The 57,671-nt window shown below is 73.7% G+C and carries 52 protein-coding genes, 1 other RNA gene and 2 pseudogenes (1 of these 55 running past the window's edge); 15 read left to right on the top strand and 40 right to left on the bottom strand.

Features of this window, described 5'->3' with window-relative positions:
* The first annotated feature begins 508 nt into the window (after positions 1–508).
* Positions 509–775, top strand: a pseudogene (locus GC157_06085) (DUF3892 domain-containing protein).
* A gap of 147 nt (positions 776–922) precedes the next feature.
* Here GC157_06085 and GC157_06090 read toward each other — a convergent pair.
* The 5 genes from GC157_06090 to ssrA all read right to left on the bottom strand — a co-directional run bounded on the left by GC157_06090 (position 923) and on the right by ssrA (position 4,720).
* Positions 923–1,153: a hypothetical protein gene (locus tag GC157_06090; protein MBI1377035.1), complete on the bottom strand. Its 231-nt coding sequence runs from the start codon at positions 1,151–1,153 to the stop codon at positions 923–925.
* Positions 1,154–1,221: 68 nt separating this feature from the next.
* Positions 1,222–1,467 carry a hypothetical protein gene (locus GC157_06095; GenBank protein ID MBI1377036.1) on the bottom strand — a complete coding sequence of 82 codons (246 nt, stop codon included), beginning with the start codon at positions 1,465–1,467 and terminating at the stop codon, positions 1,222–1,224.
* 510 nt (positions 1,468–1,977) lie between these two features.
* Entirely contained in the window at positions 1,978–2,313 is a 336-nt protein-coding gene (locus GC157_06100; GenBank protein MBI1377037.1) for a hypothetical protein, read from the bottom strand.
* 796 nt (positions 2,314–3,109) lie between these two features.
* Entirely contained in the window at positions 3,110–4,276 is a 1,167-nt protein-coding gene (locus tag GC157_06105) for a tyrosine-type recombinase/integrase (protein ID MBI1377038.1), read from the bottom strand.
* Between the two features lie 78 nt (positions 4,277–4,354).
* Positions 4,355–4,720, bottom strand: a transfer-messenger RNA (tmRNA) gene (gene ssrA / locus GC157_06110).
* A 155-nt stretch (positions 4,721–4,875) separates the two neighbouring features.
* Here ssrA and GC157_06115 point away from each other — a divergent pair.
* The gene (locus GC157_06115) at positions 4,876–5,385 is read left to right on the top strand and encodes a hypothetical protein (protein MBI1377039.1); all 510 of its coding nucleotides are present in this window, start codon (positions 4,876–4,878) and stop codon (positions 5,383–5,385) included.
* A 14-nt stretch (positions 5,386–5,399) separates the two neighbouring features.
* On the opposite strand, the gene GC157_06120 is transcribed toward GC157_06115, so the two are convergent.
* From GC157_06120 to prfB, 9 genes are all read right to left on the bottom strand, one after another.
* Positions 5,400–7,013 carry a carbohydrate kinase gene (locus GC157_06120; GenBank protein MBI1377040.1) on the bottom strand — a complete coding sequence of 538 codons (1,614 nt, stop codon included), beginning with the start codon at positions 7,011–7,013 and terminating at the stop codon, positions 5,400–5,402.
* 1 nt (position 7,014) lies between these two features.
* Positions 7,015–8,433: an aminotransferase class V-fold PLP-dependent enzyme gene (locus tag GC157_06125; protein ID MBI1377041.1), complete on the bottom strand. Its 1,419-nt coding sequence runs from the start codon at positions 8,431–8,433 to the stop codon at positions 7,015–7,017.
* Entirely contained in the window at positions 8,430–9,092 is a 663-nt protein-coding gene (locus GC157_06130) for a TetR family transcriptional regulator (protein ID MBI1377042.1), read from the bottom strand. Before GC157_06130 ends, GC157_06125 begins: the two co-directional genes overlap by 4 nt.
* Positions 9,093–9,135: 43 nt before the next feature.
* Positions 9,136–9,615 (bottom strand): SsrA-binding protein SmpB, encoded by a 480-nt coding sequence (gene smpB, locus GC157_06135; GenBank protein ID MBI1377043.1) that lies wholly within the window; start codon positions 9,613–9,615, stop codon positions 9,136–9,138.
* A gap of 3 nt (positions 9,616–9,618) precedes the next feature.
* Positions 9,619–10,806: a PDZ domain-containing protein gene (locus tag GC157_06140; GenBank protein ID MBI1377044.1), complete on the bottom strand. Its 1,188-nt coding sequence runs from the start codon at positions 10,804–10,806 to the stop codon at positions 9,619–9,621.
* Positions 10,807–11,009: 203 nt separating this feature from the next.
* Positions 11,010–12,272, bottom strand: coding sequence for a peptidoglycan DD-metalloendopeptidase family protein (locus GC157_06145; protein MBI1377045.1), 1,263 nt, complete (start codon positions 12,270–12,272; stop codon positions 11,010–11,012).
* A 217-nt stretch (positions 12,273–12,489) separates the two neighbouring features.
* Positions 12,490–13,398: an FtsX-like permease family protein gene (locus tag GC157_06150; GenBank protein ID MBI1377046.1), complete on the bottom strand. Its 909-nt coding sequence runs from the start codon at positions 13,396–13,398 to the stop codon at positions 12,490–12,492.
* A 71-nt stretch (positions 13,399–13,469) separates the two neighbouring features.
* The gene (gene ftsE / locus GC157_06155) at positions 13,470–14,159 is read right to left on the bottom strand and encodes a cell division ATP-binding protein FtsE (protein MBI1377047.1); all 690 of its coding nucleotides are present in this window, start codon (positions 14,157–14,159) and stop codon (positions 13,470–13,472) included.
* A 563-nt stretch (positions 14,160–14,722) separates the two neighbouring features.
* On the bottom strand, positions 14,723–15,829 hold the full coding sequence (gene prfB / locus GC157_06160; protein ID MBI1377048.1) for a peptide chain release factor 2: 1,107 nt from the start codon (positions 15,827–15,829) through the stop codon (positions 14,723–14,725).
* A 242-nt stretch (positions 15,830–16,071) separates the two neighbouring features.
* Between prfB and GC157_06165 the strand changes: the two genes are divergently transcribed.
* A complete protein-coding gene (locus GC157_06165) occupies positions 16,072–16,989 on the top strand; it encodes a hypothetical protein (protein MBI1377049.1) in 918 nt (305 codons plus the stop codon).
* Positions 16,990–17,052: 63 nt separating this feature from the next.
* Here the strand turns inward: GC157_06165 and GC157_06170 are convergent, their stop codons facing one another.
* Entirely contained in the window at positions 17,053–17,601 is a 549-nt protein-coding gene (locus GC157_06170; protein ID MBI1377050.1) for a hypothetical protein, read from the bottom strand.
* A gap of 617 nt (positions 17,602–18,218) precedes the next feature.
* Here GC157_06170 and GC157_06175 point away from each other — a divergent pair.
* Positions 18,219–18,344, top strand: coding sequence for a DUF2510 domain-containing protein (locus GC157_06175; GenBank protein ID MBI1377051.1), 126 nt, complete (start codon positions 18,219–18,221; stop codon positions 18,342–18,344).
* A gap of 98 nt (positions 18,345–18,442) precedes the next feature.
* Here the strand turns inward: GC157_06175 and GC157_06180 are convergent, their stop codons facing one another.
* The 7 genes from GC157_06180 to GC157_06210 all read right to left on the bottom strand — a co-directional run bounded on the left by GC157_06180 (position 18,443) and on the right by GC157_06210 (position 28,234).
* Positions 18,443–18,847, bottom strand: coding sequence for a hypothetical protein (locus GC157_06180; GenBank protein ID MBI1377052.1), 405 nt, complete (start codon positions 18,845–18,847; stop codon positions 18,443–18,445).
* 59 nt (positions 18,848–18,906) lie between these two features.
* Entirely contained in the window at positions 18,907–19,317 is a 411-nt protein-coding gene (locus GC157_06185) for a pilus assembly protein (GenBank protein MBI1377053.1), read from the bottom strand.
* Entirely contained in the window at positions 19,314–19,727 is a 414-nt protein-coding gene (locus tag GC157_06190) for a pilus assembly protein (GenBank protein ID MBI1377054.1), read from the bottom strand. The genes GC157_06185 and GC157_06190 overlap by 4 nt, the downstream gene beginning before the upstream one ends.
* Before the next feature lie 249 nt (positions 19,728–19,976).
* Positions 19,977–20,894, bottom strand: a complete 918-nt coding sequence (locus GC157_06195) for a pilus assembly protein TadB (GenBank protein ID MBI1377055.1) — start codon at positions 20,892–20,894, stop codon at positions 19,977–19,979.
* Entirely contained in the window at positions 20,891–21,742 is an 852-nt protein-coding gene (locus tag GC157_06200; GenBank protein MBI1377056.1) for a type II secretion system protein F, read from the bottom strand. Before GC157_06200 ends, GC157_06195 begins: the two co-directional genes overlap by 4 nt.
* Entirely contained in the window at positions 21,739–22,962 is a 1,224-nt protein-coding gene (locus GC157_06205) for a CpaF family protein (GenBank protein MBI1377057.1), read from the bottom strand. The genes GC157_06200 and GC157_06205 overlap by 4 nt, the downstream gene beginning before the upstream one ends.
* A 427-nt stretch (positions 22,963–23,389) precedes the next feature.
* Positions 23,390–28,234: an NAD-glutamate dehydrogenase gene (locus GC157_06210; protein MBI1377058.1), complete on the bottom strand. Its 4,845-nt coding sequence runs from the start codon at positions 28,232–28,234 to the stop codon at positions 23,390–23,392.
* Between the two features lie 128 nt (positions 28,235–28,362).
* Between GC157_06210 and GC157_06215 the strand changes: the two genes are divergently transcribed.
* The 3 genes from GC157_06215 (at position 28,363) to GC157_06225 (ending at position 30,514) form a co-directional block, all read left to right on the top strand.
* Positions 28,363–28,959, top strand: coding sequence for a DUF2505 family protein (locus tag GC157_06215; GenBank protein MBI1377059.1), 597 nt, complete (start codon positions 28,363–28,365; stop codon positions 28,957–28,959).
* Between the two features lie 72 nt (positions 28,960–29,031).
* Positions 29,032–29,673 carry a hypothetical protein gene (locus GC157_06220; GenBank protein MBI1377060.1) on the top strand — a complete coding sequence of 214 codons (642 nt, stop codon included), beginning with the start codon at positions 29,032–29,034 and terminating at the stop codon, positions 29,671–29,673.
* 73 nt (positions 29,674–29,746) lie between these two features.
* Positions 29,747–30,514: a DUF541 domain-containing protein gene (locus tag GC157_06225; GenBank protein ID MBI1377061.1), complete on the top strand. Its 768-nt coding sequence runs from the start codon at positions 29,747–29,749 to the stop codon at positions 30,512–30,514.
* Between the two features lie 42 nt (positions 30,515–30,556).
* Here GC157_06225 and GC157_06230 read toward each other — a convergent pair whose 3' ends face one another.
* The 7 genes from GC157_06230 to GC157_06260 form a co-directional block, all read right to left on the bottom strand.
* Positions 30,557–31,135, bottom strand: a complete 579-nt coding sequence (locus tag GC157_06230; GenBank protein MBI1377062.1) for a DUF1295 domain-containing protein — start codon at positions 31,133–31,135, stop codon at positions 30,557–30,559.
* A gap of 3 nt (positions 31,136–31,138) precedes the next feature.
* Positions 31,139–31,387, bottom strand: coding sequence for a hypothetical protein (locus tag GC157_06235; protein ID MBI1377063.1), 249 nt, complete (start codon positions 31,385–31,387; stop codon positions 31,139–31,141).
* Between the two features lie 11 nt (positions 31,388–31,398).
* Entirely contained in the window at positions 31,399–33,063 is a 1,665-nt protein-coding gene (pruA, locus tag GC157_06240; GenBank protein MBI1377064.1) for an L-glutamate gamma-semialdehyde dehydrogenase, read from the bottom strand.
* Between the two features lie 127 nt (positions 33,064–33,190).
* Positions 33,191–33,667, bottom strand: a complete 477-nt coding sequence (locus GC157_06245) for a hypothetical protein (protein ID MBI1377065.1) — start codon at positions 33,665–33,667, stop codon at positions 33,191–33,193.
* Between the two features lie 56 nt (positions 33,668–33,723).
* Complete coding sequence (locus GC157_06250) at positions 33,724–35,451, bottom strand: wax ester/triacylglycerol synthase family O-acyltransferase (protein ID MBI1377066.1); 1,728 nt, start codon at positions 35,449–35,451, stop codon at positions 33,724–33,726.
* 144 nt (positions 35,452–35,595) lie between these two features.
* Positions 35,596–36,189 carry an HAD-IA family hydrolase gene (locus GC157_06255; GenBank protein ID MBI1377067.1) on the bottom strand — a complete coding sequence of 198 codons (594 nt, stop codon included), beginning with the start codon at positions 36,187–36,189 and terminating at the stop codon, positions 35,596–35,598.
* Between the two features lie 52 nt (positions 36,190–36,241).
* Positions 36,242–37,417, bottom strand: a complete 1,176-nt coding sequence (locus GC157_06260; protein MBI1377068.1) for a phosphotransferase — start codon at positions 37,415–37,417, stop codon at positions 36,242–36,244.
* Here GC157_06260 and GC157_06265 point away from each other — a divergent pair.
* On the top strand, positions 37,416–38,633 hold the full coding sequence (locus tag GC157_06265) for an acyl-CoA dehydrogenase (GenBank protein ID MBI1377069.1): 1,218 nt from the start codon (positions 37,416–37,418) through the stop codon (positions 38,631–38,633). The genes GC157_06260 and GC157_06265 overlap by 2 nt on opposite strands.
* Here GC157_06265 and GC157_06270 read toward each other — a convergent pair.
* Positions 38,618–39,895 (bottom strand): chromosome partitioning protein, encoded by a 1,278-nt coding sequence (locus GC157_06270; protein ID MBI1377070.1) that lies wholly within the window; start codon positions 39,893–39,895, stop codon positions 38,618–38,620. The genes GC157_06265 and GC157_06270 overlap by 16 nt on opposite strands.
* 1 nt (position 39,896) lies before the next feature.
* The gene (locus GC157_06275) at positions 39,897–40,535 is read right to left on the bottom strand and encodes a flagellar biosynthesis protein FlgA (protein MBI1377071.1); all 639 of its coding nucleotides are present in this window, start codon (positions 40,533–40,535) and stop codon (positions 39,897–39,899) included.
* Positions 40,536–40,615: 80 nt separating this feature from the next.
* Between GC157_06275 and GC157_06280 the strand changes: the two genes are divergently transcribed.
* Positions 40,616–40,855: a helix-turn-helix domain-containing protein gene (locus GC157_06280; protein ID MBI1377072.1), complete on the top strand. Its 240-nt coding sequence runs from the start codon at positions 40,616–40,618 to the stop codon at positions 40,853–40,855.
* Positions 40,856–41,159: 304 nt separating this feature from the next.
* Here GC157_06280 and GC157_06285 read toward each other — a convergent pair.
* Positions 41,160–41,249 (bottom strand): annotated as a pseudogene (locus tag GC157_06285) (LuxR family transcriptional regulator).
* Positions 41,250–41,551: 302 nt separating this feature from the next.
* A complete protein-coding gene (locus GC157_06290; protein ID MBI1377073.1) occupies positions 41,552–42,394 on the bottom strand; it encodes a hypothetical protein in 843 nt (280 codons plus the stop codon).
* Positions 42,395–42,688: 294 nt separating this feature from the next.
* Here GC157_06290 and GC157_06295 point away from each other — a divergent pair, with 294 nt between their 5' ends.
* From GC157_06295 to GC157_06310, 4 genes are all read left to right on the top strand, one after another.
* Positions 42,689–44,974: a heavy metal translocating P-type ATPase gene (locus GC157_06295; GenBank protein MBI1377074.1), complete on the top strand. Its 2,286-nt coding sequence runs from the start codon at positions 42,689–42,691 to the stop codon at positions 44,972–44,974.
* Between the two features lie 122 nt (positions 44,975–45,096).
* A complete protein-coding gene (locus GC157_06300; protein ID MBI1377075.1) occupies positions 45,097–46,008 on the top strand; it encodes a CPBP family intramembrane metalloprotease in 912 nt (303 codons plus the stop codon).
* A gap of 271 nt (positions 46,009–46,279) precedes the next feature.
* Positions 46,280–47,011, top strand: a complete 732-nt coding sequence (locus GC157_06305; protein ID MBI1377076.1) for a LysM peptidoglycan-binding domain-containing protein — start codon at positions 46,280–46,282, stop codon at positions 47,009–47,011.
* Positions 47,012–47,236: 225 nt separating this feature from the next.
* A complete protein-coding gene (locus GC157_06310; GenBank protein MBI1377077.1) occupies positions 47,237–47,587 on the top strand; it encodes a 3-hydroxyacyl-CoA dehydrogenase in 351 nt (116 codons plus the stop codon).
* 120 nt (positions 47,588–47,707) lie between these two features.
* Here the strand turns inward: GC157_06310 and secA are convergent, their stop codons facing one another.
* The gene (gene secA / locus GC157_06315) at positions 47,708–50,548 is read right to left on the bottom strand and encodes a preprotein translocase subunit SecA (protein MBI1377078.1); all 2,841 of its coding nucleotides are present in this window, start codon (positions 50,546–50,548) and stop codon (positions 47,708–47,710) included.
* Positions 50,549–50,759: 211 nt separating this feature from the next.
* On the opposite strand from secA, the gene GC157_06320 reads away from it, so the two are divergent.
* Together GC157_06320 and GC157_06325 are read left to right on the top strand one after the other, a co-directional pair.
* Entirely contained in the window at positions 50,760–51,368 is a 609-nt protein-coding gene (locus tag GC157_06320; protein ID MBI1377079.1) for a GNAT family N-acetyltransferase, read from the top strand.
* 31 nt (positions 51,369–51,399) lie between these two features.
* Positions 51,400–51,753 carry a hypothetical protein gene (locus GC157_06325; protein ID MBI1377080.1) on the top strand — a complete coding sequence of 118 codons (354 nt, stop codon included), beginning with the start codon at positions 51,400–51,402 and terminating at the stop codon, positions 51,751–51,753.
* Positions 51,754–51,810: 57 nt separating this feature from the next.
* Here GC157_06325 and GC157_06330 read toward each other — a convergent pair whose 3' ends face one another.
* The 6 genes from GC157_06330 to GC157_06355 form a co-directional block, all read right to left on the bottom strand.
* Positions 51,811–52,293, bottom strand: coding sequence for an AAA family ATPase (locus GC157_06330; protein ID MBI1377081.1), 483 nt, complete (start codon positions 52,291–52,293; stop codon positions 51,811–51,813).
* A gap of 120 nt (positions 52,294–52,413) precedes the next feature.
* Entirely contained in the window at positions 52,414–53,736 is a 1,323-nt protein-coding gene (locus GC157_06335) for a winged helix-turn-helix domain-containing protein (GenBank protein MBI1377082.1), read from the bottom strand.
* Between the two features lie 34 nt (positions 53,737–53,770).
* Positions 53,771–54,442 carry a response regulator gene (locus tag GC157_06340; protein ID MBI1377083.1) on the bottom strand — a complete coding sequence of 224 codons (672 nt, stop codon included), beginning with the start codon at positions 54,440–54,442 and terminating at the stop codon, positions 53,771–53,773.
* A 103-nt stretch (positions 54,443–54,545) separates the two neighbouring features.
* Positions 54,546–55,175 (bottom strand): ribosome-associated translation inhibitor RaiA, encoded by a 630-nt coding sequence (raiA, locus tag GC157_06345; GenBank protein ID MBI1377084.1) that lies wholly within the window; start codon positions 55,173–55,175, stop codon positions 54,546–54,548.
* Positions 55,176–55,584: 409 nt separating this feature from the next.
* Positions 55,585–56,352: a ComF family protein gene (locus tag GC157_06350; protein ID MBI1377085.1), complete on the bottom strand. Its 768-nt coding sequence runs from the start codon at positions 56,350–56,352 to the stop codon at positions 55,585–55,587.
* A 69-nt stretch (positions 56,353–56,421) separates the two neighbouring features.
* A protein-coding gene (locus GC157_06355) for a hypothetical protein (protein MBI1377086.1) crosses the window boundary here: on the bottom strand, positions 56,422–57,671 show its 3' portion. 487 nt of this gene lie beyond the right edge of the window; the window shows 1,250 of its 1,737 coding nt (coding positions 488–1,737); the start codon falls outside the window, past its right edge — the gene reads right to left on this strand; its stop codon occupies positions 56,422–56,424.

Genomic DNA, 57,671 nt, shown 5'->3' on the forward strand with positions numbered 1-57,671 from the left:
GACCGAGCCGGCGTCGTCCTTCACGTCCAGGACGAGCCGGACCGCACGCTCGCGGAGCTCGTCGGGGTACTTCCTCGGTGCTGCCATGACTCCCAGCCTCCCGTGGCTTGAGAGCCTCCATCAATCCCGGGGCGGTTCAACCTGTGCATCGGCGCCTTCGCCACAGCCGCAGGCGCCCCCGCAGCAACTAATGACTCCGCCAACGCGGACCCGTCATCGACCAGCAGCGACCACACCAGCGCCACCGCCACCCCGAGCGCCGTCACCACCAGCATCCGCGACCGAACCCAACGAACCAGCCAGCCATGCCAGGACGCCATGGAATCCCCCGAACCCGAGATGTGAACTTGTGGCAACCCGGACCCAACCAGTGCTATGACTGCCAGTCAAGGAAGTCATCAAGAGTTCATCCAACGTGGCGGCGAACGGCAAGGCAGCGGATAGACGCTGAGTCGCCACCACTCCCAATCGACTGAGCTCGACTGGGAGAGTCTTGACCATGTAGACGGTGACCAAGGTCCGGATGGACACCAGCGGGTCCACGCACGAGCACACCCAAGGCGTCATCGACTCGACGGGCACCTTCCATACCAGGGCGTCCGTCGTGCGCAGCATCGACAACGGAAACCTCTGGCAGACCAGCGGCGGCGGTCGAACGGCGCGCATCCGAAAGATCGCGCAGTGCCCGCGACCCGGCTGCTCGGTGACGCCCTACATCACCACGGCACCGGACCACACCACCGCCAACAACCTGGACAACCTCCCCCGGGGATAGGTCAAGCCTCGAGTGGCGCCGCACATCGAGAACCTGAGATCGCCGCCAGACATCGGTCGTCAGGCAGTGCGGTGAAGACGCCCTCCGCGGAAGTCTCAAGGCGACCCGTGGTCGCCGAGGCGAGCGTCGTGTGTTGAACGCCCCGCCTCAGCTGCGTTCCGGGAATTCGCGGTCGGCATAGTCGAGGTAGACGTGAACGTCGGTCTCGTCGAGATCGGGTGGGACGAGGTCGATGCAGTCCGGACAGGTCTCGCCCAGGGGCGGCCAGGGGCTGCTGGTGAGGTATCCGACGGTGATGGTGCCGCAGGCCGAGAGCCCGCCCACGCTGGTGGCAGCGTGGGCGGGCCCATGGGTGGTCTGCAGCTCGCAGACCTCCACGACGTCGTGCTCCCGCCTGAATCGCAGGAGCTGACGTCGCAGACCTTGATACCCGGCCCAGTAGGGCGTCATCGGTCGGCCGCGATGAGGTCGCAGTCGAGCGCGAACAGGGCGCGTTCACGCATGTCGGTGAAGCCGACCTGGCCCAGGTCGGTGATCCCGCAGGCCCGGACGGTGTCCGGCCAGCTCGCGCGTTCGTGATTGCGCAGCAGGACCACCTTGCGGGCGTCCGCGTCCCGCGCTGGTGCCAGGCGCCAGTGGTAGGTGGTGAAGTCAGCGCGCCAGCGTCGCGCTGTGAACTCGATGCTGGCCACCGCTCCCCTGCCTTCCGGGTGGACGGGCCAGGAGCGCCCCGGGATGTGGGTCCACGGGGCGCGCCTAGGCCCGCCTGTTGCGCGTCCGGAGCCGCCGTAGGCCGGATGCCGGCGCACCCATCCGCGGCAGCGAAACTAAGGCCGCCGAGCACCACCCGCCAGGACCCTGACCTGTTCTTGACCGGCAATGTGACCAGTCTCACCCTCGTAGTCGCTTACTTCACTGGGCAACTTGCACAGTTGTAGCGCTCCTCAATGCACAGCTGACGCACTCCCCGCCAGCCGGGTGGCCATCGGTAGTCACCGGCTGGGGAGCTCGGCTCGAGTCACCACGACCAGCCTGCGGAACACGACGCCAGGCGGCAGACGTCGGCCTGGCAACGTCGCACGCGTTCCCGCACACAACGTCCGCTCCCCCGGCAGGAACCGCCACGCACAAGGTCCCCAGCAGCGGGCACACCATCCGACACTCGTCTGGCTCCTACGGATGACAACGCGCGTTGTCGCTGGCTACGTCGCGCGAGTGACCGGGTTCTCGCAGAGTACGGCGACGCTGTGGACGCGAGGAATCCGCGCAGAGTGATGTCGTCCACTACTCACGACAACCGCGTCGTGATGTTGAGTGCTGCGCGTTGCATCGGGAGATCGACGAACATCGAGCTCCTGCAGCACGTCGCGCAAGTTCAGAAGCGCTCTCACGTTGGCTGGCAACACGAGGTCGTCGGGCCAGGCCATGGCGTCGGCGATCGCGATCGTGAGGTCTTCGATCTGCCACCGCAGCTTGCGAACGCTCTCGACCCGGCAGTCCGGGTCGTCGCACTGATGAACGCTCTGCTGATCAGTCATGCGACGACGCTCGGCCTCTCGCCCACTGAGCACACCACATCGGTCCCGACCGCTGTGGACGACTCGCGCCACTGGTCGGCCGCAGCGGAAGAGGTCGGCGGCCACACACGCTCGCATGATGCCGGCGGACGCGATCGCGGACGTCCGTTCGGTGACACCAGATGCTGAGTGGCTCACGCGAGACGCCGGACAACATGATGGTCAACCGTCGGTCCGTCGCCGAGAGCGAAGAAGCCTTCACGCCAAGCGGCGGACGAAATGACGGACGACATCCAGTCCGTCGTCGGCCGCGGAAGCCAGGCACACCCCAGACGGCGGACGAGATGACGGACAGTACGCGCACCATGGTCGGCCCAGTTGTGAGGAAGGGATCCCCTGATGAGCCGTCCAGTGATGATGTCGATGCCGATCCGTCCGTCGGGCGGTCCTCCGGCTCCAGCTGACGCGGTTGCCGCCCCCGTCCCGGACGCAGAACCGCTGGTGCCTCACACCCTGAGTCCCGAGGAGGTTGCCGAGATCGTCGGCGCCTCGGCGTGGTGGTTGCGTGATCAGGCGAGACGGGGCCTGCTCACCCATCTCCGGCTCGGTAAGGGCAGAATCCGCTTCTTGCCCGAGCACGTGAACGAGGTTCTGGCGCGTTGCACGGTTCCCACGGTCGAGAACTCCAGGCCTGCGGCCGTTCCCGACGATGGCGTCCCCGTCCTGTCGCTGGGTGGCACGAGCCGTTCACAACGGGCTCACCGGAGGTAGTCCCTTGCTCCTGCGCACGCCGTTGTCGGGGCCCATAGATGTGGGCCTACGTCACCAAGCCAGAGAGCGCGCGACCGGCGGCCGCCGCCGCGGCATTCTGCTGGTCGGGCAGCAGGTGCGAGTACGTGTCGGTCGTCGTGGTGATCGACTCGTGGCCGAGCCGGCGCTGCAGCACGAACAGGTCGGTGCCCTGGGCAATCATCCACGACGCGTGGGTGTGGCGGAGGTCGTGGACCCGCGGTCTCTTCGTCAGACGCGGGGCGTCGGGGTCGCGTGTCCCGTCCGGCCTGTGCGGGTCGCATGCCGCGTTGAGCGCAGGAGTCCACGTGGACGTCCAGAACCGCGACGACGAGATCTGGTTGCCGCGCGAGTTGGCGAACACCAGGTCGTCCGGGGCGCGGCCCTCAATGATCGGGCGCAGCACGTCGACAAGATCGTCAGGCAGAGCGATCGTGCGACGTGCCCGCTTGGTCTTGGGCGGTCCCACGTACCAGTTGCGCTTCTCGTCGCGCTTCCAGGCCTTCGTCACCCGGATCGTCGGCGGGGTCGCGCCGAGGTCGAAGTCGGCGGTCGTCAAAGCGGTAGCTTCCCCCCAGCGCATGCCTGTGGCCACCAGAGTCAGCACGAGCGGCCTATACGACTCGGGGATCTGTGCGAGCAGAAGGGCGAACTCGTCACGAGTCAGCACGACCATCTCGTCCTGCGTGGCCGTGCTCTTCGGCAGCTCGATGCCAGCGCACGGATTGTCCGATCGGTAACCGAGTCGCACGGCCGTCGACAACGACGCGGACAGCAGTCCGTGCACGTTCGCGATCGTCTTCGGCGCCAGGCCCTTGGCACTCATCGCCTGCACCCACGTGGCGATGTGGCGGTAGGTGACACCCACCACCGGCACGCCACCGATCACCGGGTCGATGTGCGACGTGAGCTGCGTGCGGTAGTGGCTACGGGTGTCGGGTCCGACTGCCGTCAGCAGGTCGATGTGCTCGCGCACGACGTCGGACAACGTGGGGCCGGACTGCTTCACGGCCTCGGCCAGTCGCGCGGCCTCGACCTCGCGTCCGCCGGCTGCCTCGATGAGCTTCAGCGCGACGACGGCCTCGCGCTCGTCGTCGTAGGTCAGCGAGGTCTGCTTGCCGGTGTCCGGGTCGCGCCAGAGCACGGCGTAGGCCGTGGTGCCGTCAGCTCGGCGGCGCGGTCGGATGGAGGCCATGACGAAGGAGGGTAGCCATCCGTGTCAACGGTTGGCTACCCTCCTTGTCAACATAACCAGCGTTTCCGCAGGTCACAGGGGTGGAGGTGGCGGGAATCGAACCCGCGTCCTTCGTTGGTGATCAGGGCCTTCTCCGGGCGCAGTCCGCTGTGCTTTTCTCGGCCCCGGGAGTCACGCGGACAAGCTCCCGACGGGCTCAGTCACTGTGTGATGTCCCGAGCAGCCCCGTGACCGGGCTACGCGGTGAGTTCCCTAGCTGACGCCAGGATCCGGGGCGGGAACGCCCCCGGGCTGACGGACTTCAGGCTCGCTTAGGCAGCGAGGGCGAAGTCAGTGCGCTGAGTGTTGGCACTTGTATTTAGGCGCTGGATCGTTGACGAGATGACCAGCATCCTCGGCCCGCTTCTCCCATCTCAACAGACGAAGTCGAAACCGATCACCCCCTGTGCAGTTGTGCTCCCAGTGTAGGGGCACCGGGCAGCCCCGGCCGACCCCGTTGCTCCCCCGGAGTTCCGCCGGTGGCGATCACGGCCCTGGACGCCGACCGGCGACGGGGACGAGCGCGGCCACGCCCCGGCGGTCCGGCGTACGGTGCTCGGGTGGACCGCACGATGCGTTCCCGGCGCGTGGCCGGGCTGGCCGGGCTGGCTACCACGGCCCTCGTGGTGGTGCTGAGCCTCACCGTGCTGGGCGGCCTGGGCACCCCCGCGCCGCCGGCGCCGCAGGTGCAGAACGGCGTCACCCTCGACGACCGTCACGCCGCGGAGAGCGCGGCCCGGCAGTTCGCGGTGTCGAGCTCGAGCGGCGGCGTGGGCAACGACGGCTGGCCGAGCACGGTCACCTCGGTGGTCGAGTACGTCACCGACGCCGCCACCGCGAGCCGCGTTCTGGGCTCGGAGTCCAACGGGGTGGGTGCCACCCCGGTGATCGTCGTGGTGATGGCCGGCGACTTCACGCCACCGCAGGGCTCACCCGTGACGTCGAGCTCCGCCGGCACGGAGGCCGCGATCGTCTACGACCCGTCCACCGGGCAGGTCACCGACCTCGTCGTCGCGGGCACCGGGTCGATCGACGTCGAGTCGCTCGGGCCCGGCACCCCGATCGCCTGAGTGCCGCCGAATGCTCACACGCCGCGGTTGAGCCGGCCGTAGAGGCCCTTGAGCGTGCCGGCCAGCCGGCGGTACTCGGCGTACCCGGCGTCGTAGGCACCCACGTCCGACGCCGTCGGGTGGTAGGTGGCAGCGACCGGCACCGACGCCGGCACCTCCTCGAGCCGAAGCTCGCCCAGGCAGATCCGCGCCCACAGGGCCACGCCGCGCAGCTGCGCGTGCCGCGGGTCGGCCACCTGCTCGACCGGGCGCTGGAGCACGTCGGCGAACACCTGGCACCACAGGTCGCTCTGCGCCCCTCCCCCGAGGATGCGCACGCTGGGCACCGGCCGCTTGAGGAACTTCTCGTAGGCCTCGAACAGCCAGCGCACGTTGTAGGCCACACCCTCGAGCACCGAGCGCACGAGCATCGCGCGGTCGGTGCGCAGGCTCATGTTGAGCCAGCCCGAACGCAGCCGCTTGTCCTCCACCGGGCTGCGCTCGCCGTTGAGCCACGGCATGAACAGCAGCCCCTCGCTGCCCGCCGGCGCCGTGGCCGCGAGCGCCAGCAGGTCGTCGAACGACGGCGCCGCACCCTCGGGCGCCATCCCCTCGGCGCCGATGCCGCTGCCGCCGCCGAGCAGGCCGTCGGGCGGTGCGATCACCTGCTCGCGCAGCCACTGGAGCGCGGCGGCCCCGGTCTCCTGGTTGTTCGCCACGATCGGGGTCTGCGGGTCGAGCCCCGGCACGGTGGCGATCGAGTGCAGCACGTCGGTGCGCTTGAACGGCACGCGCGCCCCGATCCAGGCCGTGGTCGAGAGGGCGATGTGGGTCTCGTACGGCGCCACCGCGCCGGACCCCACCACCGCCGCGTGCAGGTCCGGCACGCCGCACACCACGGGGGCTCCGGGCGCGACGCCGATCGCCTCGGCCACCTCGGGCAGCAACGGGCCGAGCACCGAGCCGGTGGGCACCAGCTCCGGCAGCCGGGCGCGGTCGCGGCGAGTGCGCGCGACGAGGGAGTCGACGTAGCCCAGTGGCGCGCCTGGCCTGTTGTCGGTGAGCCAGCTGAGGATCATCGACGCCGGCGTCGCCGCGGTGCGGCCGGTGAAGCGCAGGCCGAGGTAGTCCACCGGCTCGAGCAGCGCAACGGCGCGGGCGTACACCTCGGGCATGCGCTGCTGGAGGAGCAGCGAGTGGCCGGTGGGGTCGGCGCCGCTCGGCGTCGGCGCCCCGCCCGTCGTGCGGACGAACGGCAGCGCCTTGTGCGGCGCGATGCCCGAGACGTTCACCGGGCCGCCGATCACGTCCTTCACCAGGTCGCGCGCGCGGGTGTCGGCCCACAGCAGCACCTCGCCCACGGGCGTGCCGTCGGCGCCCACCGGCACCGTCGACCCCCACTGGCCGGTGATGGCGACGGCGTGCAGCGCGTCGCGGTCCGCGCCGGACTCCGCCACCGCCTCGGCCGAGGCCTCCACCACGCGGTCCCACCACTCCGCGGCGTCCTGGGTCGCCGCGCCGTCGAGCCCCACGTGCACCGACACCGGCCGCGAGGCGATCCGCCGGATCTCGCCGTCGAGGCCCACCACCGCCACCTTGGGCCCGCCGTTGCCGAGGTCGACGGCGAGGATCCAGCGCGTGGCGTCCATGTCAGGCCGACGCCGTCTCGGGAGCGACCTCGTGCATCGCGTCGAGCACGCCGGACATCACGGCCTGGAGCGTCGCGTTGCCCTGCGGCGTCCCCGCGCCGAAGCCGTACATGGCACCGGACTTCGCCGGCTCGCCGTGGTGCTCCTGCGCGTACGCCACCGCCACGCGCAGCGCGTCGAGGAACCGCTCGGCCGTGCCCGGCGCGGTGTTGGGCCGGGTGACGCAGAAGTGCAGCGCGGCCGGCAGCTGGAGCGAGTTCATCCGCCAGCCCTGGTCCTTGAGCGAGTCGTTCACCAGGTAGATGTCCAGCGCCGCCTCGTCGGCCGCCTTGAAGGCCACGAGGAACGTCGGGTCGCCGATCACCTCGAGCTCGGGCACCGAGGTGCGGATGCCCACGCTGATCGCCGACGCCGTGCGCATGATGTCGTCGGCGGCCGCGAGGTAGCCGGACTCACCCGTCGCGAGCAGCGCGGCGTAGGTCGAGGCGATGATGCCGCCGCTGCGCGAGCCGGCCAGCCCGGGTGAGAGGTAGAGGCCGCCGGGCCAGTCCGGGTAGGTGAAGTACTGGTGCTTGCGCAGGTCCTTGCTGCGGTAGAGCAGCACGCTCGAGCCCTTGAGCGCGTAACCGTACTTGTGCGTGTCGGCCGAGATGCTGGTGACGCCGGGCACGCGGAAGTCCCACAGCGGCACGTCGTAGCCCAGGCGCTCCACCCACGGCAGCAGCCACCCGCCGAGGCAGCCGTCCACGTGCAGGCCCAGGCCGCGGCTCTGCGCCAGCTCGGCGATCGCCTCGATGGGGTCGATGAGCCCGTGCGCGTAGTTGGCGGCGCTGCCCACGAGCGCGATCGTCTGGTCGTCGATGAGCCCGGCCATGGCGTCGACGTCGGCGACGTAGCCCTCGGACAGCGGGGCGTGGCGCACCTCGATGCCCATCCAGTGCGCGCCCTTGTCGAGCGCGACGTGCGCGGTCACCGGCATCACGACGTTGGGCCGGGTGACGCCGCGGGTCTCGCGCGCCTGCTCGCGGTAGGAGTAGAGCGCGGTGATGAGGCTCTCCGAGCCGCCGCTGGTGACGACGCCGACGCCCGTGCCGTGCAGCAGGTCCGAGGTCATGGCGACGATCTCGCCCTCGAACTTGGTCGCGCTCGGGTACATGTCGCGCTGGAGCACGTTGGCGTGGCTGAAGAGGCTGAACACCTCGCCGAGGAACGCGTAGTGGTCGTGGTCGCCGCTGTAGAGGCTGCCGCTCACCGTGCCCTGGTCGCCCTGCGCGTCCTCGCGGTGCGCCATGTCGGCGATCTCGGCCAGCAGCCGGCCGCGCTCCACCGGCTCCGCGGGCAGCCGGCGGAACGCCTCCGTGCTGCGCCGGTAGGGCCAGAACCCGTCGAGCATCTCCTCGAGGCCGGCGTCGTCGCTCATGCGTGCTCCTTGGTCGGGGTCCTGGTGGTGCGACGGGCGGACGGCGCGTGCCGGGCCCGGGACGGCGGGGGCGCGACCGCGATGCCGTCGAGCATGCGGTCCATGGCGCGGGTGGCCTCGGCGGCCGCCCGCGCGGGGCGGGACGCGCCGATGACGTGCGCGCCGAGCTCGCGGGTGGCGCCGTAGACGGCGGCTGCCTGAAGGGCGGTGTCGCACGGCGCGATCTCGCCGGCGGCGAGCGCGGCGTCGAGCGCCTCGCGCATGCGCCGGAACGAGCGGCCCGAGCCGCCCACGCTCTGCGCCCACTCCTGGTCCGGCACCACGCGCGGCGCGTCCCGCACCACCACGCTGGCGAAGTCGGGCTGCGTGCACAGCCGCAGGTACACCGCGATGCCCGCGCGCAGCGCCGCCAGCGGCGAGCGCGTGCCGTCGATGCGGTCGAGCTCCGCGTGCAGCGCGGAGTCGACGTCGTCGTAGACGGCGGCGAACAGCTCGGCCTTGCCGCCCGGGAAGTAGTGGTAGAGCGCGCCGCGGGCCATCCCGGCCCGGCGCAGCACCTCGGCCACGGTGGTGGCGTCGTAGCCCGACTCGGTGAAGCAGGCGCGGGCGGCGGCGACCAGCGCGGCGCGCGAGGCCTCCGCCTGCTGCTGCCGGGTCACCCGGCGACGCTAACCCGTTGACCGACCGTCGGTCAACGAACTCTCAGTCGGTGCGGCCCTTCACGCGCCGGCCCATCTCGCGGGCGATCATGCGCTTGTTGTCGCGCTCGGCGATGCTCTGCCGCTTGTCGTAGCTCTTCTTGCCGCGGGCGAGCGCGATCTCGACCTTCGCGTAGCCGTTCTTGAAGTACAGCGAGAGCGGCACGAGGGTGAGGCCGCCCTCCTTGGTCTTGCCGATGAGCTTGCTGATCTCGTCCTTGCGCAGCAGCAGCTTGCGGGCGCGGCGCGGCGCGTGGTTGGTCCAGGTGCCCTGGGAGTACTCGGGGATGTGGACGTTGTGCAGCCACACCTCGCCGTCCTTCACCTGGGCGAAGCCGTCGACGAGCGACGCGCGGCCGGCGCGCAGCGCCTTCACCTCGGTGCCGGTGAGCACGAGGCCGGCCTCGTAGGTGGCCTCGATGTGGTAGTCGTGGCGCGCCTTCTTGTTCTGGGCCACGTACTTCGTGCCCTGCTCGCGTGCCATGCCTCAGCCCCGCTGCGCCGTGTCGCTGGCGGCGACGAGGCCGCGCAGCACCTCGAGCGCGCGCTGCTCGGCGGTGGCCGCGCCGGCGCGGTCGCTCACCAGGATGTCGGGCTCGATGCCCACGCCCTCGAGCGAGCGGCCCGAGGGCAGCAGGTAGCGGCCCACGGTGAGCTCGATGGCCGAGCCGTCCGAGAGGGTGCTGGGCTCCTGCACGGTGCCCTTGCCGAAGGTGCGCGAGCCCACGATCACCGCGCGGTTGCGGTCCTGGAGCGCCCCGGCGACCACCTCGGCCGCGCTGGCCGTGCCGCCGTCGACGAGCACCACCACCGGCACGGTGGTGTCGCCGCCGCCGAGGGCGTCGAGGTGGTGCACCGGCTCGCCGCGCTTCTCATAGGACACCACGGCGCCGCCGTCGAGGAAGGCGCTGGCCACCTCGACCGCCTCGGTGAGCAGGCCGCCGGGGTTGGAGCGCAGGTCGAGCACGACGCCGTTGAGGGGCTGCTGGTCGGTGGCCTCGATGGCCTTGCGCACGGCCGCGCCCACGCCGCGGGTGAACGCCGCGATGCGCACGACGTCGACCCCGCCGGTGAGCCGGGTGACGACGACGTCGTCGTTGGACAGCGAGCCGCGGGTGACGGTGAGCGAGCGGGGCTCGCCGTCGCGCACGACCACCAGCGACACCCGGGTACCGGGGTCGCCGCGCAGGGTGGAGGCCACCGCGCCGAGCGAGAGGTCGGCGACCGGTGCGCCGGCCACGGACAGGATGCGGTCGCCGGCGACCAGCCCGGCCAGCGCCGCGGGCGAGCCACTCTGCACGCTGCCGATGTACACCTGGCTGTCCTGGCCCTGGCGCAGCCACACGCCGATGCCGGAGTAGCGGCCGTCGAGGCCCTGCTGGAACGACGTGACGTCGCTCTGCTGGTAGTACGCCGACCAGCGGTCGCCGAGGGCCTTGAGCATCCCCTCGACCGCGGCCTGGTCGAGCTGGGTCTGCGACACCGGGTGCTGGGCGTCGGCCATGATCTTGGCCGCGGCCTCGTCGAGCACGCTGGGCGGCGCCGTCGCCGCCTGCTCCTGCGGCCGCGAGCCCACCACGCCGGTCAGCACGCCCCCGGCGTACGCCACCAGCACGAGCGCGACGACGAGGGCTGCTCGTCCGGCTCGGCGCAGGGGCGGCGACGGGGTGGACACGGGGGACGAGTCTAGGTCGTGCCACCCCCGACGGGCGCCGACGTTGCCCGCTGCGCGGGCGGGCTCACCCTCCAGTGGAGGCTTCGGGTCGCCGCCGCGTCGCGGTCAGCGGACGCCGGGCCGCCCGGTGGGGGTCACGGCCGGGGCCGCGACCGGGTGTCGGGAGCCGCCGGCGCGGGCCGGGCGACCCGGGCACGGCAGCGTCAGGACCAGCAGGGCACCGGCACGCGCGGGGAGCCGAACCAGCCCATGGGGTCGTAGGGCACGCCGTTGACGTGCACCTCGAAGTGCAGGTGCGGGCCGGTCACCCACCCGGTGGCGCCGACGTAGCCGATCACCTGGCCCTTGGCCACCACCTGGCCCACGTGCACGGTGGTGCTCGACTGGTGCGCGTACATCGTGGAGAGCGCGCCGCCGTGGCTGATCACCGTGTGCAGCCCGTAGGCACCGTAGTTGAGCACCTCGATCACCGTGCCCGCGGCGGCCGCGTGGATGGGCGTGCCGTAGGCGCCGTGGATGTCCAGGCCGGTGTGGCACGAGCGGTAGCCGTACACCGGGTGCACCCGCCAGCCGACCCCGCCGACGACGTAGGCGCCGGGGATGGGCCACATGAGCGAGCCGGTGGGCGTGGCGGACGAGCTGCCGCCGCTGGAGGCGTGCGCGGCCGCGGCTCGCCGCTCGAGCTCGGCGAGGCGCTTCTGCTCCTTCTTCAGCGACAGGTACTGCTTCTTGACCTTCGCCTTCTCGCGCGCGGCCACGGCCAGCGCGTCGGCGCGCTCGGCCACCAGCGCGTCGACCGACGCCTTGGCCGCCTTGGCCTTCTCGGCCGCCGTCGCCGCCCGCTCGAGGGCCGCCTGCGCTGCGGCCGCCGCCGCGGTGGCCCGGGTCTGCGCCTGCTGCGCCTGCACGTTCGCGAGGGCGACCGCGGCCTTGGCGGCCTCGAGGTCGGCCAGGGCGCGGTTCTGCGAGCGGGAGAACGTGCGGATGGCCTCGAGCTGGTCGGCGAAGTCCGACGGCGACTGCGCCGAGACGATCGCGGCGAGCTCGCTGAACGGGCCCTGGGTGTAGACCGCCCGGGCGAGGTCGCCGATCTGGCCGTTCATGTCGACGATGCGCTGCCGCGCCGCGACCAGCCGCTGGTGGGCGGTGGCCACCGCGGCGGTGGCCCGCGACCGGGCGACCTCGGCGGCGGCCGCGGCACGGCGCGCGTCGGTCTGCGCGGTGAGCGCCGCGGCGAGCGCGGCCTCGGCGGCGGGCAGCTGCGTGCGGGCGCGCTGGAGTGCCTCGGCGGCGCGGGTGACGGCCTTGGACGCCTGGGCCAGGTCGTCCGAGGCGGCGGCGACCTTCTTCTTGATGTCGGTGTCGGCGCCGGCGGGCGAGGCGGTGGGCACGCCGACGGCGGCCACCACGAGCAGCAGGGCCACGAGCGTGCGCAGGCGCGCGCGCCCGGCACCCGACCCGACCACCGCGACCCCTCCTCGGCGACTCGCGGCGCACCGCGGTCCGGGCCCGTCGGGCAGCCGGCCTGCGGCCTGTGACTGCTGTGACGGACGTGACGAATGTGACTCGGCTGACCAGGGTAGCCCGAGCCCCGGCGCGACGAGCGCAGGACAGGCCGGACCGGGCCGAGGTGACGCCGGACGGGTGCCGGGTCGTACGGCCCGCGCCCCCGGACCGGCGGCGTCAGACGCGCAGGTAGCGGCGCAGGGAGAGGAACGCGGTGAGCGCGGCGAGCACGATGCCGAGCACGAACAGCGACACCGAGGCGTTGATGATCGCGTCCCAGCCCACGAACGGGGTGATGGTGAACTGCGGACTCAGCACGCGGTCGATGAGGATCGCCTTGACGCCGATGAGCGAGAGGGAGGCCACCCCTGCGCCGAGGGCCGCGCCGACGGCGGCCTCGAGCAGGAACGGCATCTGGATGTAGAAGTTGCTCGCGCCGACCAGTCGCATGATGCCGGTCTCGCGTCTGCGGTTGAACGCGGCGACCCGCATGGCGTTGGCGATGAGCAGGACCGTCACCAGGATCATCGATCCGGCGATGAGCAGCGCGAGCTTCTGGAGGCCGCCGAGCACCTGGAAGAACTTGTCGAGCAGGCTGCGCTGGTCGACCACGTTGTCGACGCCGGGCCGGCCGGTGAAGGCGTCTGCCACCACCTTGTACTGCGCCGGGTCGGAGAGCTTCACGCGGAACGACTCGGGCAGCGCGTCCGGGCTGGCGTTCTGCGCGATGGGCGAGTCCTTGAACTGCTGCTGGAACCGCGCGTACGCCTCGGCGCTGGACTCGTAGTACACCTGCTCCACCAGCGGGCGCAGCGACTCGAGGTCGGCCGAGATGGCGTCCTTCTGGGCCTGGGTGACCTGGCCACCCGCGCAGCTCGGGGTGTCGGAGTCCTTGGTGCACAGGAAGATCGAGACCTGCACCTTGTCGTACCAGTAGTCCTTCATCACGTCGACCTGGTCGCGCACGAGCAGCGCGCCGCCGAGCAGCCCGAGCGACACCGCGAAGGTGATGACGAGCGCGACGGTCATCGTGAGGTTGCGCCGCAGGCCGATGCCGACCTCGGTGAGGATGAGACGGGCGCGCATGGGGGGTGCTGGTCCTTACGTCGGCGGTGCGGTCGGTGTGCCGTGGTGGGCGACGGGTGCGGCGGGTGGCGCTAGCGGGCGTAGCCGTAGACGCCGCGGCTCTGGTCGCGCACGAGGTGCCCGCCCTCGAGCTCGATGACGCGCTTGCGCATCTGGTCGACGATGGCGGCGTCGTGCGTGGCCATGACCACGGTGGTGCCGGTGCGGTTGATGCGGTCGAGCAGCTTCATGATGCCGACCGACGTCGAGGGGTCGAGGTTGCCGGTGGGCTCGTCGGCGATGAGGATCATCGGCCGGTTGACGAAGGCGCGGGCCACGGCCACGCGCTGCTGCTCGCCGCCGGAGAGCTCGTCGGGCATGCGGTCGTGCTTGCCCTCGAGCCCGACGAGGTCGAGCACCTCGGGGACGACCTTGCGGATGTGGCTGGTGGGCCGGCCGATCACCTCGAGGGCGAAGGCGACGTTCTGCGCGACGGTCTTGTTCGGCAGCAGCCGGAAGTCCTGGAACACCGTGCCCACCTGGCGGCGCAGCGCCGGCACCTTCCACCTCGAGAGGTGGTTGAGGTCCTTGCCGGCCACGTGGATCGACCCGCTGGTGGGCCGCTCCTCCTTGAGGCACAGCTTGAGGAACGTCGACTTGCCCGAGCCGGAGGCGCCCACCAGGAAGACGAACTCGCCCTTCTCGATCTCCACGCTGACGTCGTCGAGGGCCGGACGCGCCTGGGTCGCGTACAGCTTGGTGACGTTGTCGAAGCGGATCACAGGCGTGGACTCCTCGGGCGGCGCGGCAGCGCTGGTAGGACGACCGCGAGTCTACGTTCCGTTCCCGGCCCCTCCCGCCACCCGCCCGCGGGGCGTGGCGCCGTCGGGGGCGTCCGGAATACGGCGCAGGACCACCGGATGCCAGGAGCCGACTCGCTGGGCCACCCCAGGGACGTCTCGGGGACGGTCAAGGTTGGGGAAAGGAGGCTCGACCCCGCGTGATCGGCTGGGCACAGCGCGCGATCAGTGTCACCATGGGCAGGTCCGGTGCCGGCGGAGGACGCCCCGCCCCGTGCCCGCGGAATCTCCGGGGACCGCCGAGCCGGACACGAGGGACGTCGTCCCCGAGCCCCGTCAGGGGTGTCGCTCGCGCCCGCCGCGACACCCGGCCGACTTCGGTGCGGCACCGGAGCCGACGACGACGCCACCTCGTGCACGAAGGCGTCGTGTCCCCCCGCGACGCTCCACCTCCGGGTGGGAACGAGGCCCCGGGAACCCCCCGTCCCGGGGCCTCGGCATGTGCGGCCCCGGCCGTGCGCAGGTGGGCGCGCGGCCCGGTGGGTCTACTCGCCCTGGGTGCGCCGCCAGCGGATGCCGGCCTCGATGAAGTCGTCGATCTCGCCGTCGAGCACGGCGGCGGTGTTGCCGGTCTCCACCTCGGTGCGCAGGTCCTTCACCATCTGGTAGGGGTGCAGCACGTAGGAGCGCATCTGGTTGCCCCACGAGCCGGACGAGTCGCCCTTGAGGGCGTTCATCCTCGCCTGCTCCTCCTGGCGCGCGCGCTCGAGCAGTTTGGCCTGCAGCACCATCATGGCGCTGGCGCGGTTCTGGATCTGCGAGCGCTCGTTCTGGCAGGAGACCACGATCCCCGTGGGCAGGTGGGTGATGCGCACGGCCGAGTCGGTGGTGTTGACGCCCTGCCCGCCGGGGCCGCTGGAGCGGTAGACGTCCACGCGCAGCTCGTCGTCGGGGATGTCGATGTGGTCGGTCTGCTCCACCACCGGCAGCACCTCGACGCCGGCGAAGGAGGTCTGGCGGCGGCCCTGGTTGTCGAACGGCGAGATGCGCACGAGGCGGTGGGTGCCCTGCTCGACCGAGAGGGTGCCGTAGGCGTAGGGCGCCTTCACCGTGAACGTGGCCGACTTGATGCCGGCCTCCTCGGCGTAGGAGGTGTCGAGCACCTCGAGCGGCCACTTGTGGCGCTCGGCGTAGCGCGTGTACATCCGCAGGAGCATCTCGGCGAAGTCGGCGGCGTCGACGCCGCCCGCCTCGGCCCGCACGGTGACGAGCGCCTCCCGCTGGTCGTACTCGCCGGAGAGCAGCGTGCGCACCTCGAGCTCGCCGATGGCCTTGCCGAGCGCGTCGAGCTCGTTGACCGCCTCGACCCGGGTGTCGTCGTCGTCCATCTCATCGGCGAGGTCGAGCATCACGGAGACGTCGTCGAGCCGCTGGCGCAGCCCGGTGACCCGGGCGATCTCGCCCTGCACGAACGACAGCCGGCTGGTGACCTCCTGGGCCTTGGCCGGGTCGTCCCAGAGGTCCGGCGCGCTGGCCTCGGTCTCGAGCCGGCTCACCTCCGTGCGCATCGAGGGGACGTCGAGCACCTTCTCGATGCTCGTGAGGGTCGCCTGGTGCTCCTTGAGAGCCTCGCGGGGGTCCTGGATCGCCACGTCGTAGAGGGTAGTCGCCCAGGCTGGGTCGACCGAACGGACGATCCTGCCCTGCCCGGCGGCCCCCTCCCCCGCACGAGACGCGCCCGACCCCCCGAATTGCGGGGGTTCGCAACGCCGGGGGCCTCGGCCATGGTGGGTGACGTCCGTACGCACGGGGTGACGCCGTCGACCGACGGCCGGCCGGACCCGGCCCCACCGCATGCAGCGGCGGTCCGCGCGACCGCTCGGAGAGGGAGAGCATGACCACGACCCGGCGACGAGTCGCCCTTGCCCTGACGGCGGCCGCGTCCGCCGGCACCGTCCTGCTGGGCGCCGCGCCCGCCGGAGCGGCGGCCGCGCCGGCCTGGCCCAGCACCGGCCGCGTGCCGACCGGCTGCGACCCGGGCGTGGTGTTCACCAATCCGACGGCCGACACCTGGACCTACCAGTTCTACGACCACACCACGCCGCAGATCACCTCGGCGCGGGTGTCGTCCGGGTCGCGCAACCTCACCGTGCTCAAGCCGACCGGCGCGCGCGTGGTGGTGAGCGTGACGGCGTCCGACCCGTGCAGCGGCGTGGGCAGCGTGCTGGTGGACATCGCCCGCGACGGCTCGATCGGCAGCCTCGGCGGCGCGCTGTCGCCTGCCTCCACCAACGCTTTCGCCGGCGGCTGGACCAAGTCGCTGGGCACCCTGCACCCCGACGACGCCGGCGTGTACACGGTGCCGGTCGCGGTGGTGGCGCACCGCTACGACGACTTCACCCTCGACCAGGACTTCCGGATGGTCACCCACGGCTCGGCCGCGGGCACCGACACGGTGACCGGTTCGTGGGCGCTGTCGAAGTCCTACATCCTGCGCTACACCACGCTGTCGAGCTCGGCGCCGACGTCGATCTCGCGCGGCACCACGGCGACCGCGCGCGGCGTCATCAAGTTCGCCACCAATGCCGGCTACAACAACGGCAACGGCGAGAAGGTGCTCGTGCAGGTGCGCACCGGCACCAGCGGCCGGTGGTACACCAAGGCGACCCGCTACCCGCGCAGCGGCGGGCGGTTCTCCTACTCCTTCAAGCCCTCCCGCACCTCGCAGGTGCGGTTCGTGCACCCGACCGACCTCGGCGGCCGCCACACCGCGATGTCGGTCTCCGCGGTGAGGACGATCGTCGTCCGCTGACCCACCCCGAAGACGAGGCGGCCGGAGCCGGGGGGCCCGGCCGCCTCGCCCTGTCCCGCTCGGTCAGCCCGTGAAGGCCGTCTCGTACTGCTTGGCCTCCGTGGGCTTCAGATCGCCCGCGACGCGCAGCAGCAGGTTGTCGCGCACATAGTCGTACTCGGTTCCGAGGATGGGCATCGCCTTGAGTGCGTTCTGGATGTAGTCGGCGCGGGCCTGGGCGTCGGCCTTCGACGGCCATCGCTCGATCTTGGCTCCGCAACTCGTGTCCAGGTCACGCAGACTGGACGCGCTGCAGGTGAGACGCGAGTCCTTCATGAACGAGGCCGCGTCGTACTTGCCCGGGCGACCGAGAAGGTTGTTCGAGTCGTTGGCCTCCGTCACCTGCACGATGGTCGCGATCTCGGAGATCTGCGACTTCAGACTCTCCGCCACGACCTGTGGGTCATCCGACGTGGCCGATGCAGGGAGAGCCGGTGGTTCTGCCGTGGTCGACGATGCGGTGGGGGTGGTAACGCCAGGAGGCGAGGACGACGTGCTGACATCAGAGCCACTGGCGCACCCAGCCAGGGAGAGGACGACGGCAGCGAGAACCAGGCGCGAAGGGGTGATCACTCTTCCGAGGCTAGGCACCTCGAACCGTCGACGCTGATCCTGATCATCCATTCGGACCCGCCATCGGCGGTCGAGACCACGCCCATGACAGGGAGCGACGTCACCGTGGCTGCGCGCACCAACCAGTGTGCGGCGGCCGGGAGTGGTGAAGCCCGATGCTCGAAGGAGCCTGCCAGTAGGGTCACTGGAAGTTCACACGCCAACCGGGGGAACCGATGAAGGACGTCCGAGTCGATAGTGACGGCGAGCTCCGCTGTTGGAACTGCGGCAACAAGGCCTTCAAGTCGAAGCGCACCCTGCGCTCGAAGGTCCTTGTCGGCGTCGGTGCTCTGCTCACCAAGAAGAAGCTCAAGTGCGAGACGTGCGGCGAGTACAACGACACCGGCCACGCCAAGCCCTATGAGGGGCCGGCTTCCCGCAAGTGGCGCAAGGCGTGGGAGAAGCAAGAGGCCAGGAAGTCGGCGGCGCAGCGCGCCTCCGAGGAACGCGCCGCGCAGCTCGCCGCCGCTGCGATCGTCGCCCAGGCGGCGGAAGCCCAGGCTGCTGGCCTGGTGGAGGATGACGACGAGGACGACGAGCTCCCACCGCCGCCGCAGCCCGAGTCGCCGGCCCTTGCGATCAGCCAACCAGCCGCCTGGCTGGCTGATCCCACAGAACGGCACGAGCACCGCTACTGGAACGGCACCGAGTGGACTGCGCACGTGTCGGACGGTGGCGTACAGGGCTCGGACGCGTTCACCTGATCCCAACTCACCGCTACTGCACGGGCTCTCGTACGTACTCGTTCCGCTCCCTTACACGTCCATCCTGAGTCGCATCTGTGCTGTCGGGCCACCACATGTCAAGGCGCGGCGGAGCGGGCGCTGGCCTGGGCGACGAGGGTGACGCCGCGACCGGTGACCCAGCTGAGGAACGGCAGCCGCGCGACCGCGTTCGCCCGGACGGTGACGGTGGTGGTGTCGACCGTGACCGCGGTGAGCCGGAAGGACGCGAGCCGCCGTGCGGAGGGCAGCGAGGCGGCGTAGGCCCGCACGCGGATGCGAGCCGTACGGGCGTCCAGGCGGAGGTCGCCCTGGGCGCCGTCCGCGTAGATCGGGGCCAGGTCGAGCGACTGCGCTCCGGCCAGCGCGGCACCGTCGACGGTTGCCTGGAGCGAGCGCCGCTGGAGCCAGAGCGCGCCGACGTCGGTCACCACGGTGACGAGCATGACCACCACGACGACCGCACCGACCACCAGCGGGAGCACCGAGCCGTCGTCGCCGGTGACGCGCCTACGGGCGCTAGGTCGTGGACGGAGCCGGCGCGTCACGGCACCTCCCGGTAGGCGTCGACCGGCATGGACTCCTGGCCGGTGACGCCGACGGTTGGGCCGCCGGGCAGCAGCGGCAACGGCACCTCCACGCGCACCGTGACGTCGACACGCGACGCCGGTTGCAGGCAGCCGCCCACGCAGCGCACCGACGGCAGGACGGGCTCGACGCCGGCGTCGGCGAGCACGAGGGCGACCGCCGCGCGCGACCGCGCGACGGCCTGCGCGGGTGTCGCGCTCGTGACGTAGGCCCTGGCCCCCTCGCGCGCGGCGGAGGTGGCCGCGAACGACGCCGACTGCACCGCCATGAGCGAGACCACGGTATGGAGCAGCGGCACCAGCAGCCCGACGCCGAGGACGAGCACCTCCACGAGCGCCGAACCGCTGTCGCGGGGTGTGGCGCTCACGGCTCCACCAGGGCGTGGCCGTGCACCACGAGCGCCGCCGGCCCGAGCAGGCCGATCAGCGGCAGCCGCGCGTCGACCTCGACGTCCACGGTGGCCACGGCACCGGCCGTTCGGCGTTGCGCCGTCACCGACGTGACGACGCCGTCGGCGAGCGAACCAGTGAGCACCGCGCGGGTGCGGCGCACTCCTACAGCGAGGTCGCCGCCCGACGCCGCCGACGCACGCGCACCCTCGGCCGCGGCTGAGGCGACCAGCGCGCGGACGTGCAGTGCGAGACCCACCTGCACGACGGCGAGCAGCACGAGGGCGAGCAGCGGCACCACGACGACGAACTCGACGACGGCGCTGCCGCGATCGCCCCGGCGGACATTGCCTCCGGCGACCCCGGGGGCCGTCGGCGGACGGCGCACGGTCAGGGCTTGGTCACCGACGTCACCGCGCGGTCGAACAGCGCGGTGAGCTGGCCGTCGGCGACGAGCCAGAGAGCGGTGACCAGTCCGGCGGTCATCACGGCGACGAGCACCCAGCCGGGCACGTCGCCGCGGTCTCCGCGGACCCGGTGGACGAGGGCGTGCACGCGAGCGGACATGGGGTTCCTCCTGGTGGTGGGGTGACGGCGACGGGAGCAAGGACGGGGTCGAGGTCGGCGATGCGGGGGCTCACGGCGCGAGCGAGGTCAGGGACGAGAACGCCGGGAACAGCGCGACGAGCACCACGGTGGGCAGCACGAGGAACACGACCGGCACGAGCATCAGCAGCTCCTTGCGGCCGGCGGTCTCGAGCAGAACGCGGTGCAGGTCCGCGCGGGCGTCCCCGGCCTGGGCGCGCAACACCTCGGCAAGCGGCGTGCCGCGCTGCACGGCGATGGCGACGCCGTCGACGAAGCGGCGAACCGCGGGCTCGTCGACGCGCGAGGCCATCGCGTCGAGCGCGTCGACGAAGGGCACACCCGACGCCGCGGCCTCGGTGGCCCGGCGGCACTCGTCGGCCAGCGGACCCCGCGCGACCCGGCCGACCCGCTCGAGCGCGCCGACGGCGGACTCCCCCGAGGCGACCGCGAGCGCGAGCAGGTCTGCGACGGCGGGCAGCCCGAGCCGCACGGCCTCGCGCCGACGGGCGATCTCGCGGGTGAGCCGCCGGTCGCGCAGCAGCGCACCCGTGACTCCGGTGACGACGGCGAGCACCGTGGCAGCGGCCGGGCTGACCGGACGCCCGGCCCCGACGAGCAGCGCCGCCACGACGGCGGTCCCGAGCAGCCCGGTGACCGCCCACACCAGCTGCTCGAGCCGGAAGCCCGCCACGGTCGCGTCGTCGTGCCCGGCCGCACGCAGCCGTGCCTCGAGCGCGGTCGACCCGTCGAGCCACGCGACGACCCGCTCGCGCAGCGCTCCGGTCGAGGGCGCCAGCAGGCGCAGCAGGGTGGGCGCGGCGTCCGCCTCCGGGCCGGAGGACGGCCCGGACAGGTAGGGCGCGATGCGCTCGACCACCGACGGGGGCCGGCGGGCGGCGAGCTCCCCCGCGACGAGCAGCGCACCGCTCGCCGCCGCGGCGCCGAGCATCGCTCCGACGGCGCTCACGTGAGCACCCGCTCGTCGACGGGCAGCCGCCCGATGCGGCGCATCGCGGCGTACGCCGTCACGCTGAGCAGGGCGGCGATCGCGAGCACCGCGAGCCCGCCCACGGAGTCGTAGGCCGCGAGCGCGCCGGGCCGCAGGGCGAGGAAGGCGAGCGTGGCCCAGGGCGCGGCGACGGCGAGGCGGGCTGCGTTGACCGCCCACCCCTGGCGCGCGGCGAGCTCGGCGCGGGTGCGGGCGTCCTCACGCAACACCGCGGACAGCGTGCGCAGCAGCCGCCCCAGCTCGGTGCCGCCGACGTCGCGGGCCAGGCGCAGGGCCTCCACGACGCGGTCGCCGACGGGATCGGCGAGGTCGGCCTTGAGCCGGTCGAGGCACAGGTGGAACGAGCCCGTCACGCGGTGGTCGGCCGCGAAGCGCGCGAACGCAGGACGCAGCTCGGCCGGGCCGCGCTCGGCGAGCGCCCCGAGCGCGTCCGGCAGCGCCATGCCGGCGCGCACCGCCGAGGCGAGGTCGTCGACGGCGTCCGGCCAGCACGCCGTGAGCGCATGCCGCCGCCGCTCGGCCCGCCGGCCGGCGACCCCGAGCGGCACCCAGCCGGCGATGACGCCGAAGGCCAGCGCCACCGCCGGGCTGCCGGACACCGCGAGCATCACGACAGCTCCCGCGACGCCGGCGACGGCGCACGACGCGACGACACGACCGGTCGGGACGTCGCCGAGCCCCGCCGCGTCGAGGCGGGACCGGACGCGCGAGGCGCTCGACCTTCTCTCCTGCGGGGACCGCGTGCCGCTCGTGACGACGAGCAGCAGCCCGAGGCCGAGCACCAGGCCCACCAGGCTCCCGCTCACCGGTCCTCCCCCAGCACCCGACGGAGGTCGAGGCCGTGCGCGGCGAACCGCTCCTCGTGGGGCGGGAAGCCGCCCGCGCGCACCAGCTCGCCGCCGCGGGTCGTGAAGACGTCCGTGGTCTCGATGACGCCGCTCTCCACGCGACCGGAGACCGCTACGACCTCGCGGACGCGTCGCCGGCCGTCCGGTCCCGTCGACGCGTGCACGACGAGGTCGACCGCCGAGGCGACGGTGGGTACGACGTAGGCGGCAGTGACGTTCTCGCCCGCGAGCATGGGCAGGACGCACAGCTTGGTGACGGCGTCGCGCGCGGAGTTGGCGTGCACGCTCGTCATCCCCGGCATGCCGCTGTTGAGAGCCACGAGCAGGTCGAGCGCCTCGGCCTGGCGCACCTCGCCGACCACGAGCCGGTGGGGCCGCATCCGCAGCGCCTCCACGACGAGGCGGCGCAGGGAGATCTCGCCGGTGCCCTCGAGCCCGGACTGGCGCGTCTGCATCGCCACCCAGTCCGGACGGTCGAGCCGCACCTCGAAGACCTCCTCGCACGTGACCACGCGTTCGTGCGCGGGCACGGCGTTGAGCAGGCAGCTGAGCAGCGTGGTCTTTCCGGCCTGGGTGCCGCCGGCCACGACGATGTTGAGACCCGCGACCACCGCCGCCGAGAGGAAGCGCGCGGCGGCGGTGGTCAGGGTCCCGATGCCCACGAGGTCGTCGAGCCTGGTCGCGGGCAGGACATGGCGACGCACGTTGACCGCCCAGTGGCGGCGCGTGACGTCGGGGATGACGACGTGCAGCCGGCTGCCGTCGGGCAGCAGCGCGTCGACGAACGGCTGGCTGAGGTCCACCCGGCGTCCCGACGTGCGCAGCATCCGCTCCACCACGTCGCGCGCCTGCGCCTCGGTGAGCACCACGGTGCTCAGCTCGCTGCGCCCGCGCCGCGCGCAGAACACGCGGTTCGGCTCGTTCCACCACACCTCCTCGACCTCCGGGTCGTCGAAGAGGCGCTGCAGGGGGCCGTAGCCCGCGACGGCGTCGAGCAGGTCGCGGGCCCACGCCTCGGCGTCGAGGTCCGCGGCTGCGCCGTGCTCGCGCACGACCTCGTCGAGCACGTCGAGGACGGCGGACCGTACGGCGCCCGGGTCGGCGAGCGGGTCCGTGCCGCGGTCGCGCACGAGGGTGCGCACGCGGTCGACGAGCAGCGGGTCGGCGTACGCGCTCACCGGGGGTGGGCCGCTCGCGGTGGTCCGGTCCGCAGAGCCGGACGGCGTCGCACCGGCGGGGCGCCCCACCGGTGCGGCACCGGGCGTGCCGTGGCGCAGGTCGGAGCGCGGCACGAGCGCCACGGGACACCTCACGGGGACCGGGGCCGCGGGGCCCCACCGGTGACGCACCCGACGAAGGTCGCTACGGGCCCCGGGGCGTCCCTGCCTGGAGCCGGCGCGTCGAGCCCGAGGTTAGGCGCGGCACGACAAGGAACGACAGGGTCGGCCGGCCGTTGTGGACCACGCTTGAGCGGATGCTGAGCCCGGGACCACCCAGGCGGCACAGCCGAGAACGCACCGTGACGTCGCCCTCACCCGCACGGGACGAGCAGGCCCGCTCGGCCGAAGCGTCGACCGCGGGCCAGGGTCGAGGGGCGGATCGCTCCTACGAGCCCTGCTGCACCAGGGTGCGGATCGTGCGGAGGGCGACCGAGAGGGTGGCGAGGTCGAACTGCTCCTGGGTGGAGATCTCGTCGAGGGTGGCACGGGCGCGGGCGAGGCCTTCTGCCTGCTGGGCCTCCCACGCCTCGATCCGCTCGTCGGGGTCGGTGATCTCCGGCGTCGTCTCGATCACGCGGCGGGTCATGCCGGTCAGCGCGTTGTAGAGGTCCGAGCGCAGCGCGGCCCGGGCCAGCGCGCTCCACCGGTCGTCGCGCGGCAGCTGCGTGATCCGGGTGAGCATGCGGTCGACCTCGTAGCGCTCCGAGAGCGCGAAGTAGAGCCGGCCCACGTCCTCGGCGTCGGACTCGGTGGCGCGGGCGACCTCCACGACGTCGAGCAGGCCGTAGACGTCGAGCAGCGACGCGCTCTCCTCGGCCAGCTCGCGGGGCGCGCCGAGCGCCTGGAGCTCGTCGGCGCGGTCGTTGAGGCGCTTGCGCTCCACCCCGCGCAGCATGTCCGGCGTGAGCGGCGCGAGCCGCTCGACCTCGGGCAGGAAGTGCGCGATCTCGGCGCCGACGTCCACCCGGCCGCCGCGGGCCGTGAGCACCCAGCGGGTGGCCCGGTCGAGCAGCCGGCGCGACTCGAGGAACAGCGCGCACTGCGCCGCCGTGGGCACCTGGTTGTCGAGCGCCTCGACCTTGCGCCAGAAGGCGGGCAGGTCGAACACCTCGCGCGCCACGGTGTAGGCGCGGGCCACCTCCACCGGGCCGGCGCCGGTCTCCTCGCCGGCGCGGAAGGCGAAGGTGATGCCGCCCCGGTTGACCATGTCGTTGACGACGCCGGTGATGACGAGCTGGCGGCGCAGCGGGTGGCTGTCGAGCAGCGCGTCGAACCGCGCGGTGAGCTGGTCCGGGAAGTACTCGCGCAGCACGCGGCTGTACCAGGCCTCGTCGGCGATCGCCGACTCGAGCAGGTCCTCGGTGAGGGTGATCTTGGCGTAGGCCACGAGCACCGCGAACTCCGGCGAGGAGAGCCCGTCGCGGTTGGCGTGGCGGGTGTCGATCTCGGCGTCGCTCGGCAGGAACTCCAGCGAGCGGTCGAGCGCTCCGCGCGCCTCGAGCGAGCGGATGAACCGCTTGTGCACGGTGAGCATCGAGTGCGACTGCACCCGCGCGTTGCCCAGCAGGATGTTCTGCTCGTAGTTGTCGCGCAGCACGAGGTGGCCCACCTCGTCGGTCATCTCGGCGAGCAGCGCGTTGCGCTGCTTGGAGGTGAGGTCGCCGTCGCGCACCACGCGGTCGAGCAGGATCTTGATGTTCACCTCGTGGTCGGAGGTGTCGACACCGGCCGAGTTGTCGATCGCGTCGGTGTTGAGCCGCACGCCGTTGCGCGCGGCTTCGATGCGGCCGAGCTGGGTGAGGCCGAGGTTGCCGCCCTCGCCCACCACGCGCACGCGCAGCTGCGAGCCGTCGACCCGGATCGCGTCGTTGCCCTTGTCGCCCACCTCGGCGTTGGTCTCGCGCGAGGACTTCACGTAGGTGCCGATGCCGCCGTTCCACAGCAGGTCGACGGGTGCGAGCAGGATGGCGCGCATGAGCTCGGCCGGGGTCATGCGGGTGACCGACTCCGGCAGGTGCAGCGCCGTGCGCACCTGGGGGCTGATCGGGATCGACTTGGCGGTGCGCGGGTAGATGCCGCCGCCCTCGCTGATGAGCGACTGGTCGTAGTCGGCCCAGCTCGACCGCGGCAGCTCGAAGAGCCGCTTGCGCTCGGCGTAGGACGCCGCCGCGAGCGGGTTGGGGTCGAGGAACACGTGGCGGTGGTCGAACGCGGCGACCAGGCGGATCTTCTCGGAGAGCAGCATGCCGTTGCCGAACACGTCGCCGCTCATGTCGCCGACGCCGACCACCGTGAAGTCCTCGGTCTGCGTGTCGTGCCCGAGCTCGCGGAAGTGGCGCTTGACCGACTCCCACGCACCGCGCGCGGTGATGCCCATCGCCTTGTGGTCGTAGCCGGCCGAGCCGCCGGAGGCGAAGGCGTCGCCGAGCCAGAAGCCGTAGGAGATCGCGACCTCGTTGGCGATGTCGCTGAACGTCGCGGTGCCCTTGTCGGCCGCCACCACGAGGTAGGTGTCGTCGCCGTCGTGGCGCACCACGTTCGACGGCGGCACGACCTCGCCGGCGATGAGGTTGTCGGTGATGTCGAGCAGGCCGCTGATGAACATGCGGTAGCAGGCGATGCCCTCGGCCAGCCATCCCTCGCGGTCGACCGACGGGTCCGGCGAGGTCTTGACGACGAAGCCGCCCTTGGCGCCCACGGGCACGATGACGGCGTTCTTGACCATCTGCGCCTTGACCAGGCCGAGCACCTCGGTGCGGAAGTCCTCCCGGCGGTCCGACCACCGCAGCCCGCCGCGCGCGACCGCGCCGAAGCGCAGGTGCACGCCCTCCACCCGGGGGCTGTAGACCCAGATCTCGAAGCGCGGCCGCGGCGCGGGCAGGTCCGGCACCTGGGCCGGGTCGAGCTTGAAGCTCACGTAGTCCTTGGGGCCGCCGAACGCGTCCACCTGGAAGAAGTTGGTGCGCAGCGTGGCGAGCACCAGGGCCAGGAACGAGCGCAGGATGCGGTCCTGGTCGAGGCTGGTGACGCTCTCCAGCGCCGTCTCCACCTCGACCCGCAGGGCCTCGGTGCGGGCCTCGCGGTCGCCGGAGAAGGCCGGGTCGAACCGGGTCTCGAACAGCGACACGAGCAGCCGGGCGATCGGGACGTTGGCGACGAGGCTGCGCTCGAGGTAGTCCTGGCTGAACGCCGTTCCCGTCTGGCGCAGGTACTTCGCGTAGGCGCGCAGCACCATCGCCTGGCGCCAGCGCAGCCCGGCCGACACCACCAGCGCGTTGAAGCCGTCGGCCTCCACCCGCCCGCTCCACGCGGCGAGGAACGCGTCCTGGAACCGCTGCTTGAGGGTGGCGGCGTCCACGCCCTGGCCGTCGAGGCGCAGGCCGAAGTCGTAGACCCACATCGGGGTGCCGGGGGTCTCGAAGTCGTAGGGCCGCTCGTCGACGACCTCGACGCCCATGCGCTGGAGCACGGGCAGCACGGTCGAGAGCGAGATCGCCGGCCCGCGGCGGTAGATCTTGAACCGGCGCTCCCCCTGGCCGGCCGCGTGCGGCTCGTAGAGGTTGAGCCCGAGGTCGCCGTCGTTGCGCAGCTCCTCGAGGTGGCGGACGTCGATCACGCCGGTGCGCGCCGGGAAGTCCTCCTTGTAGGCCTCGGGGAACGCCTCGGCGTAGAACTTGAGCAGGCGCGCCGCCTCCTCCTCGCCCACCTGGTCGATGAGGGCGGAGGAGAACTCGTCCTCCCACGAGCGGGTGGCCTCGGCCAGCCGCGCCTCGAGCCGCTCGCCGTCGACGACGGGCAGCGTGCCGCCCGGCTCGCCGCGCACCACGAAGTGCAGCCGGGCCAGCACCGACTCGGACACCCGCGCGGTGTAGTCGATGCTCGTGCTGCCGAACTCCTCCGCGAGCACGTCGCGCAGGCGCAGCCGCACGTGGGTCGTGTAGCGGTCGCGCGGGAGGTAGACCAGGCACGACACGAAGCGCCCGTAGCGGTCGCGGCGCATGAACAGCCGGGTCTGGCGGCGCTCCTGGATGTGCAGCACCGAGAGCGCGGTCTCGGTGAGCTCGTCGGGGTCGGCCTGGAAGAGCTCGTCGCGCGGGTAGGTCTCGAGGACCTGCATGAGGTCCTTGTAGGAGTGGCCGTCCACGCGGAAGCCGGACCGGTGCAGCACCATCCGTGCCGTCCGCCGCAGCACGGGGATCGCCGTGACGGACTGGACGTAGGCGCTCGAGGTGTAGAGCCCGAGGAAGCGGCGCTCCCCCACCACGAGGCCGTTCTCGTCGAACTGCTTGACGCCGACGTAGTCGAGGTAGGTCGAGCGGTGCACCGTGGAGCGGCTGTTGGCCTTGGTGATCACCAGCACGTGCGGCTCGCGGGCCCGGGCGCGGACCTCGGGCGAGAGCTTGGAGAACGCCTTGCTGGCCGGGCGGTCGGCCCGCATGATGCCCAGCCCCGTGCCGGCCACGGGCTGGAGGGAGTCGCCGTCGTCGCTCAGCACGTACTCGCGGTAGCCCAGGAAGGTGAAGTGCTCGTCGGCCAGCCAGCGCAGCAGCTCGACGGACTCGTCCACCTCGTCCTTGTCGACGGTGGTCGGCGGCGCGCTCTCGAGCTCGTCGGCGAGGTGGCGGGCGCGCGCCACCATGCGCGGCCAGTCCTCGACCGCCTCGCGGACGTCGCGCAGCACGGCCTGGAGGTCGGCCTCGATCTGGCGCAGGTCGGCGTCGTCGGTCTCGCGGTCGATCTCGACGTGCATCCACGACTCGGCGGTGGCGCCGAACGGCACGACCTCGTCCTCGTCGTCGACGGCGACGACGTCCTGGAGCGCCCCGACGACGTCGCGCTGGACCACGAACTGCGGGTGGATCACGAGGTGGATCGAGCGGCCCTCGCGGCCGAGGCAGGAGGTGACCGAGTCGACCAGGAACGGCATGTCGTCGGTGACGATCTCGACCACGGTGTGCCCGGCCGACCAGCCGTGCCCCTCGACCGAGGGGGTGAACACGTGGACGACGGCGGTGCCCTGCGGGCGGTCCTGCGCGGTGCGCCGGTGGCTCACCACCGCGCCGAGGACGTCGACCGGGTCGCGGCCGAGGAGGTCCTCCGGCGCGGTGTGGCGGTAGTAGCGGCGGACGAGGCTGCCGAGCCGGGGGTCGTCCGGGCCGGTGGCCAGGGCGCGCTCGAGCAGCTCGGCCTTGGCCTCCTCGAGCCGCTTGGCCGCGGCCACGGGCGACATGGGGGCCGACCCGGAGGGGGCGACAGGGGCATCAGGGACTGTGGTCTGCGCGCTCTCGGGCACGACTGACATCGCCTTCTTCGTCCTCGTCCGGGACCCACGCCGTTGTGGGGACCGCCGCTCACCTTATGCCGATGGTCGCCCGCCCGCGGCGCAGCGCCACTCACCGATACGGCATCCTGACGCAGGACGGGTGTACGACCCGGACGCCCGTACCAGAGGAGGACACCGTGGCCACCCCGCTCTCGTCCCGGCTCGGCTTCAGCACGGACCCCGAGGGGGCCTTCGCGCTGGTCACCGACCCCGCCTACGTCGAGGAGGTGGCCGTCGCCACGGGGGGCCAGGACGTCGAGGTCGCCGTGACGCCGGACGGCTCGGGGGGCGCGACCGTGGTCTCCACCCGGTCGCTGCCGGCCGACGTCCCGTCCTACGCCAAGGCCCTCATCGGCGAGTCCATCCGCCTCACCGAGACCCGGGTGATCGGCCCGGCCGCGGCCGACGGCTCGCGCTCGGGCACCGTGCGGGTCGAGTTCGGCGGGGCGCCCGTCTCGGTGGACGGCACGCTGGCGCTGCGCCCCGAGGCCGCGGGCAGCGCCGTCGTGGTCGACATGAGCATCAAGGCGTCGGTGCCGTTCGTGGGCGGCAAGGTCGAGCGGTTCTGCGCGGAGCAGATCGAGCGCGCCCTGGCCAAGGAGGAGGAGGTCGCGGCGGCCCGGCTGGGCTGACCCGGCGCCCGCGGGCCCCCGCACGGCCGGGCCGCGGACCGCGACCGCCCGCGCGGTCGCCATCATGGGCCGGTGACCCGGACCCTCCTCGAGATCGTCGGCTGGATCGGCAGCGCGCTGGTCATCCTCTCCCTCGCCCAGGCGCGGGTGCTGCGCTTCCGCTGGCTCAACCTCGCCGGTGCCGTGCTGGCCGTCGTCTACAACGCCGTCCTGGGCATCTGGCCGTTCGCGGCGATGAACGCCGTCATCGCGGTGATCGACGTGTACTGGCTGCGGCGGCTGCTCACCGAGCGGCACGACGCGTCGGCGTTCTCGGTGATCGAGGTGCGGCCGGAGGACGCGTACCTGCGCCACGTGCTCGGCGTGCACCTCGACGACATCCGCCGCTTCCAGCCGACGTACGCCCTGCCCGACCCTGGCGACGCGCGCCGCTGGGCCTTCCTGGTGCAGTGGCAGGCCGAGACCATCGGGGCCGTCGTGGTGCGCGACGAGGGCGAGGGCGACGCCGAGGTGGAGCTCGACTACGTGACCCGCCGGTTCCGCGACTTCACGCCGGGCGAGTTCGTCTACGCCGAGAGCGGGGTGTTCCACGACCTCGGGGTGCGGCGGCTCGTGGCCTCGCCCGAGCTCGCGACCCAGCAGACCTACCTGCGCGCCGTCGGCTTCCACGACCTGCACGGCCGATGGATCCGGCTCGTGCAGCCGGCCCTCTGAGCCGTACGGGTCGTCGTCCGCGCCATACCCGCCCGCGGCGGAACCGCGACGTCGCCGGTCGCGTCACAGCGGCATGACGATCACCCTCACCGGGCGCAAGCTCGCGGTCGCGGCCCTGCTCGTGCTCGCCGTCGTGGCGGCGTACGTGGTCGGCTCGAGCCGTCCGAGCGCCGCCCAGGCAGCCGTGCTCACCTCGGTGCCCACCACCACCGGCACCACCGACGCCGCCCAGGGCGGCATCACCGTCACCGGCACCGGCTCGGTGACCGGCACGCCGGACACGCTGCGGCTCAACCTCTCGGTCAGCACGACCGCGGCCGACATCGACACCGCTCTCGGCTCGGCCAACAACGCGATGCACGACGTCATCGCCGCGCTGCGCGACCACGGGGTGGCGGAGAAGGACCTGCAGACCTCGAACCTGTCGATCCAGCCCAACTGGACCAGCAAGGGCTCGCCCGACGGCTACGCCGTGACCGAGAGCCTCTCGGCCACCGTGCGCGACCTGGCCAAGGCAGGGTCCACGCTGACGGCCGCCGTCGCCGCGGGCGGCAACGCCGTGCGGGTCGACGGCGTGAGCGTGGCGCTCGACGACACCTCCGCCCTCGTCGGCGGCGCCCGCGCGAAGGCGATGGCCGACGCGCGGACCAAGGCGGAGCAGTACGCCCAGGCCGCCGGCCGCCCACTGGGCCAGGTGGTGTCGGTGTCCGAGCAGGTGTCCGGCCCCAGCCCGGTGTACTACGGCCGCGACATGGCCGTGGCGGCCGGTGCCGCCGTGCCCGTCCAGGCCGGCACGCAGGACGTCGGGGTGTCCGTCACGGTCGTCTACGCGTTCGGCTGACGACGTCCCCGCACGTGGTGAGCGGCGCACGGGGGACGTCGCTCACCACACCCCGGGCACGAGCCGCTTGCGGCTCGCGGCGAAGCGCGAGTACGCCTCGCCGAGCTCGGCGGTCATCGCCGCCTCCTCCACGCGGATGCGGTAGGCCACACCCACCAGCATGACCGGCGCGAGCACCAGCACCGAGAGCCAGTTGGCCAGCAGGCATGCGACGCCCAGGAAGGCCAGCGACATGCCGAGGTAGGCGGGGTGCCGCACCCACCGGTACGGCCCGGTGTCGACCACGCGCTGGTCGCTGCTGGTCTGCACCGTGTAGGTGAAGTAGTCGCCGAGCGCGCGGATGCTCCACCAGCGGATGGCGATGCCGCACCACAGCAGCAGGAGCGCGACGCCGTCGGCGAGCCACGCGGGCACGGCGGCGGCCGGCACGAGGAGCGCGACGAGCACCGCGAGCAGGAAGCCGAGCGGCGTGGTGACGCGCAGCAGAGCCAGGCTGGAGCGGTCGCCCTCGGTGGCGGCGTCGGTGCGCCGGTGCAGCGCCCGGCGCAGCTCGAGCAGGAACCAGGCGACGACGGTGACGGCGAACAGCGCCGCCTCCACCGTGACCACGGCGCCGGGCACGCGTCAGCCGCCGTGCCGGGCCGGCCCGGGCGGGTCGCCGGTGACCGCGATGACGACGAGGTAGACCGCGAGCAGGGCCACGCCCGCCCACGGCCGGTGCGGCACCACGGCCAGCGGCACGAGGGCCGCGAGGAACACCGCCGTGACGGCCCACCCCTGCCAGGAGCGCGGCGACCAGCCCCAGCCCACGACCCGCTTGGGCCCGAACCACGCGGTGCGGGTCAGCCGCAGCCGCGAGCCCTCCTGACCCATGCCGGCCGTCGCTACGGCCGCGGCAGCTCGTCCGGCTTGCCGTAGCCCCAGCCGTGGTAGGTGCCGCCCATCGCGACCTTCGGCGGCACCAGCGCCTCCTTGATCGCGCGCGTGGAGGTCCAGCGCAGCAGGTTCTGCGGCGCGCCGGCCTTGTCGTTGGTGCCCGACGCCCGCGCGCCGCCGAAGGGCTGCTGGCCCACGACCGCGCCGGTGCTCTTGTCGTTGACGTAGAAGTTGCCCGCCGCGAAGCGCAGGTCGTCCGTGGCCGCGGCGATCGCGGCGCGGTCCTGGGCGATGATCGATCCGGTGAGGCCGTAGGACGCGACGCCCTCCATCTGCGTGAGCATCTCGTCGTAGTGGTCGTCGTCGTAGACGTGCACGGCGAGCAGCGGGCCGAAGTACTCATCCGTGAAGTACTCCGCCGTGGGGTCGGTGCACTCGATCACCGTCGGCCGGATGAACCAGCCGTCGCTGTCGTCGTAGGTGCCGCCCGCGACGACGCTGACCGACGGGTCGGCCTTGGCGCGGTCGATGGCCGAGGTGACACGGGCGAAGGCGCGGTCGTCGATCACCGCGCCCATGAAGTTGTCGAAGTCCGTCACCGGGCCCATCGCGAGGCCGTCGACGGTGGCGGCGAGCTCGTCGCGCAGCGTGGCCCACAGGGAGCGCGGTACGTAGGCGCGCGAGGACGCCGAGCACTTCTGCCCCTGGTACTCGAACGAGCCGCGCACCAGCGCCGTGCGGAGCACGTCGAGGTCGGCGCTCGGGTGCGCGACGACGAAGTCCTTGCCGCCCGTCTCGCCCACCACGCGCGGGTAGGAGCGGTAGGACGCGATGTTCTCGCCGATGGTGCGCCACAGCTGCTGGAACACCCGGGTGGAGCCGGTGAAGTGCAGCCCGGCGAAGTCCGGGTCGCCCAGCACGACGTCGCTGGTCTCCACCCCATGGCCGGTCACCAGGTTGATGACGCCGGGCGGCAGCCCGGCCTCCTCGAGCAGCCGCATGAGGTAGTGCGCCGCCAGGGCCTGCGTGTGCGCGGGCTTCCAGATGACGACGTTGCCCATCATCGCCGGGGCGGTCGGCAGGTTGCCGGAGATGGCGGTGAAGTTGAACGGTGTGACGGCGTAGACCACGCCCTCGAGCGGGCGGTGGTCGAGCCGGTTCCACACCCCCGGCGACGAGATCGGCTGCTCGGCGATGAGCTGGCGCGCGAAGCCGACGTTGAAGCGCCAGAAGTCGATGAGCTCGCAGGCGGAGTCGATCTCGGCCTGGTAGCTGGTCTTGCTCTGCCCGAGCATCGTGGCGGCGTTGAGGGTGTCGCGCCACGGGCCGGCCAGGAGGTCGGCCGCCTTGAGGAAGATCGCGGCCCGGTCGTCGAACGACAGCGCGCGCCAGCCGGGCGCGGCGGCCTTGGCCGCGGCCATCGCGTCGCGCGCGTCGTCGTGCGTCGCTCCGCCGAGCGTGCCGAGCACGTGGTGGCGCGCGTGCGGCTGCACCACCTCGATCTGCTCGCCGCCGCCGCGGCGCTCGACCCCGCCGATGGTGCAGGTGAGGTCGACCCGCTCGCCGGCGAGGTCGACCAGGCGCTTCTGAAGGCGCTCTCGCTCGGGGGTGCCGGGTCCGTAGGAGCGCACCGGCTCGTTGACGGCGACGGGGGTACGGGTCACGGCGTCCATGGGTCTCCTCGCACGTCGGTCCGCGGACGGCGGCGCTGCCGCCCGCACCCCCATACTGCCCCCACATGCGGGGGCAGGGGGCCCGGGTGCCGGGACGGCGCCCGATCCTGTGCCGTGCGGGCCGGTGTCAGAGCAGGTCGGGGATCTCCTGCGTGGCGAACCACATGAGCTCGTGCCGGGTGAGCGAGACGTCGGCCAGGGCCTGGCCGTCGCCCGCCTCCGCCTCGGGCAGGCGCCGGATCGCCTCGACGATCTCGCCCTCGGCGTCCGCGTCGTCGACGTGCACCGACGAGCAGCGCGCGATGGGCACCTCGGCCACGACCTCGACGGCGGTCTCGTCGTCGCCGGTGCGCACGTCGGCGTCGTCGACGTCGGCGGCCACGACGATGCGGCGCGCCTCGGCGCCGGTCTCGGCGATCAGCCGCAGCGAGTCGTAGGCCGCCGCCATGAGGACGGCGTACTCGAGCTCCTCCTCGTCGCCGTCGGCCCACGAGCGGCGCAGGGCCGGGGTGACGGCGTGGGCGGCCACGGGTGCCGGGGCGATGCGCCCCGTCGCGTGCAGGGCCGCGAGGCCGGCGACGGTGAGCGGGACGTAGATGCGCACGTGGACAGCATGCCGGACGCCGGCCGCCCGACGCCGGGCCGCGCCCGCGCGACGGCTCAGCCGGAGGTGCGCGGCGGCCGCACCAGGCCGCGCGAGGCCGCCGAGGACACCTGACGCGGGCGCACCACCGACGGCGGCACGACCCCGTCCTCCGCCCGGTGGATCCCGTCGTCCGCCCGGTGGGCGCCGTCCACCCCCGCCGCGTGCCGGGGCGTCCCGGTACGACGCGGTTCCGCATCGGTGGCGTCGCGCGTCCCCGACGCATCAGCGGCAGCGGCCTCGTCGTCCACCGGGGCCGGGGCGCTCGCGGCCGCCGCCTTCTCCGCCCGACGCCGCCGCGCGGCCCCCGCGGGCTGGCGCGGGTCGCGCGCGGCCGAGGGCCGCGGGGTGCGCTGCTGCGGCGGCACCGTCTCGAGCAGCTCGGCCAGCGCGTTGGTGAGGCACTCGGCCAGCACGTCGACGTCGGTCATCGCGTCGCGGTCGGCGTTGAGGCCGAAGTAGACGCCGCCGTGGTACGACGTGAGCCCGATCGAGACGGCCTGCCCCTTGGCCAGCGGCACGACCGGGTAGGCGCCGAGCATCAGCGCGCCGCCGGCGTAGAGCGGGAACTGCGGGCCGGGCACGTTGGTGACCACGAGGTTGAACATGCGCCGCGACCAGTCGTTGGCGGTGCGGGCGGCGGCCGCGTGCAGCGTGGGCGGGGCGAAGCCGGCGATGCCCACCAGCGCCTGCGCGCCCACCATCTGCCCGGTGGACTTGAGCTGCTCCATCTCGTAGGTGACGCGGTGCAGGCGCACCACGGCCTGCGGCTCGCCCACGGGCAGGTCGACGAGGAACGCCGCGATGTGGTTGCCGGAGCCCTCCTCGCCCACGCGCACGCTCACCGGCACGAGCGCACGCACGGAGCTGCGCGACGACACGGACTCGCCGCGCGTCATGAGCCACTCGCGAAGTGCGCCGGCGACGATCGCGAGCACGACGTCGTTGATGGTGCCGCCGTGCGCGCGGCGGATGGTCTTGAGGTCGTCGAGCCGCATCGAGGTCATCCCGAAGCGGCGCGCCTCGCCGATCGGCGCGTTGAGCGGGTTGGCCGAGGGCGGGCGGGCGATCGTCATGGCCGCCGCGGCCACGCCCGCGGCCCGCCGGCCGAGGCGGTTGACCGTCTCGCGCACGTCGACCGCGCTCGAGCGCACGGCGTCGATCGCCGCGCCCGGGCTGCGCAGCACCTCGGAGACCGCCTCGGCCACCAGCTCGACGTCGCTCGGAGCAGGCTCCGGCACCCAGGCCGTGGCCGCGGGGCGCTGCGGCTCCGGGGTGACGTCGAGGATCACCTGGCCGATGTCGATCGCGCCGGCGCCGTCGACCATCGCGTGGTGGGTCTTGGTGAGGATCGCGAACCGGCCGCCGGACAGGCCCTCGACGAGGTACATCTCCCAGAGCGGGCGGTTGCGGTCGAGCGGGCGCGCCATGATGCGGCCCACCAGCTCGCGCAGCTGCGCGTCGGTGCCCGGCCGCGGCAGGGCGGAGCGGCGCACGTGGTAGGCGACGTCGAAGTCCTCGTCGTCGACCCACACCGGGTTGGCGATGCGCCCCGGCACCTGACGCACCTTCTGGCGGTAGCGCGGCACGAGCGCGATGCGCTCCTCGATGAGGGTGACCAGGCGCTCGTGGTCGAAGCCGTCCTCCGGCGCCTGGAACAGCACGACCCCGCCGACGTGCATCGGGGTGGTGTGCTCCTCGAGGTAGAGGAACGACGCGTCGAGGGGGCTGAGCCGGTCGGCCATCGCGCCTCCTCGGTCCGGTCGGGGCCTGGTCCGGAGCCGGCGACGACGCTCGCACCCCGCTCGCCCATCGTGCCACGGGGATCGCGGCCCTCGCCGAGCGTCCGCAAGGCCGGTCCCCCGCCGTCTCCGCCGGGGCGGCCGCGGTCAGGCCAGGGGCCGCCCGAACAGCACCTCGAGCTCGCGCCGGGTCTCGTCGTAGCTGCGGTGCTGGACGCCGACCATCCCGGCGGCCACGGCGGCCTCCACGTTGTGCGCGAGGTCGTCGACGAACACGCACTCCCCGGCGGCCACGCCCAGCAGGTCCACGGTGTGCTCGAAGATGCGCGCCTCGGGCTTGCGCATGCCGACCTCGCCGGAGATGACCACGACGTCGAACATGTCGTCCCAGCCGTCGCGCGGGTAGTCGTTGCCCCACGAGTTCGACAGCAGCGCGGTGCGCAGCCCGCTCTCGTGGGCGCGGCGCACGAGTCCGGCCATGTCCGGTGCGTGCTCGAAGTGCTCGAACAGCCGGGTGAGCAGCCCCTCCGGCTCGTAGGTGCGGCCGGACCGGCGCGAGAGCGCCTCGGCGAGCCGGACGTCGAACTCCGGCACCGTCAGCTCGCCGCGCTCCAGGGCGTGCACCGGGTTGAACCGGGCCTCGGCCGCCCCCTGGTCGCCGAACCAGTCGCGCATCGTGGCGATCCAGGCGTCGAGGTCGACGCCGTCCGCCTCGGCCCAGGACCTCACCGCCTGGCGCATGTCGCCGGTGAGCACCCCGCCCCAGTCGACTACCAGCGCGCTCAACGTCGGGTCAGGCACCGCACACCTCCCGGGCCCGGGCCAGCAGCGCCGGGACCCCGTCCTCGAGCCGGGCGAAGAACGGGTCGTCCGCCATCCCGGCCAGCCATCGGTGGTAGCTGGCCTCGAGCAGGATCGCCAGCTTCCAGATCGCGAGCGCCACGAACCAGCGCGTGTCGCCCGCCGAGCGGCCGGTGGCCGCCTCCCACTCGCGCACGAGCTCGTCGCGGGTGGGGAAGCCGTCGGTCACCGTGACGAGCTCGGCCAGCGGCACCGACTCCCCCGGCTCGGGCCAGAACGAGAGCAGGTAGCCGAGGTCGGCGCGCGGGTCGCCCACCGTGGCCATCTCCCAGTCGACCACCGCGGTGATGCGGGCCGACGCCGGCGCCCCGGCCGCCGCCGGCACGGGCTCCACGATGACGTTGTCGAGCTTGTAGTCGCCGTGCACCACGGCCGGCTCGGCCTCGGCCGGCAGGTGCGCGCGCAGCCAGTCGCGCACGAGGTCGTAGTCCGGCAGCGCACGGGCCTCCCCGCCCGCGGCGGCGACCGCGGCCTGGATCCCCTCGCGCTGCCCCACCCAGCGGCGCAGCTGGCGCTCGAGGTAGCCGCCGGGCCGCCCGATGCCGGCGTCGACGAAGGGCTGCCACGGGGCGCGGTGGATGTCGCCCAGCGTGCGCGCCAGGCCCAGCCCGAGGTCGCGGCGCGCACCGCGGGCCTCGTCGCCGGCGAGGAACCCGGGCAGGGAGTCGCGGATCACGACGCCCGGAGCCCGCTGCATGACGTAGAACGGCGCGCCGATGACGGAGTCGTCCTCGCACAGCCCCACCACCGCGGGCAGCCGGTCGAAGCCGCTCACGGCGAGCAGCCCCATCACGCGCACCTCGCGGACGACGTCGTGCGCCGTGGGCAGCAGCGGCCCGCGCGGCGGGCGCCGCAGCACCAGCTCCGCACCGTCGCGGCGCAGGGAGAACGTGAGGTTCGAGTGCCCCTCGCCGAGGGGCTCGATGGTGAGGACGCCGTCGCCCGGCAGCAGGGCGCGCTCGACGAGCCAGCGCTCGAGGCCCGCGACGTCGACCAGGTCGCTCACCCGCCCGACCCTACGGCCCGGGCGTCCCCGGCGGATGACGGCCCGGCGCCGGGGGGCGACCGGCACGCCACCGGGGAGGACGGCGTGGTGGGATCGGCCCATGGACCTCACCCCGTCGCCCCGCGCGCAGGAGCTGCGCGCCGAGCTCGAGTCGTTCATGGCCTCGCACGTGCACCCGGCCGAGCCGGTCTACGCCGCGCAGCGCGAGCGCCTCGCGGCCGAGGGCCGCGAGCACGACCTCCCGCCGGTGGTGGAGGACCTCAAGCACGCGGCGCGCTCGCGCGGGCTGTGGAACCTGTTCCTCCCGTCGGAGTCAGGCCTCAGCGTGCTCGACTACGCCGGCCTCGCCGAGGTGACCGGCTGGTCGCCGGACCTCGCCCCGGAGGCGCTCAACTGCGCCGCGCCGGACACCGGCAACATGGAGGTGCTGCACATGTTCGGCACCGAGGAGCAGAAGCAGCGCTGGCTCGCCCCGCTGCTCGAGGGCGAGATCCGCTCCGGCTTCTCGATGACCGAGCCGGACGTCGCGAGCAGCGACGCCACCAACATCGCGACGTCGATCGTTAGGGACGGCGACGAGTACGTCATCAACGGGCGCAAGTGGTGGACCACCGGGGCGCTCGACCCGCGCTGCCAGATCCTTGTCGTGATGGGGCAGACCGACCCGGACGCCGAGCCGTACCGCCGTCAGTCGATGGTGCTCGTGCCGATGGACACCCCCGGCGTCACGGTGGTGCGCGACCTGTCGGTGTTCGGCTACCACGACCAGCACGGCCACGGCGAGATCCTCTACGAGCAGGTGCGGGTGCCTGTCTCGAACGTGCTCGCCCAGGAGGGCGACGGCTTCCTCATCGCGCAGGCGCGCCTCGGCCCGGGCCGCGTGCACCACTGCATGCGTGCGATCGGCATGGCCGAGCGCGCGCTCGACACGCTGATCCGCCGCGCCTCGGAGCGCACGGCGTTCGGCAAGCCGGTGGCCGCGCAGGGCGTGTGGCAGGAGCGCATCGCCGAGTCGCGCATGGCCATCGACCAGGCTCGGCTGCTCGTCCTCCAGGCCGCGTGGCTCATCGACACCAAGGGCCCCGGCGACCCCGAGACCCGGCGTCAGGTGTCGGCGATCAAGGTGGTGGCCCCGCGCGTCGCGTGCGAGGTGCTCGACCGCGCGATCCAGGTGCACGGCGGTGCCGGCGTCAGCGGCGACACGCCCCTGGCCCAGATGTACGCCTTCGCGCGCACCCTGCGCATCGTCGACGGCCCGGACGAGGTGCACGTGCGCACCGTCGCCCGGTCGGTGCTCAAGGGCTACCGCGCGCGCTGAGCGCCGGCCGCGGCGGGCACGGCGTCGCCGCGCAGGTCGAGATCGCGCATGAGCTCGCGGGTGATGCCGCGCAGCACCACGCGCGCGGGCGACGACGGCGAGACGTCCGCGAGGGTCCGGCCGGCCCGCAGGGCGGCGTCGTAGGCGGCGCGGTCGTCGGGCACGCACCACAGCGCGTCGAGGCCGGCGTGCACGTGCAGCGCCTCGGCCACCGACGCCGCACCGCGCCGGCCCACGAGCGACTCGCGGAGTCGCGTGACCACCACGCGGCGGTCGGCACCGGGCACGACCTCGGCGAGCTCGCTCAGGCCGTTGACCAGGCGCACGAGGCCGACCGGGTCGGCCAGCCCCACCGCGAGCACGAGGTCGGCGGACTCGAGCGCGGCGAACGTCGCGCCGTTGCGCCGCGGCGCGTCGGTGTCGAACACGAGGTCCTCGTCGGACTCCAGGCTGAAGCCGCAGTCGACCACGACGAGGTCGGCGACCGATCGCGCCACCCGGACCACCTCGGTGAGCGCCGCGGCGCGCACCTCGTTCCACCGGCCGGACCGCGGCAGGCCCGGGAGCACGCGCAGGCCGGGGCGCACCTGGCGCGCGAGCGCCGCCAGCGTGCCGGCGTCCAGCGTGCCGGCCAGGGCGCGGCGGCAGGCCGAGGCGAGGCCGGCGCCGTCGTCGACGACGCCCAGCAGCACGGTGACCGACGGCGCCCAGGTGTCGGCGTCGACGACCAGCGCCTCCAGGCCCGCGCGGGCGGCCTCGTCGGCCACCGCGATCGCCACGGACGTGCGACCCGGCGCACCGGCGGGCCCCCAGACGGCGAGCACCCGGCCGGCGCCGGCGTCGTCGTCCGGGACGGGCAGCGCGACGACCTCGGCCGTCTCGCCGGACGCCGCCCGGGCCGCGGCGGCGGCGATGGCGGCCACGGCGGGGCCGAGCTCGCCGGGATCGACCGCCACCACGGTGTCCGCGCCCCATCGAGCGAGCCGCTGCGCCGCCTCGTCCTGGCCCGGTCCCACCACACCGATGACGCTGACGCCGAAGGAGCGCACCCGCGCCACGACGTCGGCGTCCAGCCGCGGCGCGTCGGCGCCGACCACGGCGACGTTGCCCCGGCCCGCCTCCGCCGTGGCGAGCAGGTCGGCGGTGTCGAGGCAGCGGCGCTCGATCACCACGCGGCTCGCGGGGTGCGCGAGGCCGGCGACGAGCGGGCCCTCCCACTCCGAGGGCCCGAGCAGCACGAGCAGGGCTCCTGCGGCGGCCACCTCAGCCGCCCGTGCCGACGCGGACGAGGTCGACGTCGCCCCCGCGGGCCGCGGCCACGGCGCGGTCGGCGTCGGCTGCGGCGACGTCGAGCACCACGCCGACCTGCGTGCCCACGCCGGCCGGGTCGACCGACCCGGGGTCGGCGACGAGCGCGCCGGCCAGCACCAGCGAGGGCAGGACGGCGACGCCGCCGGCCGCGAGGGAGGTGCCGTCGCGCGGGGAGACGTACACGTCGACGCGCTCGCCGCGGACGAGACCGGGCGGCGCGTGCAGCGGGTCGACCGGGACGGTGACCAGCCGTCGCGCGGCGTCGGACGGGCCGAGGGCCGCGGCCGGCAGCAGCTCGCCGGGGCCGACGTCGCGGGTGAGCACCGCGCCGGCGACGTCGGTGGCCTGCGGGACGTAGGCGTCGAGGGAGTCGGCGCCCACCGGGACGGCCACGAGGTCGTCCGCGCGCAACGTGGTGCCGGCGGCGAGCGAGGAGCGCAGCGACCACACGGTGACGCGGTCGTCGGCGGCGCCGATCAGGCGGGCGCCCGCCACGACGGCGACCACCACCAGTGCGATGCCGAGGGCGAGACGCAGGTCGTGCCGGCCGGCGCGGAGACGTCGCGCCGGAGGGCTCGCGGGGGCGGCCATGGCTCCAGACTCGGGGCCGCGCCGTCCACACGCACGCCGCGGTCACCCACCTGGTCGTCGGCCGATGCGAGGATGCCGGGGTGGCCCCCCGGTTCCTCACCCTCGCCGACGTGGCGGAGACGCTGAACATCTCGGCGTCCCAGGCCTACGCCCTCGTGCGCAGCGGCGACCTCGAGGCGATCAAGGTCGGCGGCCGCGGCCAGTGGCGGGTGGAGGCCAGCCGGCTCGAGGACTACATCGCGCGCATGTACGCCGAGACCCGCGACTTCGTCCGCGAGAACCCCCTCGTCAAGGACGCCACCCCCGACGACCTCACCTGACCCGGCCCCGTCGTTACACGTCGAAAGCGCGGAAAACCAGCCAGTTTCCGCGCTTTCGACATGTAACGCGGGGCCCGGCCGGGGTCAGCGGCTGACGACGGCGATCGCCGGCAGCGGCAGGGCGACGGTGGCGCCGCCTCCCGTGGACAGCTCGAGGTGGTCGGCGAACGTCGCGGACGCCAGGCCGGTGGTGACCGAGCCGTCGACCAGCAGCACCGACACCTCCGAGCGGTCGCGGCACCAGCCGCGCAGCACCGAGCGCACCGAGCGCTCGGGCACCGCCGAGCGGTGCGGCAGCACCGTGCGGCCGAGGCCGCGGACGGCGAGGACGGCGTCGAGCAGCACGAGGTGCTCGGCCGTCACGGCGTGCTGGCCGCGGGGCACGTGCTCCACGAGCACCCAGTCGACGCCGACGTCGCCCACCCGCCCGGAGTGGACGCCGCCCCCGCGCGTGGCCACCTCCACGCGACCCCGCGCGCCGCGCATCCGGTCGCGCAGGGTGATCTCGCCGCGCTCGATGCGGGTGCGCTCGGCGGCCTCGGCGTCGCGCTCGAGGTCGGCGTCCGCGGCGGACAGCGCGGCCAGGTCGGCCTCGAGGGCCGCGACCAGGTCCGGGTACGGCTCGCCCATGACACCTCCCCCGTCATGGTCGGCCCGCCACGGCCCACGTCGCCCGCCGAGCGCCGACGCACTGCGTCAGACGGACGACGCGACGTCGGGCTCGGTGCCGGCCGACCGGACGTGGGCGAGCAGGTGCGCGGCGCCCAGGGCGCACGCCACGGCGAGGCCGACGAACGCCGGCGCGAGCTGCGGCGCGACCACGGTCGACACCGGGTCGGCGACCCGGCCCCAGGCCTGGTCGACGGCCACCCCGACGCCTTCGAGCGCGAAGTAGACCAGCAGGGCCGGCGCCAGCAGGTCGCCCCACGGGCGCGCCGACCACAGCCACCCCCCGGTCACGGCGGCCAGCGGGAGCCAGAACGCGAGGTCCTGCACGTACGTGGGCAGCGTGGTGAGCCCCGTGCCCACGAGGAACTCCGGCGGGTAGCCCGAGCGCATGCCGGCCACGATGCCGCCCAGCCACGCCAGGGAGTTCAGGGCGACGACGACCCACAGGAACAGTGCGACCGGGCGGCGCCTGACGCGTGCGGTCACCCGGTCGGCGTACGCGCCGACGTCGACCCGGTGCAGCAGCGTGATGGCCGTCCACACCGCCAGCCCGAGGGTGGCGTCGTAGGCGAGGAACAGCACGTTGAACGGCGTCCCGAGCAGGAGCATCACGGCGTTGTAGGCGAGGTAGGCCACCGCACCGAGCCAGATCGGCACGGCACGCACCGAGCCGCGGCGCGCGAGCGCCATCGCGACGAGCAGCAGCGGAACGGCGAGCACCACCATCACCAGCGCCGTGCCGCGCGCGGACCCGTTCATGACGGCCGGACCGCGCAGGATCCCGGGATCGAGCACGGTGCCGACGCCAGCGACCAGCGCGGCGGCCGCGAGCAGCAGCGACAGCGGCACCGCGGCGGCGCCCCGGGTCACCAGGACGGGGGGCGTGGGCGAGGACGCCCCCTGCCCCGCAGGGGTTCTCGTCCGCACGACGGACATGTCCACCTCGGATCCGGCGGACCGGCGGCCCACCAGGCACGCCGGCCAGCCGGATCCACCCTCCCGCTGCGACGCGTCGTCATGCCACTCGACGACGGGCCCGGGCGCTCGATGTGACTCGTGCCGCAACGGTCGAGGAGCCACGTGCGGGGGTGCCGTCCTACGCTCGAAGACCGGATGTCCGACGGCCGGCGACCCGGTCGCGGACAGGGAGCAGGGGTGGTCGCGATGCGTGCCGTGGCCGGTCCGTGGACGGCGCTGCTGGCCTGCCTGCTCGGCCTCGGCGCGGGGCTCGTGCTCCTGGCCCTCGGGGCGTCGACCGCGGCTGACGTGATGCTGCTGGGCGCCACGGTCGTGGGCCTCGTGCTGTCGACGGTCTCGCTGTGGCGGGCCGCGCGCGAGCGGCGGGCGTCGGTCGACGTCCTGGCGCTGCTGGCCCTCGTCGGTGCCCTCGTCGTCGGCGAGCTGATCGCGGCCGCCGTCGTCGCGCTCATGCTCGCGACCGGCCAGCTGCTCGAGGCCCGGGCCCAGGCCCGGGCGGCCCGCGAGCTCACCCTGCTCACCGACCGCGCCCCGCGCACCGCGCGGGTGGTGCGCGACGGGCGGCTGAGCGTGGTGCCGTGCGAGCAGGTCGCGGTCGGCGACGTCGTGACAGTCGGCCCCGGCGAGGTGACGCCGGTCGACGGGCGGCTGCTCGGGCCGGGCGTGTTCGACGAGTCCGCGCTCACCGGCGAGCCGCTCCCGGTCGAGCGCGCCACCGACGAGCGCGTGCGCAGCGGCGTCGTCAACGCCGGCGGCCCGGTGGAGCTCATGGCCACCACCACGTCGGCGGAGTCCACCTACGCCGAGGTCGTGCGGCTCGTGGAGCAGGCGGGGGCCGCGAGCGCGCCGTTCGTGCGCGTGGCCGACCGCGTGGCGGCGTACTTCGTCCCCCTCGCGCTCGCGGTCGCGGGCCTGGCGTGGTGGGTGTCCGGCGACCCGGTGCGCGCCGTGGCGGTGCTCGTGATCGCGACGCCGTGCCCCCTGCTGCTGGCGGCGCCGATCGCCGTGATGGCCGGCCTCTCGCGCGTGGCGACCGCCGGTGTGGTCGTGAAGGGCGGCGCGGCGCTGGAGAGCCTCGGGTCCGGACGGGTGCTGCTGCTCGACAAGACCGGCACGCTCACCAGCGGCCGGCCGACCGTCACCTCCGTGACGGCGGATCCCGCGCACGACACCGACGAGGTGCTCCGGCTCGCAGCGTCGCTCGACCAGCTCTCGCCGCACGTGGTCGCGGCCGCCGTCGTCGCCGCCGCGCGCCGCCGCGACGTCGAGCTCGTGCGGCCCTCCGACGTGCGGGAGGTGCCCGGCTACGGCATCGAGGGCCGCATCGACGGCTCGCTCGTGCGGGTGGGCAAGGAGTCGTGGGTCGTCCCGGAGTCGGCGCCCGTGTGGGTGCGCCAGGTGCGCCGGCACGCCTCGCTCGACGGCTCGACGACCGTGTACGTCGGCGTCGACGGCACAGCGGTCGGCGCGCTGGTGCTCGAGGACCCGATCCGCCCGGATGCCACCCGCATGATCCGCCGTATGCGCCTGGCGGGCATCGACCGCGTGGTGCTCGTCAGCGGCGACCGCTCGGACATCGCGGAGACCGTCGGCCGCCTGGTCGGCGTCGACACCGTGTACGCCGAGCAGGACCCGGCGTCGAAGGTGCACGTGGTCGAGGAGGAGTCCGCGTTCGGCCCCACGATCATGGCGGGGGACGGCGTGAACGACGCGCCGTCGATGGCGGCGGCGTCGGTGGGCGTCGCGCTCGCCTCGCGCGGATCGTCGGCGGCGTCGCAGACGGCCGACGTCGTGCTCACCGTGGACCGCATCGACGCGCTCGGCGACGCGATCCTCATCGCGCGCCGGTCGCGGCGCATCGCGCTGGCGGCCGCGGTCGTCGGGATGAGCCTGGCGCTGGTGGGCATGCTCGCCGCGGCCGTGGGCCTGCTCGCGCCGACGGCGGGCGCCGTCGTCCAGGAAGGCATCGACGTGCTCGCCATCGCAATCGCCCTCACCGGGCTGCTCCCCTCGCGCGTGCACACCGTGGAGCTGCCGGAGCGCGACGCCGAGGTGGCCGGCGAGCTGCACCGCGAGCACCTGGCGGTGCGCGCGCTGGTGGACGAGCTCGGCACGACGGCCGACGCCCTGCACGAGGACGCCTGCGACCTGGTGGCGGTCGGTGCGCTCGCCAAGCGCCTCGACGACGAGCTGGTGCCGCACGAGCGCCGCGAGGAGCAGCTGCTGCTGCCCGTCGTCGCCCGGGCGCTCGGCGGCCCGGACCCCACCGGCGCGCTCTCGCGCACCCACGCCGAGATCGAGCACCAGGTGACCCGGCTGCGCCGGCTGCTGGCCGAGATCGGGCCCGGGCCGGCCACCGTCGACGACGTCGTGGAGCTGCGCCGCGCGCTCTACACGCTGCACGCCGTGCTCCGGCTGCACAACGCGCAGGAGGAGGAGAGCGCGTTCAGCCTCCTCAAGGACGACCGCTGACGGCGCCCGTTCCTGCCCTCCCGCGAAGGGCTTCCGGAGTTCCGCGTGGGACAGCGGCCCACCATCCTCGCCGCGCGTCGGCTGCCGCGGCAGGACTAGCGTCGGGCGGGAGGCGGCTCGTCATGCCCGATGTGCTTCGTTCCCGTGCGCCGGCAGTCGTGTGGTCCGCGTGGGTGGTCCTCGCCCTTCTGCTGCTCGCGGTGGTGACCGAGTGGCGCTACACGGTGGCCGTGGCGGCGAGTGCCGCTGTCCTGGCGGCCTTCCCCCAGCTGAGGACGGGGCACGCGAGCGGCGCGCGCGGTGATCGAGAGCTCATCGTCATGGCGGCGATGTACGTCGTGGTGGTCGCCCTCATGCGCGCAGCGTTCGTCGGATTCGGCACGGATCATGTGGCGGGCCTGTTCCTGTGCTTCGCCGCCGTGCTGCTGCTGGGGGTCCTGGGTCCGGTCTACTACGAGACCTGGGTCTCCCATCGGCCGTTGAGCGCAGTCGGTCTGCGCCTCGACAACTGGCGTCCCACCGTGCTGCTCGGTCTGCTGTTCGCCTCCGTCCAGTTCGCCCTGACGTTGTGGGGCTATGACCTGCCTGCCGCGCAGGACTGGGTCCCGTTGCTCGTCATGGCGCTCGTGGTCGGCATGTTCGAGTCGGTCTTCTTCCGCGGATTCGTCCAGAGCCGGCTGTCCGCCCGCTTCGGGCCGGTGGTCGGCGTCTCCGTGGCCGCAGTCGCCTACGGGCTGTACCACGTCGGCTACGGCATGGGCTGGTCGGAGATCGCCTTCCTCACGGGCCTGGGCGTCGTCTACTCCATCGCCTTCGCGATCGTCCGGAACGTCCTGGTGCTGTGGCCGTTGCTCACGCCGATGGGGAGCCTCTTCGCCAACCTCGAGGCAGCAGACATCGAACTGCCCTGGGCGTCCATCCTGGGCTTCGTGGACGTCGCCGCGCTGATGGCCGTCGGCGTGTGGCTCAGCTGGCGCCACCACCGCAAGGAGGGACTCGCCGAGGGTCGTCCCCACGGCTTGCTTCCCACGTAGGTCGCGCCCGTCGCCGGTGCCGTCTCACCTCGTCGGCACACGGGCTCTGAGCGCGAGCGCTGCCCGGAACTCATGCAGCCGGACCCGCGGGCGGTGCGCCGTCTGCCCACCCGGCCGACGCGACCCGCCCGTGTCCCGCTGTCCTCGCCGTGTGGCTGGCCACGGCTCCGACGCCCTCTGCGCTCGTCCCGGCCGCGAGGGTTGACAGGCCGGGTTGTCGTGGTCTGTCATAGGCAAACGCAAGCAAACGAAAGTATCCGGAGGTATGCGCATGCTGGGGGCACGAGCCTGGACGCAGGTGCTCGATCGCGCTCTCGGCGCGGACGGGCCCGATCCGCTCGTGGTCGGCGTGCTCGTCGTCGCTGCCCTGCTGGTGATGCGACCGCTGCTCGCGGGGGCCGCCGCCGCACTGGCGGCACTCCCCGGCCGGGCGGGCCGGGCCGCCCGCCGCGTGGCGGACGCGCTGCGGCCGGGCCTCGCCCGCCGTGCCCTCGCCGTCGTGATGGGGCTCGGCGCCTCGGCGCAGGTGGCCGCACCGGTCGCCGCCGGCGCGGCCGCGGCACCCGTCACCAGCGAGGCGCCGCGACCCGTGGCAGTCCCGTCGGGCGAGGCGGCGGCGCACGGGACGCGCACCCCGGGCGTCTCGACCGGCCACGCCCGACCCGGCGCCGACGTCGTCGCCCGCCCCGTCGCCCGTACGGCCGGCGCACCCGGCACCTCGCCCGCGCCGTACGTCGTCGTGCGCGGCGACACGTTGTGGGACATCGCGCGCCGCCACCTCCCGCCCGGCGCGGGCAACGCCGCCGTCGCCCGCGCGTGGCCGCAGTGGTACGCCGCCAACCGCGCCGTCATCGGGCCGGACCCCTCGCTGCTGCTGCCGGGCACGCGCCTGGTGGCCCCCGACCTCCCCTCGGCAGGGACGCCGAGGCGGACGCACCCCCGCCCCGGCCCGCACGGCAGCGCAGCCGATCGGGCCACGTCCCTCGATCCCGACCGACGGTGAGCCATGTCCCAGCCCGACCCCCGCGCCGAGGCGCGGGCCCTCCCCCTCGTCCGTCCCGCCCGGTCCCTCACCCGCACCGTGCGCACCCGCCCCGCCGCCGTGCAGGGGACGCTCGCGCTCGAGTGGACCCTCGACGACCGGCCCGCGGTGCCGGCGCCGCTCGCCGAGCTGCGCCTGGTCGCCCGTGAGGTCGGCTGGGACGACACCGACCCGGCCGTCGCCGCGGTGCCCACCGCGCGCAGCGAGCTGCCCGACCCGGCGCCCTGGACCGCGCAGCTGGTGCAGGCCGTGGTCGAGGTGCTCGCCCACGAGCGACCGCGCCACCAGCTCGCGCGGTGGCTGTCCCCCGAGGTCTACGCCGACCTCGGGCTGCACCTCGCGGCGTCGCCACCGGCCCGTCCGGCCGGCCCGGGACGGGTGCGGCGCACCGTGAGCAGCACGCACGTGTTCGAGCCGGCCGACGGCGTGGTGGAGGCGACCGCGGTCGTGGTGGGCGGACGCCGCGCCCGCGCCGTCGCGGTGCGGCTCGAGGGCTGGGACGGCCGCTGGCGCGTCACCCGCCTCGCCGTGCTCTGAGGGCGGGGCCGACCGGCCGGGCCGGGGAGCGACGATCTGCGCCGGACGCGACGAGGGGACGACCGTGGCCGTCCCCTCGTCGTCACGTGCTGCGGCGCCCCGAGGCGCGCGCCCGGTCGATCAGCGCTTGCGCGAGTCGCGCTTGCGCGCCGCGCGCTCGGCCCGGCGACGCTCGGCGCGCGGCGCGTCGGACGACACGTCGGGCACGTCGTCGACCTCCTCCGCCGCGTGCACCACGCCGCCCTCGCCGTCGACCGTGGGCGCGGAGTACTCCAGGCGCTGCGGGCGCTGCGGCCCGAGGCCCTTCGCGCTGATGGCCGGCGAGCCGACGGGCTGGACCTCGCGCTCCTCCTCGGCCGCCTCGGCGGGCTGCGCCTGCTCGGCCACCGCGGCGGAGAGCATCGGGGCGGCCTGCGGGGTGAGCTCGATCCCGGGAATGGGCTCCTCGACCTGCACCTCGACGTTGAACAGGTAGCCGATCGACTCCTCCTTGATGGAGTCCATCATCGCGTTGAACAGCTCGTAGCCCTCGCGCTGGTACTCGACGAGCGGATCCTTCTGGGCCATGGCCCGCAGGCCGATGCCCTCCTGGAGGTAGTCCATCTCGTAGAGGTGCTCGCGCCACTTGCGGTCGAGCACCGAGAGCACCACGCGGCGCTCGAGCTCGCGCATCACGTCGGGGGTGAGCGACTGCTCACGGGCGTCGTAGGCCGCGTGCGCGTCGTCCTGGAGCTCGCCGACGAGGAAGTCCTGCGTGAGACCGGCCTTGCCGCCGCCGCCGGCGTCGACGACGTCGTCGGGCGTGAGGCTCACCGGGTAGAGGGTGCGCAGGGCGTCCCAGAGCCGGTCGAGGTCCCAGTCCTCCGGGTAGCCCTCGCCGGTCTCGGCGAGCACGTAGCCCTCGACGGTGTCGTCGAGGAAGCCGCGCACCTGCTCCTGGAGGTCCTCGCCCTCGAGCACCCGACGGCGCTCCTCGTAGACGACGACGCGCTGGCGGTTCATCACCTCGTCGTACTTGAGGACGTTCTTGCGGATCTCGAAGTTCTGCGCCTCGACCTGCGTCTGCGCCGAGCGGATGGCGTTGCTGACCATCTTCGCCTCGATCGGGACGTCGTCCGGCACGTTGAAGCGGCGCAGGAAGGCGTCGACGATGTCGGCCTTGAACAGCCGCATCAGGTCGTCCTCGAGCGAGAGGTAGAAGCGCGACTCGCCCGGGTCGCCCTGGCGGCCGGAGCGGCCGCGCAGCTGGTTGTCGATGCGCCGTGACTCGTGGCGCTCGGTGCCCAGCACGTAGAGGCCGCCGAGACCGGTGACCTCCTCGTGCTCGGCCGCGACGCTCTTGCGCGCGCGCTCGAGCGCCGCCGGCCACTCGGCCTCGTACTCCTCCGGGGTGTCGACCGGGCTGAGCTCCTTCTGCGCGAGCTCGGCGGCGGCCATGAACTCGGAGTTGCCGCCGAGCATGATGTCGGTGCCTCGACCGGCCATGTTGGTCGCGACGGTGACGGCGCCCTTGCGGCCGGCCTGCGCGACGATCGCGGCCTCGCGCTCGTGGAACTTCGCGTTGAGGACCTCGTGCGGCACGCCGCGCTTGCGCAGCAGCGCCGACAGGTTCTCGGACTTCTCCACCGACGTCGTGCCGACCAGCACCGGCTGGCCCTTCTCGTGCCGCAGCGCGATGTCGTCGACGACGGCGTTGAGCTTCGCGGCCTCCGTGCGGTAGACGAGGTCGGCCTCGTCCGCGCGGGCGAGCGGGCGGTTGGTGGGGATCGGGATGACGCCGAGCTTGTAGATCTGGTCGAACTCCGCGGCCTCGGTCATCGCCGTGCCGGTCATGCCGGAGAGCTTGGTGTAGAGGCGGAAGTAGTTCTGGAGGGTGATCGTGGCGAGGGTCTGGTTCTCCTGCTTGATCTCCACCCCCTCCTTGGCCTCGATCGCCTGGTGCATGCCCTCGTTGTAGCGGCGGCCCGCGAGGATGCGGCCGGTGTGCTCGTCGACGATGAGCACCTCGCCGTTGAGGACGACGTAGTCCTTGTCGCGCTTGAACAGCTCCTTGGCGCGCAGCGCGTTGTTGAGGTAGCCGACCAGCGGGGTGTTCACCGACTCGTAGAGGTTGTCGATGCCGAGCCAGTCCTCGACCTTCTCGACGCCGCTCTCGAGGATGCCGACGGTGCGCTTCTTCTCGTCGACCTCGTAGTCGCCGTCGATGCCCTTCTCCTCGTCGCCGCGCTTGAGCCGCGGGACGAGCCGGGCGAACTCGGTGTACCACTTGGTGGCGGCGTCGGCCGGGCCGCTGATGATGAGCGGCGTGCGGGCCTCGTCGATGAGGATCGAGTCGGTCTCGTCGACGATCGCGAAGTTGTGGCCGCGCTGCACGCGCTCCTCGATCGACCACGCCATGTTGTCGCGCAGGTAGTCGAAGCCGAACTCGTTGTTGGTGCCGTAGGTGATGTCGCAGTCGTAGGCGACCTTGCGCTGGGGCGGCGGCATGTTGGCGAGGATGACGCCGACGCTCAGCCCCAGGAACCGGTGCACCCGGCCCATCCACTCGGCGTCGCGCTCGGCGAGGTAGTCGTTGACCGTCACGACGTGGACGCCGTCGCCGGAGAGCGCGTTGAGGTAGGCGGGCAGCGTGGACACGAGGGTCTTGCCCTCACCGGTCTTCATCTCGGCGATGTTGCCGAGGTGCAGGGCCGCGCCACCCATGACCTGGACGTCGTAGTGCCGCTGCCCGAGCGTCCGCTTGGCGGCCTCGCGCACGGTCGCGAACGCCTCCGGGAGGAGGTCGTCGAGCGTCTCGCCGTCGGCGTAGCGGGCGCGGTACTCCTCGGTCTTGGCCCGCAGCTCGGCGTCGGTGAGGTCGACGAAGTCGTCCTCCAGGGCGTTGACCTGGACCGCGATGGACTCCAGCTTCTTGAGCAACCGGCCCTCGCCGGCACGCAGGATCTTGTCGAGGAGCGACACCAGGTACGTCCTTGTCTGAGGCGTTGCGGCCCGCAGCGGGCGCGCGACGGAGCGGGCGGGGGGACCCGCCACCGGAGCATGGTAACCATTCGGTCACGGAACACCGCCAGCCCGACGCACGGACAGGACGCCGAACCGCTCGCCCCCGAGGCCGCGACGGCACCGCCGCGGTCCGCAACCCGGGCGCGCCCGGCACCTGCCGTGCGCTGCAATGTCACCCATGACGACGAGCCCGCCCGCCGCGACGTTCCCGCCCCGCCGCGACCTCACCGACGGCGTCGTGCTGCTGCGCGAGCCCGGCGAGGCCGACGTCCCCGCCCTGATCGAGGGTGCGCGGACGCCGGACGTCGTGCGCTTCACCCGGGTGCCGTCGCCCTACGGCGAGGAGCACGCACGCCGGCTGCTCACGATCGCCACGCAGGGATGGGCGGAGTCCACCGACGCGGTGTTCGCCGTGTGCGACCACGATCGGCCGGAGCTCCTCCTCGGACTGGTGGGTCTGCACGAGATCGAGCTGCACGGCGAGCCCGGCGGCGTCGCGGAGATCGGCTACTGGCTCGCCCCCGCCGGCCGCGGGCGCGGCCTGATGACCCGGGCCGTGCGGCTGGCCTCGGACTGGGCGTTCGACTCGCTCGGCCTCGCGCGCATCAGCTGGTACGCCCGCAGCGACAACACCGCGTCGCGACGGGTCGCCGAGGGCGCGGGCTACGTCGTCGAGGGCCTGGTGCGCCGCGGCCTCGAGCTGCGGGGCGAGCGCGTGGACCACTGGGTCGGCAGCCTGCTGCCCGAGGACGTCGGCCGCGTCCCGGGGCGCCGGTGACCCCTCGACGTCCCTGGTTCGAGGGGACGGTGTGACGCCGGTGGAGCCGACCGAGCTGGTCGCGGGGCGCTGGCAGCTGCGCCCGTGGCCCGCGGCGAGCGCCGACCTCGACGACGTGCTGGCCGCCCTGCACCCCGGCGCCGACCTCGCGGCGCTGCGCCGCGCCCGGCTGGAGGGCTGGGCGCGCGGCGACCTGCTCGGCTTCGCGGTGCGCGAGATCACCACCGGCACCGCGGAGGGCGAGGCTCTCGTGGTGGTGGACGACGGCCACGCGCGGGTGCAGGTGCACCCGCTGCCCGACGTCGGCGACCCGGCCCTGGCCGACGAGGTGGCCGCGGTGCTCGGCCGCTGGGCCGGCGGAGCGCTCGGCCTGCGCACCGGCTGACCGGCTGCCGGGGCGCGCCAGCCACGAGGAGGCCGGAGCCGGGGCGGGGCGAGTGGCTCAGCCCGCACCGGTCGCGAGCGCCTCCACCAGGTCCGCCACCTCGGCCACGGGCCGGCGCGTGTCGATCTCGCAGGTACACGTCGCGCGGAGCAGCGGCTCCACCTCGGCGAGGTCGCGCAGGATCCGGGCCCGCTCCTGCGGCAGCCGGCCGAACGGGTTGGTGCGGCGTGCGGCGATCCGCTCGAGCATCACCTCCGCGGGAGCACTGAGCAGCACCACCGCCTCGAAGCGGTCGTAGAACCGGGCCTGGTCGGCCGCGCACCCGGCCACCACGAGCAGCCCGTCATCGTGAGCCGCGTGAGCACCGTGCGCGCCGTGGCCGTCGAGCAGCCGCGCCACACGGTCGAGCTCCCACACCTGCTCGACGCCGCCGTCCCCGGTGGGGACCTCCCGGCTCCAGCCCGGATCGTCGAGGTCGACGACGCGGTGCCCCCGCGCCGCCAGCTCGCCCAGCACCGTGGACTTGCCGGTACCGGACATGCCGGTGAGCAGGATGCGGGTCACGTCCGCGACGCTACCGCCGCTGCGGACGACCGCCCACGAGCCACATCACGCCGCCGAGGACGCTGCCGACGACGAGCACCGCGGGACGGAGACGCCTCAGGCCAGGGCGTCGAGCAGCGCCAGGCGCGCGGTGTGCGGCACCACGCGGTCGACGACGACCTCGGCGCACCCCACCCAGGACGCCGCCTCGCGCAGGGCCGCCGCCGTGCCGGCCACCGCCGTCGCCGGCACGCCGCCACGGGGACCGGTCTCGAACGTGACCTGCCGCGCGTGCAGCGTGGAGCCGGTGCGCTTGGGGTCCACCCGTGCCACGAGCCGGCCGTTGTGCAGCACCGGCATGGTGAAGTAGCCGTGCACCCGCTTGTGCTGGGGCACGTAGAGCTCCATCTGGTAGTCGAAGCCGAACAGCCGGGACGTGCGCCCGCGGTGCCACACGAGCGAGTCGAACGGCGAGAGCAGCGTGGTGCGCGAGCGGCCGGCGAGGCCCTCGTGACCGTGCGCGCGCAGCAGGGCGGTGTCGGCGTAGACCGGGCCCTTCCACCCCTCGACCTGCACGCGGCTGACCGAGCCCTCCTCCACGAGCGAGTCGAGGAGGGAGGTGAGGTAGGGCCGGGGCAGCGCCACGGACGCGAGCCGGTGCACGTCGGCGACGTCGCCCACCGTCCCGACGCCGAGCACCCGCACCGAGCGCTGCAGGAGGGCGCGCACGCACTCCTCGTCGCTCGGCCCCGGGATGCCCTCGTCGTCGGTCCAGCCCGGCTGCGGCTCGCGGTGCCGCAGCGGAACGGCCCGCTCCGCCAGGTCGTACACGCGACGCCACCCGACCCGGCGCACGCACACCACCTCGCCGAGGAACAGCAGCCACTCCACGGCGATCTTCGTGTCCGACCAGTCCCACCAGTCGGCGCCCTTCTTCGCGCCGCCGATGTCCGAGGTCATCACCGGCCCGCCCGAGGCGAGCGCCGCGCGCACCTCGCCGATCGCGCGGGTGGGCTCCTCGTGCCAGTGGAACCCTCGGCGCTTGTAGGCGCGACGGCGGAACGCGAACAGCGGCCACTCCTCGATGGGCAGCACGCTGGCCGCGTGCGACCAGTACTCGAACGACGTCGCCTCCCCAGGGTGCTCGGCCCCGGAGCCACCGCCCCAGTACGCGGACTCGACGGCCTGCCGACCGACGGCCCCGAGGCGGGCGTACTGCACGAGCTCGTGGCTGCGCGCGAGCACGCTCACGGTGTCGAGCTGCACCGCGCCGAGGTGCCGCAAGGTCGCCTCGGCCGCCGCGGTGCGGCGGGCGAGCCCGGCGCGCGCGGCCTGGGCCGGCCGCAGCGGCAGGGCGCCCGGCACCAGCCCCTGGGCGTGCAGCACGAGGGTGCGGGCCTCCGCCAGGGACAGCGAGGCGGACGTGGTGGCGGCGGTCACGAGCGGGAACCTATCCGCGAGGGCCGACGGCGCCTCAGGCGATCTGGAGCACGCCCTCGCGCACCGCCCGCACGACCGCCTCCATCCGCGAGTGCACCTGGAGCTTCTCGTGGATGTTGCGCACGTGGTTCTTCACCGTGTTCTCGCTGATGAACAGCGTCTCGGCGATGGCCCGGTTGTTCAGGCCCTGCGCCACGAGGGTGAGCACCTCCAGCTCGCGGCGGGAGAGCGCACCGGCGCCCTCGGCCGGGGCCTCGTTGCGGCGCACGAGGACCGCGAACTCGTCGAGCAGCCGGGCGGCCATCGCGGGCGAGAGCAGCGAGCTGCCCGCGGCCACCGCGCGGATCGCCTCCACGAGCTCCTCCGGCGTCGTGTCGGTGAGCAGGTAGCCGCGCGCACCCGCGCGCACCGCGCCGGCGAGGTCGGCGTCGTCGTCGGCGTGGGTGAGCACCACGACGTGGACCTCGGGGTGGGTCGCGCGCAGCAGCGCGATGACGTCGGTGCCGGCACCCGGCGTGCCGAGGTCGAGCAGCACGACGTCGACGCGGTGGCGCGCGACGAGGTCGACGACGAGCGAGCCGTCGTCGGTCTCGGCGACCACGGTGAGGTCGGCCTCCTGCGTGACGACGTCGGCGACACCGCGGCGGAACAGCGGGAGCCGGTCGACGACAAGGACACGCACAGGAGCACTGCTGTGCTGCGTCACGCGCGCATCATGGCACGCAGCGAAACGGCGCCGGGGCGGCACGGGAAAACCTGTACCGCCCCTGTGACGAACGTCCCTGCCCCGTCGGGACGACCGGGCCGGGTCAGGAGACCTCGGCGGCCTCGCGCACCTCGGACAGCTCGAGCCGCAGCAGGCCGTAGTCGTAGCCGCGGCGCTTGTAGACCACCGTGGGCAGGTCGCTCTCGACGTCGTGGAAGAGGAAGAAGTCGTGCCCCACCAGCTCGAGGGCGTGCAGCGCCTCGGACACGGTCATGGGCGCGCTGGGGTGGGTCTTGTCGCGCACGACCACCGGGCCGTCCTCGTAGACGACGTCGGGCTCGGAGTCCTCGGCCTCCGCGCCGTCCTGCGCGGCGAGGCCGTCGCCGGGCACCGCGACGACGGGCGTGGCCCGGCGGTGCTTGGGCAGCCGGCGCTCGGCGGCGCGGCGCAGCCGCTCCTCGAGCCGGCCGTAGGCGAGGTCGAGGGCGGCGTACTTGTCGCCGGCGCTGGCCTCGGCGCGGATCACCGGGCCCCGCCCGACGCAGGTGAGCTCGACCTCGAACGCGCGGTCCGCCTGTCGCGGGTTGCTCTCCTTGCTCACCTCGACGTCGACGCGCGAGAGAGGGACGCCGAACCGGTCCACCCGGCCGAGCTTGTCGACGACGTGGTCACGAAAGCGCTGGGACAGATCCGTGTGCCGACCTCGGACGAGGATGTCGACGGGCGCGTTCATGGTGCTCATGGCGACGTCACCTGCTCTCGAGACGTGCGTGCGTTGCGGACGTGTGACACCCGTCCGGCCGACCTGGTCTTCGACCCCACATCCGCCTGCTGAGGGTCTCGCCGCGCCCGGTCGGGCATCGTGCGACTACTCCCCTTCTCCTGGGTCGACAGGCGCACAGGCCCGTCGTCAGGGCAGGACTTACTCCTAAGCCGCACCGTGATCGAACGACGAAGAGTCGCCTTACGTGGACCGCTTTGCCTGCGGCTGGCATCGGCTTGCCCTCCGGGGACACCGACGAGCGGCACCCCCAGGAGGACGCAACCACGGACCCGGACGGGTGTCACAGGACCCACGTTAGTCGCGTGGGCGCAGGTGCGCGCGGGTCGTTCGGGCACTCGGACGACACCGTTCCGGCGGGTCACGGGGCAGGCGCCGGACGGCCCTCGCGGGCTGCGACGACAGCCGCCCCGAGCGGCTCCACACCGGCGGCACGCAGCGCGCGCGCCGCCTCCGCGAGCGTGGCGCCCGTGGTGACGAGGTCGTCGACGATCACCGCGTGGCGCACCCGGCGCACGCCCGTGGTCGCGGCCATCGAGCGGTCGAGGTTGGCCCGGCGCTGCTCCCGGCCGAGCCCCACCTGGTCGCGGCGGCGGCGCACCCCGGTGAGCACGGCCGCGACGCCGGCGGGCAGGCCCTGGGCCCGCAGGCGCGCCGCGGCGACGCCGGCGAGCTCGCGCACGTGGTCGCCGTCGCGGGCGCGGGCCGCGCCCGGGGAGCCCGGCACCGGCACCAGCACCACCCGGCCGCTCTCCGGGGACAGCGCGGCTCCCGGGGCCACGAGCAGCCCGGCCACGGCCCGGGCCAGCGCGTCACCGAGCACCGGGCGCAGCGCCCACCGGCCGTGGTCCTTGAACGCCACGAGCGCCTCGCGCACGGGCCCGTCGTACGCCGCGGCCGCGCAGACCCGGGGCAGTCCCGGCGGGGCGCGGTCGAGGACGGGCCGGCGCACCGGGCCGTCGAGCCCGGCACGGCAGGAGGCGCACAGCGGACCGCCGGGGCCCGTGCACCCCGCGCAGCGCCGCCACGGCGCGAGCAGGTCCCCCGGCACGATCAGCGACCGCGGTGCGGGCAGCGCCGACGGGGCAGCCGCGCGACCTCGGCGTCCCGGACCCGTCACGCCCGCCACGGTGACCGCGCGGCGAGCACGGCGGGGAGCCCGACGCCGGGCCGCGGTGGACGACGCGCCGCGGCCGGGTCAGCCCGGGTAGACGGGGTACTCGGCGGTCGCGACCGGCGACCACACGCTGCCCGAGCTCGCGTAGACGAGGGCGGGGTCGCCGTCGGCTGCCTCGGCGCCCACGAGCAGCGGGTTGCCCGGCGCAGCGGCGAGCGTGACGGCGCCGGCCGTGGGCACGGAGGTGTGGGAGAGGTTGGGCGAGTAGCCCAGCGGCAGCTGGTAGATCTCCAGCGCCGAGGTGGCCACCGTGCCGAGCACCGCGAGGGTGTCCGAGTCGAGCCAGGCGAGGTCGAGGGCGTTGGTGACGCCGCCGTCGAACCGCCGCGGCGCGGCGACCTTGACGCTGCCGCCGTCGCGCTCGATGCGGGCCACGAGCGGCTCGACGTTGGACTTGCGCTTGACCAGCATCGCGATCCGCGTGCCGTCGCGGGACACGGCGACGGAGAGCACCGAGTGGTCGCTCACGTCGGCGGGGAGCCCCTCGATCGGCACCACCACGGCGGTGTCGTCCTTGACCATCACCAGTCCGGTGCCGCGGTCGACGACCCACACGTCGCCGTAGCGGTCCCAGCTGGGCCGCGACAGCTCGCCCGAGCTCGTGGCCGGCACGTAGCGGCGCACCGGTGTCGCGCCGTCGGCCAGGCGCGAGACGTAGAGCGCCTTGTCCGGCCCGATGCCGGCGACCTGGGTGGAGTCCAGGCTCACGGCGGGCCGCACGAGGTCGGTCTTGAGCCGATCGACCGGCGGCAGCGTGCCCGGCTTCGTGCCGGCGACGAGCTGCACGACACCGCGCTTGTCGACCGCCCAGCCGGTGGAGTCCTGCGGCAGGCCGCCCGGGTCGACCAGCGGCCAGGCCGTCACCGGCTGCACGACGCCGGCGCCCGGGACCGGCAGCGGCTGGCCGTTGGCGCTGATGCGCACCCCGGTCACCCCGCCCACCTGGCGCAGGGTCCACACCAGCTGGGCCGAGAGCTTCTGCCGGGTCTCGTCGCTCGCGGTGAGCACCTCGCTGCTCAGCTCGACGTCGGCCACCCCGCCGTCGCCCACCGGGACGACGTCGAGGGCGAGCTTGGTGCCCTCGGGGAACGCCGTGCTCACCGACGGCGCGATCGACTCGGGCGCGCCGGCCAGCAGCGAGCGCACCAGCACGGTGGCGATGCCGGAGGTCGTGATGGGCACCGTGATCGGGGCCGGGACCAGCGTGGCGAAGTCGCGGGTGAAGTAGTAGAGGTCGTAGGTGCGGTAGCTGCGCGCGATGTCGTACTGGC

It is taken from the genome of Frankiales bacterium, from assembly GCA_016125335.1.
Classification (GTDB): Bacteria; Actinomycetota; Actinomycetes; order S36-B12; family CAIYMF01; genus Longivirga.

What these genes read in the sequence shown, in the direction of transcription:
- GC157_06100 (MBI1377037.1), bottom strand. Translation starts at nt 2,313, where the DNA reads ATGACTGATCAGCAGAGCGTTCATCAGTGCGACGACCCGGACTGCCGG.
- GC157_06105 (MBI1377038.1), bottom strand. Translation starts at nt 4,276, where the DNA reads ATGGCCTCCATCCGACCGCGCCGCCGAGCTGACGGCACCACGGCCTAC.
- GC157_06120 (MBI1377040.1), bottom strand. Translation starts at nt 7,013, where the DNA reads ATGGACGCCACGCGCTGGATCCTCGCCGTCGACCTCGGCAACGGCGGG.
- GC157_06125 (MBI1377041.1), bottom strand. Translation starts at nt 8,433, where the DNA reads ATGAGCGACGACGCCGGCCTCGAGGAGATGCTCGACGGGTTCTGGCCC.
- smpB (MBI1377043.1), bottom strand. Translation starts at nt 9,615, where the DNA reads ATGGCACGCGAGCAGGGCACGAAGTACGTGGCCCAGAACAAGAAGGCG.
- GC157_06150 (MBI1377046.1), bottom strand. Translation starts at nt 13,398, where the DNA reads ATGCGCGCCCGTCTCATCCTCACCGAGGTCGGCATCGGCCTGCGGCGC.
- GC157_06165 (MBI1377049.1), top strand. Translation starts at nt 16,072, where the DNA reads ATGACCACGACCCGGCGACGAGTCGCCCTTGCCCTGACGGCGGCCGCG.
- GC157_06210 (MBI1377058.1), bottom strand. Translation starts at nt 28,234, where the DNA reads ATGTCGCCCGTGGCCGCGGCCAAGCGGCTCGAGGAGGCCAAGGCCGAG.
- GC157_06215 (MBI1377059.1), top strand. Translation starts at nt 28,363, where the DNA reads ATGCCGATGGTCGCCCGCCCGCGGCGCAGCGCCACTCACCGATACGGC.
- GC157_06225 (MBI1377061.1), top strand. Translation starts at nt 29,747, where the DNA reads ATGACGATCACCCTCACCGGGCGCAAGCTCGCGGTCGCGGCCCTGCTC.
- GC157_06235 (MBI1377063.1), bottom strand. Translation starts at nt 31,387, where the DNA reads ATGGGTCAGGAGGGCTCGCGGCTGCGGCTGACCCGCACCGCGTGGTTC.
- pruA (MBI1377064.1), bottom strand. Translation starts at nt 33,063, where the DNA reads ATGGACGCCGTGACCCGTACCCCCGTCGCCGTCAACGAGCCGGTGCGC.
- GC157_06250 (MBI1377066.1), bottom strand. Translation starts at nt 35,451, where the DNA reads ATGGCCGACCGGCTCAGCCCCCTCGACGCGTCGTTCCTCTACCTCGAG.
- GC157_06255 (MBI1377067.1), bottom strand. Translation starts at nt 36,189, where the DNA reads ATGCGCCAGGCGGTGAGGTCCTGGGCCGAGGCGGACGGCGTCGACCTC.
- GC157_06265 (MBI1377069.1), top strand. Translation starts at nt 37,416, where the DNA reads ATGGACCTCACCCCGTCGCCCCGCGCGCAGGAGCTGCGCGCCGAGCTC.
- GC157_06260 (MBI1377068.1), bottom strand. Translation starts at nt 37,417, where the DNA reads ATGGGCCGATCCCACCACGCCGTCCTCCCCGGTGGCGTGCCGGTCGCC.
- GC157_06275 (MBI1377071.1), bottom strand. Translation starts at nt 40,535, where the DNA reads ATGGCCGCCCCCGCGAGCCCTCCGGCGCGACGTCTCCGCGCCGGCCGG.
- GC157_06295 (MBI1377074.1), top strand. Translation starts at nt 42,689, where the DNA reads ATGCGTGCCGTGGCCGGTCCGTGGACGGCGCTGCTGGCCTGCCTGCTC.
- GC157_06300 (MBI1377075.1), top strand. Translation starts at nt 45,097, where the DNA reads ATGCCCGATGTGCTTCGTTCCCGTGCGCCGGCAGTCGTGTGGTCCGCG.
- GC157_06305 (MBI1377076.1), top strand. Translation starts at nt 46,280, where the DNA reads ATGCTGGGGGCACGAGCCTGGACGCAGGTGCTCGATCGCGCTCTCGGC.
- GC157_06320 (MBI1377079.1), top strand. Translation starts at nt 50,760, where the DNA reads ATGTCACCCATGACGACGAGCCCGCCCGCCGCGACGTTCCCGCCCCGC.
- GC157_06330 (MBI1377081.1), bottom strand. Translation starts at nt 52,293, where the DNA reads ATGTCCGGTACCGGCAAGTCCACGGTGCTGGGCGAGCTGGCGGCGCGG.
- raiA (MBI1377084.1), bottom strand. Translation starts at nt 55,175, where the DNA reads ATGAACGCGCCCGTCGACATCCTCGTCCGAGGTCGGCACACGGATCTG.